The organism is Alkalihalophilus lindianensis, from assembly GCF_032843265.1.
In the GTDB taxonomy this organism is placed as follows: domain Bacteria; phylum Bacillota; class Bacilli; order Bacillales; family Bacillaceae_D; genus Alkalihalophilus; species Alkalihalophilus lindianensis.
Genome location: NZ_JAWJBA010000003.1, coordinates 1 through 57,671 on the forward strand (window position 1 = coordinate 1; position 57,671 = coordinate 57,671).

Below are 57,671 nucleotides of genomic sequence, written 5' to 3' on the forward strand. Positions count from 1 at the left end.
GTAGAACAAGTAGAACAAGTAGAACAAGTAGAACAAGTAGAACAAGTAGAACAAGTAGAACAAGTAGAACAAGTAGAACAAGTAGATCCATTAGTTGAAAAGCAAGAAGTGATGGAAGAACCTTCTACTCCAGTATCTATTTCAATTGGGGAATTAGGAGCTAAGGTAAATCAAACTCAAGAAGAAGAGCCATCTAAATTAGAAGTAAATAAGGATGAGCCAATGGAAAGACCACAGCCTATCAAAAAGGCAAGTGAAAAAAAGGAAGCAAAGGAAAGTATTCCGTTTAATGTGATGATGCTTCCACAAGATCGAAAACCGAAAAAGGTTCAACCCCAGCAAGTTACCGTTCAAGAGAGATATCAACATCCAAGTATCCAGCTTTTAAAGTATCCACAACATCAAGAGGATCAAGATTCCGAGTGGTTAGCTGAACAAGCTGAAGTTCTTGAGGAGACGTTGCAAAGCTTTAATGTTGATGCGAAAGTAGTAAATGTAACGAAAGGACCTTCGGTGACAAGGTATGAAATTCAGCCTGCTCGTGGGGTGAAAGTAAATAAAGTAACAAGTTTAACAGATGATATGAAGCTAGCATTAGCTGCTAAAGACATTCGTATAGAAGCACCGATTCCAGGTAAAAACACAATTGGGATTGAAGTGCCTAACCGTGTGTCAAAACCTGTATTTCTAAGAGAGATCTTACGTCGTGATGTCTTTATTAAACCAGACTCACCTCTAACAGTTGCACTAGGGCTTGATATTTCAGGACAACCAATCGTTACAGATTTAAGGAAAATGCCTCATGGTCTTGTGGCAGGTGCTACGGGTTCTGGTAAGAGTGTGTGTATTAACTCCGTGCTGATTAGTTTACTGTATAAAGCAAATCCTGATGAAGTGAAGTTACTATTAATTGATCCTAAAATGGTTGAATTAGCACCGTATAATCGCTTACCTCATCTTGTGACACCTGTAATCACAGATGCCAAGCAAGCGACTGCAGCCCTAAAATGGGTCGTTGGAGAAATGGAGAGACGATATGAGCTATTTAGCCAACAAGGTGTAAGAGATGTTAGTCGATACAATGAATTGTACTCTGAATCAAAAGATAAACCAGCACTTCCTTACATGTTAGTTGTTATCGATGAATTGGCTGACCTGATGATGGTTTCTCCCCAAGATGTAGAAGATTCCATTTGTAGGATTGCTCAGAAGGCTAGAGCATGTGGCATTCACTTGCTACTTGCTACTCAACGACCATCTGTAGATGTCATTACGGGATTAATTAAAGCCAATATCCCAACTAGAGTTGCTTTTTCTGTATCATCTCAAACTGATTCTAGAACAATACTTGATATGAGCGGGGCTGAGAGATTGCTAGGAAAAGGAGATATGCTTTTCCATGAAAATGGAGCTCCTAAGCCCGTACGAGTTCAAGGGACATTTGTTTCGGACGAAGAGATTGAAGATGTGTTAGCTTTTGTTAAAAAGCAAAGAGAACCAGAATACCTATTTGCTCCTGAACAGTTACAAAAAATGCAAAGCAGCAACGATCAAGATGATGACTTATTTGAAGAGGCGTGTTACTTTGTGATTCAACAAGGAGGGGCATCTGCTTCTAGCTTACAGCGACGTTTCAGAGTAGGTTATAACCGAGCTGCTAGATTAATTGACATGATGGAAGGTATGGGTGTTATTAGTGAAGCGATGGGAAGCAAGCCTCGTCATATTTTAGTAGATGAACTAGAACTTGAAGAGTTATTGTACCCAAGTAGGTAACGTGTATCACCAGCTTTGCCTTGTATTCAGTGTGAAGGTTATATATGATAAGTAAGAGTTTAAGTACTAGATAAAGAGAAAAAGTGTTTAGTTTAGAACTATTAGGATGGGTACAAGGAGTATAAGGGGCTATGAAAGAAATTGAATTGAAAATGCAGGGCAAGATCAAACGATTAACAAATCAAACGTTCAAGTTTGATGAACGAATTCATGAAGGTTGGTTTTCAGCTGTTTATTTTTTGAAAACGCGCGAGATTATTCAAAAATATCATGCTGACAATGTTATTACAATGCAATTTTTTCAAAAAGAGCATGCTATACTATGTGGAACAGATGAAGTGATTGCTTTAATCAAAACATTTGCTAAAAATGCAGATGAACTAGTGATCCATTCTCTAAAAGATGGGGATAAAATTAAGCCATTCGAAACCGTTTTGACCATTACTGGACCTTATCAAAACTTTGGTTTCCTCGAGGGAATTATTGATGGGATTTTTGCTAGAAGAACATCTGTGGCTACAAATGTATATAATGTGGTAAAAGCGGCTAGAAAATCAGGAGTTCAAAAACCTGTTATTTTTATGGGTGATCGTGATGATCATTTTACTCAACAATCTGGTGACGGTTATGCAGCTTATATTGGCGGTTCTAAAGCCCAGGCGACACATGCGATGAATGAATGGTGGGGCAAAAAGGGAATGGGAACAATGCCTCATGCGTTAATTCAATTATTCAGTGGTGATGTGGTGGAAGCGACAAAAGCATACCAAGCAGAATTTCCTGAAGATGAATTAATGGCTTTAGTTGATTATAATAATGATGTGATAATAGATTCCCTAAAAGTAGCACGAGCATTTGGTGACGAGTTAAAAGGAGTAAGAGTCGATACTTCTAGAACTATGGTTGATCAATATTTCTGTAGAAATCCTGAAGTGATGGGAGCGTTTGATCCACGTGGTGCGAATCCCGTTCTGTTGTTTGCATTACGGGAAGCTCTTGATAGAGAAGGATTTAACCATGTGAAAATTGTTGCTACAGGTGGCTTTAATGCAAAACGGATTGAGTCATACGAAGAGCAAGGAGTTCCGATTGATATTTACGGAGTAGGTGGAAGCTTGCTTAAGATACACATCGGATTCACAGGAGACAATGTCTTATTAAATGGAGAACATGAAGCGAAAGCGGGTAGACGGTTTCGTAACAATCCGAGATTAGAACTTGTCGATTAACGGTTAGGTGACCCGCTAATTGCAGTGGGTCATCTTTTTTTAGGTGAAGCCTGAGTAATAAGTGTGAATGAATATGAATGAGTATAAAGTGCCATGGAACAAGTCGAATTGGTGATTGTTGATATTTCTGCTATAATCATTAAAGTGAATCGAAAAGAGCTTATTTTATAAACGGTCTTGATTTACATATCTCATAACCTACACATGAATTGGACGCGTTTGAAACCATGAGGAATTTGGAGGTCCAACTATGACTAAATATCATTTTATTGGAATTAAAGGGTCAGGAATGAGTGCATTAGCACAAATTTTACATGACATGAACAAGGATGTACAAGGTTCAGATGTTGAGAAGCAATTCTTTACACAAAGACCTTTAGAACAAAAAGGAATACCATTGCTAGCGTTTAATCAAGAAAATATTGAAGAGGGTCAACAAGTCATCGTATCGGCAGCTTATGGAGAGGATCATGAAGAGGTTGCACGTGCGAATGAACTTAACGTACCAGTTCAACAATACCCACACTTTTTGGGTGACTTCATTCAACAATTTACTAGTATTGCTGTTACGGGCTGTCATGGAAAAACATCTACGACTGGCTTGCTATCACATGTCTTAGGTTCAGCTTATCCTACATCCTACTTAATTGGAGATGGTTCAGGAAAAGGTGAGCAAGACTCAAAGTATTTTGTGTTTGAAGCATGTGAATACCGTCGTCATTTCTTAAACTACAAACCAGATTACTGTATTATGACTAATATTGACTTTGATCACCCAGACTACTTCAAAGATGTAGAGGATGTCTTCCAAGCTTTTAGTGAGATGGCTATGCAAGTGAAAAAAGCGATTGTAGCCTGTGGGGATGATCAACACTTACAAGGAATTCATGCCAATGTTCCTGTCGTATTTTATGGCTTTAGTGAACAAAATGATTTCCAAGCTAGAAATGTTGAAGTGACAAGTGAAGGAACAACTTTTGATGTATATGTTCGTAATAACTTATACGGGACATTTACAATTCCTGGATACGGGAACCATAATGTACTAAATGCTTTAGCTGTTATTGCTCTTTGTCATTATGAAAGTGTCCCTGCTGAAGTTCTTGAAGAACATTTAAAGACGTTCCAAGGTGTAAAAAGACGTTTCACTGAGAAGGAAATGGGAGGTCAAATTTTGATTGATGACTATGCTCATCACCCAACTGAAATTGCAGCAACTGTCGATTCTGCAAAGAAAAAATATGCAGAGCGAGAGATAGTCGCGATTTTCCAACCCCACACTTTTACACGTACAAAAACATTCCTACATGAATTTGCAGAAGCTTTAAAGCTGGCAGATCATGTTTATTTATGCGATATCTTTGGATCTGCACGTGAGCAAGCTGGGTCATTAACCATTCAAGATCTTCTCGATCTAATTCCAGATGCACAGTTAATCACCGAAGAAGATGTTGCTCGTCTTAAAGAGCACGGGAACAGTACATTATTATTTATGGGTGCAGGCGACATCCAAAAGTTCCAGAAAGCTTATGAAGAAACATTAACTGAGCAGTAAAGATATTCTAATGAAAAACCCCTTATCGTAAGCAGAAAGCATTCTGATTACTAGATAAGGGGTTTTCTTTATTGGTTATTAAATTATTTATGAAGTATTTTTTCGGTAGAAAGGATCGCTTCGATTCCTAATCTAGCTTCTGTGATAACAGATTCTCTCCAATGCGGGTTATCAGGATAGAACATTTCTTTAAATTCATTTAAGATCCACTCGCGATCCTCTTCGTTACTTGCTCCTTCCCAATATAAGTGATTTTCTAATACAATCGTTTGAAACTCTCGAAATTCAGCTTTCTTTCCGGTTCCAAAAGTGCCAAATTCAAAGAGTGCAGAGAAGAGTTCCGTATCAGGAAATTCTTCCGTTTTAACCTTATGGAAATAGTGTGTAGAATCTCCCTTCACTTTTTCACCAGTGAACAATTGGATATTCTTAAGTTGATAGTAAGATTTTAATTCGTCTTCATCTCGCTGATCTAAATTTGAGATAACCATTGTTATTTCGTTAGAGGGTCCCAATGCAGTATGCCAATCCATGTGAATGACACGGTTGAAGTTAGCTAAAAGCTTCTTTTGTATAGATTTTAAAAAGGTGGTAGAGGGTTCTTCTCTTCTCCCACCGAAATAAACCCCTCTCTCAAACTCAAATTGCCCCATTCCTTTAGCTTTTTTTATTCCATCATATCCGGTAGTGACTAAAGCTTTACTGAGTTGTGTATAAAGCTTTCTCTTTTCTTGCTGTAAATCATTAATTTTCCCATTCGGAAGGAAAAGATCACTTTCTTTTGAATAATTCTCATTTATATCCTTAGGAACTGACTGTTTGTCATAAATATAATTACGATTTAAATCCACATTATTTTCGGTTACTCGTCGAAAATGTCTCATTCCCCAAGGGTTGAGAGCATGAATCAAGCAAATCCCTGTAGTATGTGGGTCGATTTGATCGAGATACTCTTCAACGAATAAATGAATCACACCAGCACCTGCGTACCCTTCGATTCCATGTTCACCCGTTGTAAAGAAAAGTACTTGTTTATTCGTAGTGAGTGCTTCTGCATAAATCATATCAATCGTGTTCTCTTCTTTCCCAATAGATTTCGAAGTGATCACGGCATTTGGCCATTTCTCTTTAATTTTATCTAGATGAGAACGGAAAGATTCTCTTGATTCCTCATATGTTGATTTTAAGTAAATATCGGTTTCAATCATCTCTTATACCACCTTTATGTTCTTTTCTAAGAACATTTCCACGAATAACAAATATTAAACGTTACCGGTTCATAAGGTGTAATTAAAAAGCGTACATAATATACACTCTACCAAGATTTTGATCCGACTGATATTATTACACACAGAGTGTCCTTATCAGAGGCTCCTAAAGCGTATGAAATTTTTTTAAAAAGAAGATGGTAACATTAAAGTTATTTTAAAGCCTTAATGAAAAAGAAGCTGCATATCTGCAGCTTCTTTTTCATTATTTTAAGTTTTCCGGATTTAGAGCTTCTAGTTCTTTTATGACAAAACGTCCGTCTTTACGAATAAGAACATCGTCAAAATAAATCTCTCCACCACCATATTCCGGTCGCTGGATATTTACAATGTCCCAGTGGATAGAAGAGTTATTCCCATTTGAAGCTTCCTCATAGCACTGTCCTGGAGTAAAGTGGAAGCTGCCATCAATCTTCTCATCGAAGAGGATATCCTTCATAGGGTGTTGAATATAAGGATTTACACCGATTGCAAACTCGCCAATGTATCGTGCGCCTTCATCGGTATCTAAAATGCGATTAATACGATCTGTATCGTTTGCTTCAGCCTTTATAATCTTTCCATTTTCAAAGGTGAAGGTGATCGACTCAAAAGTAAAACCTTGATATGGTGATGGTGTGTTATAGCTCAATGTACCGTTTATTGAATCACGAATAGGAGCTGTATAAACTTCTCCGTCAGGGATATTCATATGGCCAGCACATTTAATGGAAGGAATGTCTTTTACAGAAAAGGTTAAATCAGTTCCTTCTCCTTTAATATGTACACGATCCGTCTTATCTAATAACTCAACAAGCGAGTCCATCGCTTTATCCATCTTGCTGTAGTCCAAGTTACAAACATTAAAATAGAAGTCTTCAAATGCTTCAGTACTTGTATTAGCCAATTGAGCCATAGAAGAACTTGGGTAACGAAGGACAACCCAGCGTGTTTTAGGAACTCTAATTTCACGGTGGACTTTTGTCCCCACTGTCTTTCCGTGAAGCGCCATTTTCTCACTTGGAACATCAGAAAGTTCAGATATATTATCACCAGCACGAAGACCGATATAAGCATCCATTTCTCCCATCACTTGAGCTTCAAATGCAGCCATCATGTCGAGTTGTTCCTCTCTAGCTTCAAGTAACAATGAACGATCTACCTGATGGTCTTTTAGTAGAACAAATGGTAAGGCCCCAACATTATAGGCTTCTTTCACGAGAGCAGTTACTAATTCTCTTTGTAAGCCGAAATTTTCAATAAGGACTTTTTCACCTTTTTGTAAGTTGACGGAGTATTGAATTAAATTTTTTGCTAACGTCGTAATCCTCGGGTCTCTCATAAGTTTTGCCTCCTTTATCTACCCTTTTATTGTATACGAAAATAAGAAAACTTAATAGTAAGACAAGAATTATAGAAGGAATTTCGTGAATTTTATCGAATAAGTCTTTTATAGATTGTTTTATCTGGTGAGAATAAGGGTAACTGAAGTTTAAGGAGGTGGAAGCAAACACATGGAAAGTTTACTTTATATTAGTGCTATTATCGTAGCTATTGCTTTTGCCGTATTAGTTGGCTATCTTGTTTTAACACTTAAGTCTGCTAATCGAACGCTTGATCATGTTGCTAATACAATGGCAGGTCTTGAAAAGCAAGTGAATGGAATAACTCATGAAACTGAGTTGCTTCTAAGCAAAACGAATCGTTTGGCTGATGATGTTCAGCAAAAAACGGAATCTCTTAATACTGTTTTTGCATCAGTGAAGGAATTAGGAGACTCTGTTCAACAGGTTAATCGTTCAATTCGTCACGTTTCCGGAGTAGTATCAAATCAGGCAGTTAAACAATCTGAACAGATTGCTCAAGCTGTACAGTGGGGAAACGTTGCAATTGACTTTTATACGAAATTCAAAGCTCGTAAGGCAAGACAAGAACAAACATCTACATTACATAAGGAGGAGATTTAAGTGGGAGAAATGAACACAAAAGATTTTCTAATTGGGTCACTTGTCGGAGGAATTGTCGGAGCATCAACAGCTTTATTGTTAGCTCCTAAGTCAGGAAAAGAATTACGTGATGAGTTAAATGAACAAGCTCTTGTTGCTCGTGAAAAGACAAATCAATTCACGTCGACAGCTTACGAAAAAGGAAACGAATGGGCTAACTATGCAAAAGAAAAATCAAACAATATTGCTAAGGTAGTATCAGATCAATCAGCGCAAGTTACTGAAAAGGTAAAAGAAGTAACAAATAGTGCTCGTAGTGAAGCTGAAGAGGTAAAACAATCTGCTCAAGAGCTAGCTGAGGACCTATCTGGCGATCTTCAAGCATCAGGTGAAGAAATTGCTGAAAATGTTAAGAGTGAAGTAGATGATATTCAAAATAAATTAGAAGAAGAGAAGGAAGCTCAACGCACAACTTAATCTTCTTTATTGATGGAGAGCCAGCAAACACACTAAGTGTGTTTGCTGGCTCTTTCTCATTAGATGGCAATGGTATCTCGATTGAAGAATTTATAGAATGTTTTGCATAAATGGGTCGATGTATAGTAAGATGGGGGACAATTATTTAAAAACAAATTACTTTAGTGCTTAAAAGCGTCTAATTAGTAAAGAAAAAATTCGTGACATTCAGTTAATTTTGTTTTATAATGAATCCTAATCAAGAAAGAAGCCAAAGAGAAGAGGAGTGGAGAGTAATATGAGTAACGAACAATTAGATACGTTGAGATCAGAATTAGACGAGGTGAATCTGAAGCTTCTTGAATTAATTAATGAGCGTGCAAGAGTCGTACAAGAGATTGGAAAAGTAAAAGGGAAGCAAGGGGTTAATCGTTTTGACCCAGTACGTGAGCGTAGTATGCTAGATCATATTGCGACACATAACGAGGGACCATTCGAAACATCTACTTTACAACATTTATTCAAACAAATCTTCAAAGCTAGCCTTGAGCTACAAGAAGATGATAATAGTAAAGCTTTACTCGTATCCCGTAAAAAGCACCCAGAAAATACAATTGTTGATTTAAAAGGTGAAAAAGTTGGAGATGGAACACAACGTCTCATTATGGGACCATGTGCAGTAGAGAGTTATGAGCAAGTTCTTTCTGTTGCAAAGGCAATGAAAGAAAGAGGCTTGAAATTATTACGAGGTGGAGCATTTAAACCAAGAACATCTCCATATGATTTCCAAGGTCTTGGTCTTGAAGGGTTGAAGATTTTAAAGCAAGTAGCAGATGAGCTTGATATGGCTGTTATTAGTGAAATTGTTAGCCCGCAAGATATTGAAACAGCAGTAGAATATGTCGATGTTATTCAAATTGGCGCACGTAATATGCAAAACTTTGAACTATTAAAAGCAGCAGGTTCGGTGAATAAACCTGTATTACTTAAACGAGGATTATCAGCTACAATCTCTGAGTTCATCCATGCTGCAGAGTATGTTGTGTCAAAAGGTAATGGACAAATTATGTTATGTGAGCGTGGAATTCGTACATACGAAAAAGCAACTCGTAACACATTAGATATCTCAGCTGTACCTATTTTAAAACAAGAAACACATCTTCCTGTATTAGTAGATGTGACTCACTCAACAGGCCGTCGTGATTTACTTCTTCCGACAGCTAAAGCTGCCTTTGCAATTGGAGCAGATGCAGTAATGGCAGAAGTTCATCCGGACCCTGCGGTGGCTTTATCTGATTCTGCACAACAAATGGATATTCCTCAATTCAATGAATTCATTGATGAGTTGAAAGCTTCCGGGTTATATAAAGGATAAATAGCAGAATAATTAAGCCGTCCCTTATAACAAATATAAGGGACGGCTTTTAATTTAGATAAAAAGGTACATCCTATATAAAAGGTACGTTCATACGGTGACTATGCTGCAAAGTTGATACGATATGAAAAAATCGTGGATTCTTACACAAAGCTGTCAAATATTTTCCCTGAGTGTCGATATAAGTAGAGTAAAGACATTGCGGACCTCATCATAGTATCGTATGATAGCAATACATTGAATACGTGAATAATGCGTTAATATGATAGAGGAGGATTACAGTGAATACGACGATTTATGATGTAGCAAGAGAGGCAGGCGTTTCGATGGCGACCGTATCCCGTGTCGTCAATGGCAACCCAAATGTTAAGCCAGCAACAAGAAAGAAAGTATTAGAAGCAATTGAACGTCTTGGATATCGTCCAAATGCTGTTGCGCGTGGTTTAGCAAGTAAGAAAACAACAACGGTAGGGGTTATTATTCCTGACATTTCAAGTATTTTCTTTGCTGAGCTTGCTCGAGGGATCGAAGACATCGCAACCATGTATAAATACAACATCATTTTGTGTAACTCAGATCAAAATAAGGACAAGGAAATTCACCTTATTAATACGCTTCTTGAAAAGCAAGTTGATGGAATTGTCTTCATGGGTGGTCAGATTACAGAGGAGCATGCTGAACAATTCAAGCGCTCACCTGTACCTGTCGTTTTAGCTGCGACACTTGATACAAACCTTGAAATACCTTCTGTTAATATTGACTACAAGCAAGCAGTTTATGATGCGATAACTCACTTAATTGAACAAGGTCATGAGCAAATCGGTATGGTATCCGGAACGTTAGATGATCCGGTTAATGGCTATCAAAAGTTTGCTGGTTATCGTGCGGCGATTGAAGATGCGAAATTACCTTTCAATGAAGATTTAATCGTCATTGGTGATTACACATATGATTCTGGAATTGAAGCGATGGATTCTCTTTTAGAATTAGATCAAAAGCCTACAGCGATCTTTGCTTCGACTGATGAAATGGCATTAGGTGTGATCCACGGTGCTCAAGATCAAGGGTATAACATTCCTAATGACTTTGAAATTCTTGGGTTTGATAACACGCGACTAGCAACCATGGTTCGTCCTACTTTATCAACAGTCGTTCAGCCTATGTATGATATTGGTGCTGTTTCCATGCGCTTGCTTACAAAATATATGAACAAAGAAGAAGTAGATAATCATATCGTCGTCCTGCCACACCGCATTGAATTTAGAGATTCAACAAAGTCATAATTAATTGAAATGACTGAGCAGGGAGAGGAACATGAAAAAATTTGATATCTTGACACCAATAGGAGTATTCCTTGGAATAACGGTCCTCTTATTGGCAGTATTCTCGAATTCAGGACCTTCAGGACTTATTTTCTTTATTCAAGTTGCTTCCATTTTAATTGTACTTGGAGGTCTAATTGCTGCTCTTACTATTACCTTTTCTATTGCTGATTTAAAAACAGTACCTAAAGTGTTGAAGGAGTCTGTCCAAACAGTCGACCATGACCTTGAAGGCTTAATTGACACCTTTGTAGAATTATCCGGTAAAGCACGGAGAGAAGGTTTGTTAGCTCTTGAAGTGGGCTTAGAAGACGTGAAGGATCCTTTTATTAAAAAAGGAGTTTTACTTGCAGTCGATGGGATTGAGCCGGATATTATTAAAGATATTATGATGGCAGAAGTTGTAGCAATGGAAGAGCGTCATCGTAAGGGGCGTGCAATTATTGAAAAAGCGGGAGAATATGCCCCAGCTTGGGGAATGATTGGTACATTAATAGGTTTAGTACTTATGCTACAAAACCTTAATGATCCTACGACATTAGGTCCTAACATGGCCGTAGCACTTCTTACTACCTTGTATGGAACGGTCCTTGCTAACCTTATTTTTCTACCAATGGCAACAAAGCTTGCTAATAAAACAGATGAAGAGGTTTTTGTGAAGCAGGTTATTATAGAAGGTGTTATTGGAGTGCAATCTGGTCAAAACCCTAAAATTCTTGAAGAAAAGTTAAGCGCCTTTATGCGTGAGAAACCAAAGGCTGAAGAAGCGGAGGATGAAGACGATGAAGCGTAGGCGACGCCAACAAGAGAAGGGTGCCCCGAAATGGATGGTAACGTTCTCTGATATGATGACGCTTATTCTTGTATTCTTTATCTTACTTTTTTCAATGTCAGTGGTAGATGCTCAGAAATTCCGTGCAATCTCAGAGTCTTTTCAACAACGACAAGTTTTTGAGTTTTTTCCATCAGCTATTGAATTTGAAAACCCTTCTGAAGAAATTGGCGAAGAGTTTCCTAACCCTTACGAAGATGGTGGATTTAGTGAGGAGAATTCGAATCCTAATGAACTTGATATGGATGAATTATTAGAAGAAGTTCAAGAGTTTCTTGAAGAAAATGAAATGAATGAACTTATTTCTGCTACTCGCGATGATCGAGGGGTAGTTCTTGTTTTACAAGAGCGCACATTATTTGAAACAGCAGAGGCAGACTTAATTGACTCAGCAGAACCGTTTCTTGGAAAAGTAGGTACGTTGTTAAGCGCTATTCCGAATATGGTTAAAGTAGAAGGACATACAGATAGTAGACCCATTTCAAATTTTCGTTATCCCTCTAACTGGGAGTTATCTGGTGCGAGAGCAAGCAGTGTCATCCGTTATCTAGTTGAAACGAATGACCTTGACCCTCAACGTTTTGTAGCTACCGGGTACGGTGATACTCGTCCTGTAGTGCCTAATACAACTGTTGAAAATCTTCAGTTAAACCGTCGAGTGGTCATTGTTATCTCTGACCCTACATATTCAGACGAGGATACATTTTAGCCCGAGAATTTTTCTCGGGTCCTTATTTTTGTTAGAGAGGTGATTTCTTTGAAAGTCGCAGTTATAGGTGCAATGAATGAAGAAATTGAACGAATGCTTACAGAGATGGAAGTCGAAGAAACAATTGACTATGCATCTGTTCGTTTTTATAAAGGTAAAATGCTCGGGAGAGACATTGTTTTATGTAAATCAGGGGTCGGAAAAGTTAACGCAGCATTAACTACTCAAGTGTTAATCGATCGTTTTGGTATCACTCATATCTTATTTACAGGAGTTGCAGGTGCTCTAGATGAACGATTGGATGTAGGAGACCTTGTCATCTCTACAAGTGCGATGCAACATGATTTAGATGCTAGTCCATTGGGCTTTAAACGGGGTGAGATTCCGATGTTTGAGGGCGATTCAGACTTTAGGGCTTCAGAAGCTCTGTTAACATATGCTGAAAAAGCAGCAGAAGGTCTAGTGGATAGAACAGTCATAACGGGAAGAGTTTTAAGTGGAGATCAATTTATTGCTGACGCAGAACAAGTAGCAGAATTAAGAAAAACCTTTAATGGAGCTTGTGTGGAAATGGAAGGTGCTTCGGTTGCACAAGTGGCAACAATGAATAAAATTCCGTTTGTCATTATTCGTTCAATTTCAGATAAAGCAAATGGAGCTGCTTCTATGAGTTTTACTGAATTCACTGATATTGCTAGTGAGCAATCTCATATCCTTGTTAAGTCCATCTTACAACAACTTAAAGGATAGCAGTTTTATCTGCTATCCTTTTTTAGCTATGTTTTTTTTCTCATTTCGAATATGATAAAGAGCTTTCTCTAATGTCTTATTATTCTTTTCAGTGATCTCAAGTTTTCTTGGAATATTAGGAATAATTGATGGATCATCATGCCAACTAGTCGGGAGCTCATCAGTTGTCTCCGGTTGCCATCTTTCTAACCATGAGGTAGGGATGGGATCGTCAAGTATATGCTGTTGATTTGTCATCTCAAGCCAAATAACGGACCAAGCACGAGGAACCACTCTCCACATATCATATCCACCACCACCTACTGCAATCCATTTCCCTTCACAGTAGTGATGGGCTAATTCATGCGCTAGCTTAGGGATAAACTCGTATGTTTTCATTGAAGAACATAAATGAGTTAAAGGGTCATAATGATGTGCATCAACCCCATTTTGCGTTAAGATGACATCTGGTTTGAAGAATTCTACAACCTCTTTAAAGGCCGTTTCATAGACGTGGATAAATGAATCGTCTTCTGTAAATGCATCAATTGGAAGATTGATAGAAAAACCATACCCCTTACCAGATCCCTTTTCTCCCACACTTCCTGTACCAGGGAAGAGGTAGCGCCCAGTTTCGTGAATACTTAATGTACAAACATCAGGATCGTCATAAAAAGCCCATTGAACCCCGTCACCGTGATGGGCATCGGTATCAATATAAAGCACTTTAGCACCATACTTTTGCTTAATGTATTCAATTGCTATTGAACTATCATTATAAATACAAAATCCCGAGGCACGTCCTTTAAAGCCATGATGTAAGCCGCCTCCTAAATGAAGGGCGTGTTGGCTTTGTCCAGTCATTACAGCGTCAACAGCAGTGAGGGTTCCACCCACTAAAAGGGAAGCTGCTTCATGCATATTAGGGAAGACAGGGGTATCCTCGGTATTTAATCCAAAGTTTGAAGCAATTCCGTCAGAAAGCTCACCTTTTCCACCTTGCTTAACCGCATCAATAAATGCCGGATCATGTACAAGTTCAAGTTCTTCATCGGTTGCCATTCTTGGTTCAATCATCTGCTCTTTTGATAAAGCTTGAGCGCTTGTGAGCAAATCATAAGTAAGCTGAAGCCTTTGATGATTAAATGGGTGACTTTCATTAAAACGATAGGTCAGCTGTTTGTCTGAATAGATAAATAGAGCTTCGTGTGTCATAGGTTAATCCCTGGTTGTTTTGGCCAAATGACCTCATATCCTTCTTTTTCAATCGCATGAATGATACGTCTTGGGTCCATTGTTTGGACTCTAAAAACAAGGATTTTGTATTCAGGATTTTTATAAGGATAAACAAGGACACTTGTAATATTAATATGAAGCTCTTTGAAAATATTTGCAATACTAGCAAGCATTCCTGTTTTGTTTAGCACTTTTACTTCAATATGAGAACTAGGTTGGTGAGCACCCATTAATTCAACCAACGTATGAAGAACATCTGTCTCTGTAATGATGCCTAATAACTCGTCATCTTCTGTGACAGGTAAACATCCAATGTTATGTTCATAGAAAATGGTAGATACCTCTTCAACAAAATCAAGCGGATGAGCAGTAATCACATTCCGTTGCATAATTGATGATACCGGTTTCAAAAAATCTTCTAAATGCTCTGTTGAATGAAAGATAGAAGGACTCGCATCTCGAATGTCTCGATCCGAAATAATCCCAACAATTCGCTTATTAGGCCCCTCTACAATAGGAATATGACGTATACGATACTTATCTAATAGTAGCATCGCATCTTTGATAGGAGCATTCTCAGTCAAAGTTAATACGTCTCTTTTCATTATCTCTTCTATAATCATGGCTGTACTCACTCCTTTTTCAAATGAAAGTAAGTCAATTGCTAGATATTAGTACATAAAGCGATTTTGGAATCTAAGTTGATCGAATTGTTGAATCGAATCAGTATCAATGCGTTTACCGATTCTAGCCATCAAGCAATTTGCTGGGTGAGAGCTGATCTCAGGGTCGTCTGTTGCATACCATTCTAACCCACCGGCATTCATCATTTTCTCCATTACTTTGCGATAAGCCCATACATCAAGGCCGCTTCCTTTAAGATCCCAATGCCAATAATACTCAGTTGTAATGACAATGTAATCTTCCATTGCATCATCCTTCATGGAGAGACGAAGGAGGTTTTTACCTACTTGAGCTCCGCGGTACTTTGGAGCAATTTCAATGGCTCCGAGCTCAATAAGATTTTCCATTTTACCTTCAGACCATCTTTCCATCGGATCAGGATATACAAACGTCACATAACCAACAATTGTATTTCCATCTCGTACAACGTTGATCCGGCCTTCCGGAAGTTTTGCAATTCCAATTAAAGCTTTTTTTTGTTCAGTTGAAGGTCTAAAAGAAACTAAGTCTTCATGAAAATCATAAGAAGCTAACTCTTCAGCGGAAATAGGACCTTCTAGTAATAACGTTCCCTCAGAATAAGTAACTTCCATAGAATAATACGTCTTAGGATGATCCATTTTGTAGTAACCACCTTTTGCCATGCAGATTCGCCTTTATTATACATGATAAAGGAGCTTAGTTGGTAAGTTCACAGAAATTAGCGAAAATTGTTCAAGAATTGTGAGCCACTTTCAGTAAGTAATTTACAAAAGTCGACTTGACTATTAATTTAAAATTGAATAAATTTTCAGTCTGTATTATAATAGATTTGAAAATACATATATAGAGAGGAAGATGTATAATGAATGTGCAAGCGCTTCCATCTGAAAAAGGATTATTTAACTTAGAAAATTACGATGAGGCTGTAAAAAGTTTTGACTGGTCTACCGTTGAAAAAGAATTTTCATGGAGTGAGACAGGTCAATTAAACCTAGCTTATGAAGCGATTGATCGTCACGCAGAAGGTACAAAAGCAGATCATGTTGCATTGTATTATAGCGATGCAAACAGAGACGAAAAGTATACGTATAATGATTTGAAAATTCAGTCAAATAAAGCGGGTAACGTGCTTCGAGATATTGGCGTAGAAAAAGGAGATCGAGTTTTTATTTTCATGCCTCGTTCACCTGAACTTTATTTCTCCATTCTTGGAACAATCAAAGTAGGGGCTATTGTTGGTCCATTATTCGAAGCCTTTATGGAAGGGGCAGTACGTGATCGTCTTGAAGATAGTGAAGCAAGAGTTCTTATTACAACTCCAGCATTACTTGAGCGAGTACCAGTTGATGATCTACCTAATCTTGAAAAAGTATTAGTTGTAGATGAGTCAGCTAAAGAAGAAGGCCCTTACCTAAATTTCTTCACACGTTTAAACGCAGCAAGCGAAGAGCTGGATATTGAATGGGTAGATCGTGAAGATGGATTAATTCTTCATTACACTTCTGGTTCGACAGGAAAGCCTAAAGGTGTGCTACACGTTCACAATGCAATGCTTCAACATTATCAAACGGCTAAATGGGTTCTTGACCTTAAAGATGACGATGTATACTGGTGTACAGCAGACCCTGGTTGGGTAACAGGTACGTCATATGGAATCTTCGGGCCTTGGCTTGCAGGTGTAACAAATGTTGTTCGTGGCGGACGATTTAGTCCGACCGACTGGTACGACACATTACAACGTTACAACGTATCAGTATGGTATAGTGCACCTACAGCGTTTCGTATGCTTATGAGTGCGGGAGATGAACTTGTTAAAAAATACGATCTCTCTTCACTTCGCCATATCCTAAGTGTGGGTGAGCCCCTAAATCCGGAGGTTGTACGTTGGGGAATGAAGGTCTTTAACTTACGTATTCATGATACATGGTGGATGACTGAGACGGGTGCACAACTTATTTGTAACTACCCCTCTATGGAAATTCGTCCTGGTTCAATGGGTAAACCGATTCCAGGTGTGAAAGCCGCTATTATTGATGATCAAGGAAATGAGCTACCTCCAAATCGTATGGGTAACTTAGCAATTCGTAAAGGCTGGCCTTCAATGATGCGTGCTGTTTGGAACAATGAACCAAAGTATAAGAGCTATTTTGAAATTGATGGCTGGTATGTTTCTGGTGACTCGGCTTACATGGATGAAGATGGCTATTTCTGGTTCCAAGGTCGAATTGACGATGTGATCATGACATCTGGAGAGCGCGTAGGACCTTTCGAAGTCGAAAGTAAGCTTGTTGAGCATCCAGCTGTTGCCGAAGCAGGGGTTATTGGTAAACCCGACCCAGTTCGAGGAGAAATCATTAAAGCCTTCGTTGCACTTCGTGAGGGATATGAAGTGACCGATGAGCTTCAAGAAGATATTCGCAACTTTGTTAAAAAAGGGTTAGCTGCTCATGCTGCACCAAGAGAAATTGAATTCCGTTCTAGTTTACCTAAAACGCGTAGTGGTAAGATTATGCGTCGTGTCTTAAAGGCATGGGAGCTTGACTTACCGACTGGTGACTTATCAACAATGGAAGATTAATAGAGTAGCACCGTTTGCATCTTGCAAACGGTGTTTTTATATGAAAAAAGCGAAACCCGGTTAAGGGTTTCGCTTTTTTCATTATTCATCATCTGAAGAGTCTTCAGGATCGTCGGTACTTTCTGTATCTTCTGTATCTGGTGACTCTTCGTCTTCATCACTTTCTTCATCGTCATTATCATCTTCAGCTTCTTCTTCTTCTTCATTGTTTTCTTCTTCTGGTGAAGGTGTTTCTTCTTCAGCTGGCTCAGAAGATTCTTCTGGCTCTGACTCCTCTATTTCTTCTGAGTAATCAGCACCTTCAGCTTGGGAAGAAGAGGAGGACTCTCTTCCTGCTGTGTCGACAGCTGTTACGTAATAAGCATATGAACCGTCGCTAACTGAATAGTTTGTAGAAGTATTTCCTTTTACAAGTCCTACTTGTTCAAAGTTAGTACTTCCATTAGAAGCTCGGTAAATACGATAACCTACAATATCATTATCCGGATGCTTACTCCATGTAAGAGAGTTGCTGTTTAATGAAACACCACTCACAGCTCCTGGCGCTCGTCCGTTATTAGGTGCATTTCGGTCAGGTACTATTCCTTGCATTGAATCTGGCAAGTAGTCACCGATATTACTAACACCAAATATTGTATCAGGCACAGTAACACCTACATCTGTGAATTCTTGTGGTGTAGAGTCTAGTGCAAGGTAGTTTTGATCGTTAATACTTACATAACGAGCACTATTCAGATTAGAATCAGCTGATCCTGGTAAGAAATTAGCGTTAAATAAATCTGATCTTACAAGGCCAGCTTGCTCACAAAGAGAGGTAGGTGCTTGTCCTGTTATACTACAAACGGATCTGCGTACAATTCCTTCAGGCATAGCAAACTGTTCACTTGGTGCTAGGAGCTCTGGTTTTTGATCATAAGCAGCATTTGCAATGTTTGACCAAATTCGTTGAGTTCGTGGACCATAACGTAAACCGTTTACTTCTCTCTCAATTTGTTGATTTTGACGATAACCAATCCACACACCTAATGTCACATTTGGATTCGTCGCTACAAACCAAGAATCTTGATACTTGCCTGTTGTTCCTGTTTTGCCAGCCCAATCAGCAGAAAATTTCAGACGTCCTGGCACGGAACTTGCTGTACCGCCTGGGCGTAGTACATCTCTCATCATATCAATACTTAAATAATTGGTTTGAGGTGTAAAGACATTAATCTCTTTTCTTTCATGTTCATATACTAATTCACCAGAAGCTGTTTCAATCCGTTCAATCATAAATGGCTCTACTCGATCACCATTATTTCCAAAGGTGGAAAAGGCACTTGTATTTTGTTCAACTGTTACGTCAAAAGCACCACCGAGAGCAGCTGATTCGTAAGGTTGTGCTTCATCACTAGGTGTAAATCCTAAATTAATCATTGTTTCACGAAGGCGTTCATGTGGTACACGTTGAAAAGAACGTACAGCCGGCACATTTCTGGAGCGAGCTAACGATTCACGGACTGAAATTAATCCTGCATAACCGTTATCAAAGTTTGAATAGGGTGTACCACCACTATACGTAGCCGGAGTATCAGGAACAACAATACCAGGTTGGATGACGCCAATCTCTAAAGCGGGCCCATATGCTAACAGGGGTTTCATTGTTGAGCCATTAGGCCTTGTAGCTTGTGTAGCGTAATTGTAATGATTTTCCATTTTACCTTCGTCACGCCCGCCTACAAAGCCTTTAATTGCACCAGTGTGGTTTTCAATTAAGACAGCTCCAACTTCTTCTTGATCCTCTCCTTTAATTGGACCAAATAAGGAAGGATCATTAACAGATTCTTGCATCGCGATATAGATATCTTTATCGATAGTCGTATGAATACGATAACCGCTTCTTCTTAGATCTGCTCTTGCCTCTGCCTCAAGCTCGCTGAACAGTGCAGCTCGTTCCTCACCTTCAAGCTCACTTAATTTTTCCTTATTATCTTCTACTAATTGCTCTAAAAGAATCTTCTCTGCTCTATCCATCACTTCAAACGTTAAATAAGGATAATCGTCAATAGGTGACGGTGTTCGATTTGTAAGATTTTCACGAATATCATACGTAAGTGCTTCCTGATATTCCTTCTCATTAATAAAACCGCCTTCATACATTCTCCGTAATACGGTATCCATACGTCTAAGGCCTGCTTCTAGACTATCTTTTACTTCACCACTTCCTGTAAAAGGAGTGTAACCGAATGGACTTTGGGGTAAACCAGCTATAAAAGCAGCTTGTGGAATGGATAAGTCTTTTGCATCGACTCCAAAAATTCCTTGTGCGGCAGCTTGAACTCCAGCAATCTGTCTACCTGAAGCATTTCGTCCAAATGGGACCACATTAAGGTAGGCTTCAAGGATCTCCTCTTTTTCAAGGAAATGTTCAAGACGCATAGCAAGAAGAATCTCCGTTGCCTTCCGGTCAAATGACACTTCACTTGTTAAAATTTGTTGTTTAATTAATTGTTGAGTTAAGGTACTACCTCCCGTTTGGACAGAGGAGTTTGCCACCTCTTGGAACGTGGCACGCATAATGGCTTTAGGGACGATCCCTTCGTGTTCATAGAAATGTTCATCTTCTGTTGCAATAACAGCATTCTTTACGTGGTCAGACATTTCATCTAACGAAACTTGATGGCGCTCAAGTTCTGTTGGAAGTTCTCCTATATACGTATCATCTGCAAAAAAGATTTGACTGGATTCTTCGTAGTTATAAATATCAGCTACCATAGAATCTTGAGATCGTAATGGCTCATCTTTAACTAGAGATGCAAAATAACCAGCCGCGGTTCCTCCAATAAAGAAGATAGACATTAATCCAACAATTATAACGATAAGGAATAAGTTCCAAAATACTTGATATGTAATGCCTATCTTACGAAAGATTTGTTTTTCATGTAGCTTTTCTGAGAAAAATCTCAATTTATCAACCAGTTGAGAATAAAAACTCTTCATAGCATACCTCCTAAAATTTCTAAATAAATGACTAGTTTGGCTTTTGATTTTTAGAAAAAGTGTGTAAAATAGTCCAATCTAAAGCAAGAATAACAGCCATATTATAGCATAGGTTGACAATTGATGATATGTTTTTACATATAATCCCCAGCTTAGTCATTGACAACAAAAATAAAAATGTGGTAAAAAGAGAACAGTATATTTAAGTTAGCTTTGAAGGGTCGAAGTAGGTGCTATTTACTTTTTTAGAGAGCTGATGGTAGGTGAAAATCAGTAAAGGGATAGTATGCGAATTACAGCCTGGAGCATTTCTTGTCTAACAAGAACGGTCATTCCGTTATCATGTTGAGTGGGAGTCTATAATGATATAGCTTCAACAAGGGTGGTACCGCGAGAACCTCGTCCCTTTTTTGGGAGGAGTTTTTTTTATTGCCCAAAATTCAATAAACAGGTGACTATAGGTAAAGACTGGCTTTTATAAAAGGAGGAAATAAGATGAGTGAAGAAGCGAAATTAACAGCAGAACAATCGCAAGAGGTCGAACGCCAACTCGATATTTTAAAGCGAGGTGTGGTAGAAATCACACCTGAACATGAATTTAAAAAGAAAATTGAGAAATCGATTCTCTCAGGTAAGCCACTAAAAATTAAATTAGGAATGGACCCATCGGCACCAGATGTTCATTTGGGTCACACAGTTCCTCTTCACAAACTTCGTCAATTCCAAGAGCTTGGTCATGAAATCCAAATGTTAATTGGAGATTTTACCGGACGTATTGGAGATCCAACTGGTAAATCTGAAACTAGAAAGCAGTTATCAGATGAAGATGTAAAAAGAAATGCCCAGACGTATGTAGAACAATACGGCAAGATTCTTGATATGGATAAAGCTAAAATTTACTATAACTCAGAATGGTTAAAAGCTTTATCCTTTGAAGATGTCATTGGACTATCCGCAAATATGACGGTAGCTAGAATGCTTGAGCGAGACGATTTTGAAAAGCGTTATAAATCAGGTCAACCCATTTCAATTCACGAATTTTTCTACCCATTAATGCAAGGTTATGATTCTGTAGCTCTAGAGTCAGATATAGAGGTAGGTGGAACCGATCAGAAGTTCAATCTATTAATGGGCCGTACGTTGCAAGAAGCATACGGAAAAGAAAAGCAAGTTGCGATCACCCTGCCTTTAATAGAGGGTTTAGATGGGGAAAGAAAAATGTCTAAGTCACTAAATAACTATATTGGGATTGATGAGTCACCGAATGAAATATTCGGAAAATCAATGTCGATACCGGATGAATTAATGATCAAATATTACAAGCTTGCAACGGACTTGCCTATGGACGAGATCGACGCCTTAGAAGCAGGAATTAAGGAAGGGACAATCCATCCAAGAGACGCCAAAATGGACCTTGGAGCTAAATTTGTTGAAATGTATCATGGAAAAGAAGCAGCGGAGGAAGCTAAGACCTATTTCCAAACCGTTTTCCAAAAACGTTCATTGCCAACAGATCTTCCTGAAGTTGAGTGGACAGGTGAGAGTGAAGTATGGGTGGTTGACCTTCTTGTTGAGTTGAAGATGATGTCCTCAAAAGGTGAGGCGCGTCGCATGGTTCAAAATGGCGGGGTTAAGCTTAATGAAGAAAAAGTAGAAGATGTTCAAGCTCAAGTTAAGATGGAGAACGGACTCATTGTTCAAGTAGGAAAACGTAAATTTGCTAAAATCATTATGAACTAATGGTAAAAAGAAGAGCATTGATTTGCTCTTCTTTTTTATGCAAAAAAAAGAACCTGGCATAAGCCAGATTCTTTTTATCACTACTATTAACGAGAGTAGAACTCAACGATAAGAGCTTCAGTGATTTCAGCTGGAAGTTCAGAACGCTCAGGTTGGCGGCTGAATGTACCTTCAAGCTTTTCAGCATCGAAAGTAACGTATGCTGGTACGAAGTCAGTAGCTTCAAGAGCTTCTTTGATCGCACTTAGATCACGTGATTTTTCACGAACAGCAATTGTTTGACCAGGCTTCACGCGGTATGAAGGAATGTCTACACGACCTCCATCAACAACGATGTGACCATGGTTAACTAATTGACGAGCAGCACGACGAGTACGAGCAAGACCCATACGGTAAACTAGGTTATCAAGACGTGATTCTAAAAGAATCATGAAATTTTCACCGTGGATACCAGGCATTTTGCCAGCATCATCAAAAATACGACGGAATTGACGCTCATTCACACCAAACATGTGACGAAGCTTTTGCTTCTCTTGAAGTTGAAGACCGTATTCCGATAATTTTTTACGTTGGTTTGGACCGTGTTGACCTGGAGCATACGGACGCTTTGATAATTCTTTACCAGTACCGCTTAGAGAGATTCCTAAACGACGAGATAATTTCCAAGATGGACCTGTGTAACGAGCCATAATAAGACTCCTCCTTGTTATTTTGATGTTGCAAAATAACAACCGATGGGTAATCCCTTAATATGGTCATTTTGCCTTCATGTATCTTCGCTTCGACAGCTAGAAGTTACGCGATACACCTCAAGTTTGCAGCCGCATACCGAGGAACAAAATGATCTTACATACTAAGCTTACCTAGGCTGTCGTATTTCACACAAAGATCAGTATAACTTTTATGCCTGAGCAAGTCAAGCTTAGTCTTATAGAAAGTAATAAAGAGATCGTGAGTAAATTGTCGGAAAGTTTTCGGGAAAAAATAGTGGTAAATTATAGTAATGTTATATTAGTTGATTTATAATAACAGTAACAAATACCTATGTGAGATATGAAAAAATGTCTAAACTGATCATTTTATCCTATTCAACTTGTGCTCTAGAACACAAATAAGACTGGATCATTGCTATTCGTACTATTAATAAAGCTAAGCGAAGTGAAGTATTCATATATGTGGTGGTGTATAAGTAAATGAGTAAAACTCAGGGTAAAAATGCGTTTGGGATGAAAATGGAAATTGAAGAATGGTTAGTCGGGGCAAATTACAAAATAGAATTTTTGGAACTCGCTTCTTCATATCAAACACTAGCACAAAAGGTAGGAAGATCGGAACAGATAGAGACGGTAGCATTGTATGAGAAACTTCATGATTATTTTCATCTTATTCAAACGAATGATGATGAGGTTCCAGGTCAAGTGCCACAAGAGTTAATCGAGCAGCATATACAGAAAGTAGATGATGAACAAAGGTATTTCTGCATAGAAGGTAACCTCATTTCTACTAAGCCAAAATGGAACCTATGTATACCTCTTTATCAAAATGACAAATGTTTTGGATTGATCATTCATACGTTTTTGAATGCAGGGGCTGCAAAATCTTTTATGAATAAGAACCTATCATTAGACCATTTCGAATCATTATTTGCTCAAGGATATGAACGCGATAGAGCAAATAGTATAGGAATAAAACGAGATCTGCTATTGCAAGTAACAAAGAAATGTCACGGGTCAATGGATATTAGGGAAGTACTGAAACAAATTGTCACTGCTCTCAATCAAATTTTCCCAAATGGAACGGTTCATTTATATTTAACACATGAATGGAAAGTCGATCAGGACTTATCCATTAAGCCACTTATGTACGGGATTGAAAATAGTAATCGCTTTGCGGAACATGCTTATTTAAAAGGTGAATTGCAAGTTGAGCGAGCGGGGAGAAATATAAATATATTTGCTCCGTTACGTGGAAAGCAAGCGGTCTATGGAGTTGTTGAATTAGAAGTCCAGATGGATAAGCCACTTTTGAAGTACGAAATTGAATTTATAAATATGTTAGCTGACACAGGTGGAAATGCTTTAGAGAATGCTGAACTCTATCAGCAATCGCGGAATCTAAATCATGATTTACAGCTTATTAATCAAACAACCCATCAATTAAATACTCATTTAAGATTAAAAGATACAATTAGCTTTATGACCAAGCAAATTGTGGTCTCATTTGGAGCTGAACAAGTCGGTTTTGTCTTATTTGAATCCGGTGGTGACATCAAGGTTATGAAAGGAAGTACACCTGCATTTGAATCAACTTCCCTATTAACCGGCTTAGACCAACTATTTATAGAGATGAAACATAATAGAGAACCTCAATTTATTGGTGATTCCCAAAATCATCAACTATTTAATCACCCAAAGTATCGTACACTTCTTGCGGTCCCAATGATACAAAGTGGTGTACTAAAAGGAGCTGTGATTGTTCTTCATTCAAAGGCGTATCGCTTTAGTTATGATAGCTTTAAGTTACTTCAATCACTCGTGCGTCATTCCACTTTAGCTTTTACGAATGCAATGTTGCATGAAAGATTAGAAAAGCTTGTGATAACTGACCACTTAACCAACCTCTATTCGAGAAATTATCTTGATCAAATCATCTATGAATCATTAGAAAATGATGGATATGGTGCTTACCTTTTATTTGATATTGATAATTTCAAACAAGTAAATGACAATTATGGTCATCAAACGGGTGATGAAATTATTGTACAGGTAGCAAATATTTTGAAAGGGAGTATTCGAGATGAGGATGTTGCAGCTAGGTGGGGAGGAGAAGAATTGGCGGTTTATTTACCAAAGGTTGAATTACTTGCTGCTGAAAAAATCGCAGATCGAATTGTTTTAGCGGTGGCAGAGGAAACGAATCCTTATGTTACGATCTCATGTGGTGTTGCTTATTGGCACAAAGAAGACTGTCCTATGAGTTCAAAAGAGCTATTGAAAATGGCAGACGATGGACTTTATGCTGCAAAGAAGTTAGGAAAGAACCGTTCGTATGCTCAACAAGAACTACATGCGTATAAAGAAAAAGCCTAAACACAGCAAAGTTTTTAGGCTTTTTCTTTTTTCTTTAAATATGGCGTTCCAATTCTTGTACAAATGATTCAAGGTGGATTTGATCTTCACTTGTAAAGCGGTTAAGGGAAGGGCTATCAATATCAAGAACGCCGATTAATTCTCCGTTCTTTTTAAGAGGAATGACAATTTCAGATCTTGATGCCGCATCACATGCGATATGTCCTGGAAAAGCCTGGACATCTTCTATGCGCATCGTTTGTACCTTTTCAGCAGCTGTACCACATACACCTCTCCCTACGGGTATACGTACGCAAGCAGGCAATCCTTGAAAGGGGCCAAGTACAAGTTCATTTTCTTTATACAAATAAAAGCCTACCCAGTTGACATCTTCTAGAAATTGATTAAGTAAGGCGCTAGCATTTGACAAATTGGCAATCAAATCTTTCTCCCCACTTAACAAGGCTTTAAGTTGCTTTATAACTAATTGGTAGTTTGATTCCAGCGTTCCTTGATAACATTTTTGATTAAACATTAGGGGCCTCCTCCAATAACACTTATGAATTTGTTGTTAGTTTACCGTAATAGGAGAATTATTTCAAAAAATAGTTGTTAAATTGAATGAACCTTTAAAGAAGTGACTACTAAAAATGAAAAAATTGTAGAAAGGTTTTAAAGGAGATGTCGAACGTTTTTAAAAGGGATTAGAGTTCTAGAATCGAAAGGTATGGGGGAGAAGGAAATGAATCTATTTGCCTAAGGGGGAGAGTGCATGAGCGAAGCAACACGTGACAAGATGAAAGAAGCAGCTGCCCGTTTATTTTATACTCAAGGCTATCATGGAACTTCAGTCCGGCATATTGCCGAGCAAGCAAATGTCAATATAGCTCTTGTATCATACTATTTTGGAGGAAAAAAAGGGTTGTTTGAACAGCTAATGACCCAATTCCTTGAAGGGTACCTAGAAGCCATGCACATAGATGATGAGACACGTATGAAAAGCACAAGAGAACAATTGTTATCAGTCATCCGGTCCTTATTAAGCTATCAACAAAACCATTACCATTTAGCTAGAATGGTTCATAGAGAAATGACGATGGATTCAGTATTGGTACGGGAGTTAATGTCTACTTATTTACGGAAGGAAAAGCATGACTTTGAACAGCTGTTAAGACGGGGAATGAAAGAAGGAAGCTTTAATAAACAACCGATAGATTTTGTCTTAATTCAATTGAGAGGCATGATTACCTTACCTTATTATTCACCTCAATATTTAAGAGAGCTTTATCAATTATCAACGACTGAACCCTATTTTATTAATCGCTATGTGGAACATCTGACATCATGGATTGATTCATGCCTATGCGGTATCGAGCCGACACGAACCAATCGGGTGATGCTAAAAATAAATTGATTGTTAAGGTGAGCTTAATGATTGATTTGTGCTAAGCATATCCACACCAGAAAACATGCCTTTAACTTGATGAGCATCTGAACCATATACTAAGGGGATGCCCATTTCTGAGGCTGCTTCTGCAATTTCTGCAGGAGGATAAGTGAGGCCACACAATGGTTTAAGTGTTCCAGCTCCATTATAATCAAGTTGATACCCCATTTGATGAATGAGGCTCAAGATGGTCTGTATATCCTGGCGATAGGATTTAGTCGCAGGGTATTTTTTTTGGAATTTTTCACATAGAGTAATATGACCTATGCGAGTGGGTTTAAATGTTCCTAGGTTTGTTTGAACTGATTTTTTTAATGTTTCATAATAAAGCTGATAAACATGGTCAACTGACCCGAGAAGGTCCGAGCATGTTTTAAATGTGTCTGGACTATAATCCATACAGTAATAGATATCCTCGATCTTTAAAAAATGAACGGAAAGAATACTATCATCTAAAAAAGGACCATACGTATTTAAAAATTGATTCGTTTCTAATTCAAACCCTTCGACAAAGTCTATTTCCAGTCCAATTAAAACATTAAGTTTGCTTTTATAATAAGATTTGATGGCTTGGAGCTCTTCTATGTATGATGTCAAATGTCTTTCATCCATTGCACTATCCATTGTTGGGGTAGGGTCAATAAAGCCCTTTGGCAAGGGAGCGTGCTCAGTAAATGTAATGCCGGTTAGGCCTTTTTGGATAGCTTGTTCGCAATATTGAGCAAAAGAATCCGATGAGCCGTGTGGACAATAATAAGAATGAATGTGTCCGTCATGTTTAATCATTTAATATCCCCTTTCAAAATTTATATTAATAAGAAGATGTAACTATCACAAAAAAGCATACAAAAGCTTATTTTCATGGTATCATATTACATATATTAGACGTAGAAATTTGAATTATTTTGTAAGAAATTAAAGGGTTTTCATGTTTTACCGAGAACCAATAATAAAGATTGTGTCTATTTCTCGGGAAATGAAGTGTATTACGAAAGGTCATAGTGATTAATGGTGCGGATTGACGTGTTAGACAGGCAATGCCAATCATCAGAGGCCTTCATAAATGAGACTGATAAGACGCTAGAGAAGGGGGTCCTCACATGACGATGTATGTAATTTATGCGACGATAGTCGTTTTGGCTGTCTTATTTACTATTGGGATGGTTTTTAGAAAAAACATTTATAAAGAAGTGGATAAACTAGATGACTGGAAGAATACGATCTTAAATCGCGATATTCCAAGCGAAATTGGTAAAGTGAAGAACTTACATATGTCAGGGGAAACAGAAGAAAAGTTTGAACTTTGGAGAAACGAATGGGATGAAATTGTTGGTGCGATCCTCCCGGATATTGAAGAGAAGTTATTTGATATTGAGGAATACGCAGCTAAATATCGTTTCAAAAAAGCCAAAGATATAATCTCATTAACAAAAGAACGTCTAAATGGAATTGAAACGCAGCTTCAATTGATGGTAGAAGAGATCAATCAGCTTGTGTCGAGTGCTGAGCAAAATAGCACAGAGATAGGTTCAGTAAGAGAACAATCTCAATCATTACAGCAAATCCTGTTAAATAAACGAGGTTCACTAGGTGTAACGGTTACAATGTTTGATACAAGAATGGATCGTTCCCGTAAGTTACTTGATGCGTTTGATGAAGCCACCGATGAGGGGAGTTATCTGAAAGCAAGAGAGCATTTAAGTGAAGCTAAGTCTGAGATTGAAGCACTTTCCGCTTACATAGAAGTGGTTCCTAAGTTGCTAGTTCAAATTAAAACAACGGTTCCTCAAGAATTACGTCAGCTAATTCAAGGGATTCATGATATGGAAAAAACAGGCTACAATTTAGAGTCGTTTGCTTTCTTTCCAAAGATCGAATCAATTTCCAAACAAAACGATGAATTACTAGGAAAAGTAGCGACATTGGACGGCATTGATATCATTGAGGAGAAGATTAATAATTTACTGGCTCAAATTGATCAAATGTATGAAATGCTAGAAGTAGAAGTGGAAGCTAAACAAAAAGTAGCGCAATCTATTCCGGAAATGCGAGAGTATGTCGCCCAAGTAGACGAGCAGTTAATCTTACTCATGGAAGAAACGACTCAAGTTCAGTTAAGTTATCGTTTAGCAGAAGAAGAAATTACATTCCAAGAAATAATTAAGAAAAAGTTAAATGAATTGATGACTCAGCTTCAAGTGATTGTTGATGTCTCTGAAAATAAATCTCAAACCTATACATCCATCCTTGATATGGTAGAGGAGTGGAGAGAGCAAGTTAAACAAATTCAAGTAGACATCGATAAAGGAAAGCAAGCATTATACGACCTTAGACAAGATGAGTTAAAAGCAAAAGAAACACTAAGCCAATTAAGGCAAAAGATGCTTGAGAGTAAGCGTCTTTTACAAAAAAGTAATATCCCTGGCTTACCAAAAGATGCTGTTGATCATCTAGAGGAAAGCGAAGAAAAGCTAATTTTAGCTGCCAAACAACTTGAACAAGTCCCTCTTGAGATGGGACGAGTCAACGTATTAGTTGAAGAGGCTTTAGCTTGTGTTGAAGAAAATGAATCGAAGATGAGAGAGATTGTAGAATCAGCTCAGCTTGCTGAAAGAGTCATTCAGTTTGCAAATCGTTATCGCAACCGCTCGGAAAAGGCTAGAATTGGATTAATTCAAGCTGAGGAAATGTTTCGAGAGTATGAATACGAAGAAGCGATCGAATGTGCTTATCAGGCAGTAAGAGAGTATGACCCTTCCATTGTAGAAAAAGTAAGTGAACAATTTACTGCATAACGTAAAAATGTACCACCAATTATGGTGGTACATTTTTTTGTGGAAAAAACCCACTCTACGTGAGTGGGTTCATTAACTACCTATTAGCGTTTTGAGAGGGCCCAGCCAATTAGTCCACCAATTATACTTGGGATTAACCAACCTAAGCCTTCTGCATGTAAAGGAATCCATTGTAGAAACGTAATCGACTCTAAATTTACACCTGCAGTTGTAATACCGTCTAATAAACTAATAAGCCCTGCCCCTATCAGTGCACCAACATAGATAGAACGTCTTTCCCCGATGATTTTATGGAAGAACGATAATGTAATTAGAACGATAGCGATCGGGTAAATGGCTACAAGAACGGGTAGAGATACAGCAATTAATTGACTAAGTCCTAGGTTGGCCATTGTAAAACTGAATACACATAAAATGAAAATAATCACTGGGTAAGAAACAGATGTGAATCGTTTGGCAAAAAATTCACCACATGCAGAAACCAATCCAATTGATGTCGTTAAACATGCAAATGTAATAACTAAAGCAAGGATGATTGAACCTGTTGATCCAAATAATACATTGGCAACTGAAGCTAAGATCGCACCACCATTATCTAGGCGACCAATTGTAGAGACACTACTAGCACCTAAATAGCCAAGAGATAAGTAGACAAGAGATAGACCCACTCCAGCAATTAACCCTGCTTTAATCGTAAAAGATTGAATGGCAGCACGGTCTTTAACCCCTTTTTCAGCTAAGCGATTCATGATGACGATACCAAACACAAGAGCGGCAATTGTATCCATTGTTAGATAGCCTTCGATAAAACCCGAGAAGAAAGCTCCGTTCTCATACTTAATTTCTGCCGGTTCAAAACTCCCCATAGGAGCAAAAATTCCTCTTAGGGAAACAATTGCAATTAAGATAATAAGTAAAGGCGTTAAAAATTTCCCTATACGATCGACTAATTTTGCTGGATTAAGAGCAAGCAAAAAAGTCAGACTAAAGAAGATCAAGGTTGAGAGTAATAATGAAGTAGTGGTTTGTCCATTTGCTAAGAATGGAACCACACCTATTTCATATGCAACTGTTCCTGTTCGGGGTATTCCAAAAAATGGTCCAATTGCTAAGTAAACTGTAAAGGAGAAAATGATTGCAAAAACAGGATGGACTCGATTGGCTAACTGATGGAGATCACCGTTCACCTGTGAGACTGCAATAATGGCTAATAAGGGAAGGCCTACCCCAGTTACAAGGAAGCCAATAATAGCTGGCCACAACGAAGTTCCTGCTTCTTGTCCTAATAGAGGTGGAAAGATTAAGTTTCCGGCTCCTAAAAACAATGCAAACATTAAAAAGCCTAAAGCGGCTAGTTCTTTCATAGGTAATGTACGATTCATGGTTTTCCTCCGAATTTTAATGTATTGGTATAATTTGTACTCATTTCCATAAATGTAAGCGTATACGTATCTTTTCAGATAGAAAAGAGCTACAAGCCTAATATATATCATTTTCTTACCGTCGCTTATCGTATCATAAATGTTGCGAATTGTTGAATAGTTTTAAAGAAGAAAGAATAATCAGTTTTTTAATAAAGTGAATTCTATTTTTCATTACTCATATTCTTGCTTGTCATTTAAACATTTTGTGCTAAGATATATTGATGCATACATGAGAATTGGTTAAGAAAGTTCATAATTAAAGGGGTAATCACTCAATGATTTATCTTGATAATAGCGCCACAACACGACCTCACAAGGAAGTTTTAGACACATATATTAAGGTTTCGTACGATTTTTTTGGGAATCCATCTTCTCTTCACACTCTAGGTATGGAGGCAGAGGGATTGCTAACAAAAGCACGAACTGCAATCGCAAGTCAACTAAAAGTTGGCGCAAAAGAGATTCTATTTACCTCTGGAGGAACAGAAGGTAATAATTTAGCGATTAAAGGAACCGCTTCACATAAGAAATCTAAAGGCCGTCATTTGATTACGACGGAAGTGGAGCATGCATCTTCATATGAAACGTATAAAGAACTCGAACAAGCAGGGTTTGAGGTTACCTATTTAAAAGTAGATAGTGATGGAAGGGTTTCACTTGAGGAGATAGAACAGTCCATTCGCAAGGAGACAATTCTTGTTTCCATCATTCATGTTAATAATGAAACAGGGACGATTCAGCCTATCGAAAAAATTGGCCAGATGTTAAGTGAATATCCACAAGTGCGCTTTCATGTAGATGATGTTCAAGGTATTACCAAAGTACCGTTAAATATCAAGAAAGCTAAAATTGATTTATTAACAGCTTCAGCTCATAAATTTCACGGGGTTCGCGGAAGTGGACTGCTCTATGTACGAGATGGAGTGAGGTTAAAACCTCAAATACATGGTGGCGTTCAAGAGATGCAGATGCGTTCCGGGACAGAGCATGTAGCTGGAGCGGTGTCTATGGCTAAAGCACTGAGAATAGAAATGGAAAAAGCGAAAGAGGGACGAGCTGATTTAGTGAAGCTACATTCGAAACTTATTCATACTCTTCCTAAAATTGAAGGGGTGACTATGAATAGTCCTCTTGATGGTGTCGCTCATCATATTATTAATTTTTCAGTAGACTCGATAAAGCCAGAAGTGTTAATTCAATCATTAGCGCAGAAGAAGATATATGTTTCCACCAAATCAGCCTGTTCTTCTAAATTGGCTGAACCTAGTCGTGTTTTACTATCAATGGGAAAAGATAATCATGCAGCAAGTAGTGCCATTCGAGTAAGTCTTTCTTATGAAACAACGGAACAAGAAATTCAATTTTTCTTACAAGAATTTAAAAAAATTATACCAACACTATTGGGGGGTAAGAAGTAAAATGGAATACAATCATATCCTAATCCGATTTGGAGAGCTTGCCTTAAAAGGAAAGAATCGTTCTTTTTTTGAAAAACAATTGCTTCAAAATATGAAGTTCACATTAAAAGAGTTTTCAGGGCTTACTTTTAAACGCACGTACGGAAGAATTATCATTGAATTAAACGGTTTAAATCATGAATCTATTATGGAGAAGTTATCATTTATTTTTGGAATTCACTCTTTCAGCCTTGCATTAAAAGTAGAAAATGATGTTGATGAGATGAAGAATGCTGCTTTAGGTATTTTAAAAGAACAACAAGCAAATGAAGGTATAAAAACATTTAAAATAACTTCAAAGCGTGCTTATAAGCCATTTCCAATTGATTCTCAAGCATTGAATCAAAAAATTGGTGGTTACGTGCTCAGTCAGTCTGACGATATCAGTGTTGATGTCCACAATCCAGACCTAGACATACGAGTTGAAGTGCGTGAGGCTGCTACGTATTTGACGTTTGGTCAATATCCAGGAGCTGGTGGATTACCTGTAGGTACTGGTGGAAAGGTATTGTTAATGTTATCAGGAGGAATTGATAGTCCAGTTGCTGGTTACTTAACGATGAAGCGTGGTGCCAGACTGGAAGCCATTCATTTTCATAGCCCACCGTATACCAATGAGCGAGCAAAAGAAAAAGTAAAGGAATTAGCGAAAAGATTAACTAAGTTCGGTTCAAGCATTAGGCTGCATTTGGTTCCTTTTACAGACATCCAACAACATCTTCACAAAGAAGCTCCAAGTAATTATCAAATGACACTAATGAGAAGAATGATGTTGAGGATAAGTGAACGAATCGCACAAGAGCGGGGAATTTTAGCGATTGCATCTGGTGAAAGCTTAGGACAAGTTGCTAGTCAAACTCTTCACAGCATGAACACAATAAATGAAGTAACGAATTTACCAATCATTCGTCCTTTGGTGACAATGGATAAACTCGAAGTAATCGATATTGCTAAAAAAATTGATACTTACGAGACGTCGATCTTACCATTTGAAGATTGCTGTACCATCTTTTTGCCGCCAGATTCAAAAACGCGACCTAAAAGAGAGCATGCTAATAAATTCGAGAAGTATTTAGAAGTCGATCATTATATAGATGATGCTGTTAATAGAACGGAATCCATTCAAATCTCTAATGTAAACAAAGTGGAAAAAGAGATTGAGGATTTGTTTTAACATTTACAAACTTTCAATATTTCTCTCAGTAATTACCATAAAATAACGTGCATGTAAACTAGCCATGTGACTCATTCTATTAGTACAGAAGGAGGTGAGACACATGGCTAACAACAACAGCTCAAACCAACTTGTAGTACCTGGCGTACAACAAGCACTTGATCAAATGAAGTATGAAATCGCTTCTGAGTTTGGTGTACAATTAGGACCTGATGCTACAGCTCGCGCTAACGGATCTGTAGGTGGTGAAATCACTAAACGTCTAGTTCAAATGGCTGAACAACAATTCGGCGGACAACAACGTTAATTCCATATGATGGCATAAAGAGGACGGTTTACCCGTCCTCTTTTATTTTTGTTATAAAATAATATTCAAAAAAATCATTTTTTTCTGTATAATGGTGACGAGGACATAGTGAGTAGAAAAGTCCTGTTTTATGAACTTGGCATCATGTATATATAATTGAGGAGGATGATTATGGAACGAGAACAGCTTATTGCACCAGACATTTACAATTTAGCACACGAAGTAGAACGTTATGCGAAAGATAAGGATCGCATAGCAATTGATTGGTCAGATGATAAGAATAACCGTCGCATTATCTCATACCCTGAATTGGTAGCTCACACAAATCGTTTTGCAAATGCTATGTTAAGTCAAGGATTAAAACAAGGTGACAAGGTTCTACTTATTTTACCTAGAGTCCCTGAAGCCTACTTCTCATACCTTGCGTGTTTGAAAGCAGGACTTGTTATCATTCCTTGTTCAGAAATGTTAAGAGCAAAAGATTTAGCATATCGCATTAACCATGCTGAAGCAAAAGCAATTATTGCTTACACAGGGTTTACGGATGAAGTTCAATCGTTAGGTGACACAACACCTACTCTTCAAACAAAATTAATTATTGGACAATCATTAGATGGTTGGGTTGATCTTATTGAAGAAGCTAAAAATGAAAGCGATTACTATGAAGGTGCACAAACAAAAAGAGATGAACTTGCTTTTCTTCCTTACACGTCAGGTACAACAGGAAATCCAAAAGCAGTTGTACATACTCATGGTTGGTCTTACGCTCATCTTCAAGTGGCTTCTAAAATGTGGCTTGATGTACAAGAAGGAGATAAAGTATGGGCAACAGCTGCACCGGGTTGGCAAAAATGGATTTGGAGTCCGTTTCTTTCAACAATTGGTGTAGGCGCAACAGCATATGTATATCATGGACGTTTTGATCCTAATGAGTATTTACAACGTCTAGAAGATGAAAAGATTAACGTACTATGTTGTACGCCGACAGAGTATCGATTAATGGCTAAAGTTGAGTCAATTGATAGTTATACATTACCTGAGTTACGGAGTACTGTATCAGCTGGGGAACCATTAAATCGTCAAGTGATCGAAACATTTAAGCGTGCATTTAATGTAGATGTTCGTGATGGTTATGGACAAACGGAGAATACATTATTAATCGGTACACTTCAAGGGATGGAAATTAAACCTGGTTCTATGGGTAAACCAACACCAGGAAATGAAGTGGCAATCGTCGATGAGAATGGGGTCCCAGTTAAAGCAGGTGAAGTAGGAGATATCGCCATTCACAAGAGTGCACCAGCGTTATTCCGTGAATATTATAAGGATCCAGAGCGTACGGCAATGGCTTACAGAGGAGACTACTATATCACTGGCGATCAAGCAAAATTAGATGAAGATGGTTACTTCTGGTTTGAAGGTCGTAGTGATGATATTATTATCAGCTCTGGATATACCATTGGACCATTTGAAGTAGAAGACGCTCTTACTAAACATCCGGCCGTAAAAGAATGTGCGGTTGTTGCATCACCAGATGAAATTAGAGGAAATATTGTTAAGGCATTCGTTGTACTAAGAGATCAAAACGAGGCTGGAAATGATCAGTTGATTGCTGAATTACAAGAGCATGTAAAGGTTATGACCGCTCCTTATAAATATCCAAGAAAAATTGAGTTTTTACAAGAATTACCGAAAACAACGTCAGGAAAAATTAGACGTATTGAGCTTCGTCAACAAGAGAAAGCCAATTATACTAAGGCTTAAAAAAGAAGAATTTTGCCTATTTCAAGATGAGCGAGCGCTCGTACAGGAGAGGTGAGATGAAAAGCATGGCTCAAATGAGTCATGCTTTTTAAAGTCGAGAGGCACAGTTAAATTGCAACTTCGTGAATTTTCTGTCAGGATAGTATCAAGTAAATGAAGCTTAAGTAAAAGAGTTGAAGATAGGGGGAGGCAATTTGGGTACACTTTGGTGGAATGGGACGTTCTTTACGATGAAAGAAGAACAAGAAAAGGTTGAAGCGGTCTATGTAGAAGACGGCGTCATTGTAGATATTGGCAGTAAGGATGATCTCATATCTAGTTATGGGGATCGATTGAAGGAGAGTATAGATATAGAAGGTGGATATGTTTACCCTGGGTTTGTAGATAGCCACTTACATATGGTAGGACATGGGGAACGTCTTATACGTTTGGATTTATCAGAAACGCATTCAGCAAGCGAAATGAGTGAACAATTAGCAGAAGAAGTAAGAGAGACACCAAAAGGGGAATGGGTCTTTGCAGAGGGGTGGAATGAGAATAATTTTGTTGACCGAAAGATTTTTCATCGTAGTGAGCTAGATAATATTACTACCGAACATCCGATGTATCTGACACGAATTTGTAGACATGCGGCACTTGTGAATTCAAAAGCTTTAGCCCTAGCAGGCATAACAAAAGATACCCCAAACCCTGAAGGTGGAGTCATTGTTAGAGATACTGATGGGAAGCCGACAGGTTATTTACTTGATGCTGCTACAGAGTTAGTGAAGTCAGTCATACCAGCAGTAGGAAAACAGTATGTGGAACGCGCATTAAAAAAAGCAACAATGGATATGCTTCAATTGGGACTAGTTGGGGGGCATACGGAAGATCTCCATTATTATGGGGGATTTAAAGAGACGCTAGATGCTTTTAATCAAGTTATTGATGGAGACAATATTAAGTTCAGAGCTCACTTACTCGTTCACCATGAAGCAATAAGTGAAATGAAAGAGACAGGTCATAAAAAAGGAGATGTTACTCCTTTTATTGAGTTAGGTGCTATGAAAATATTTGCCGATGGAGCCTTGGGTGGAAGGACGGCATTGCTAAGCGCTCCATATACAGATGACCCTAGAACAAATGGGGTAGCGATGCATCAACAAGAGGAATTAGAGAGGTTGGTTAAGAAAGCAAGAGAGGAGGATATGCCTGTCGCTATCCATACCATTGGGGATGAAGCCCTCCACCTCGCTATTCAAGCTATTGAAAAGCATCCGTGTACACATGGTCGGGATAGGCTTATTCATGTCCAAGTGGTTAATGAGGAAATACTTAAGCGTTTAAAGAATATAAGAGTGGTCCTTGATATTCAGCCTCGGTTTGTTGCAGCTGATTTTCCGTGGGTGATGGAAAGATTAGGGGAAGGTCGCTTACCTTATTCATTTGCTTGGAAAAGATTACTCGATTCAGGCTTAGTTTGTGCAGGAGGGTCTGATGCGCCAATCGAGCCAGTTGATCCATTACTGGGCATTCATGCAGCCGTGACAAGAAAAAAACCAGGCGAAACACATAGTGGCTACTTACCTGATCAGAAATTATCGATGTTTGAGGCGATAAAATTATTTACGCAAGGTAGTGCAACAGCTATTGAAAAAGAAGAGACCCGTGGAGTCATTGCCTCGGGATTTGTAGCTGATTTTACGGTTTTAGACGAGGATTTATTTGATGGTGACCCTGACAAGGCTCTTCGCACAAATGTACTGATGACGGTTGTGGATAATACGGTTATGTATAACCGTAATGAAGAAGTGATAAAAGCAGAGTAAAAAGCTCTGCTTTTTAGCTTATAAAAAATTGCGCTGAACTTTTTGCCAAAAGGAATTCGTCTTTAGTTTCAATACTTTTATATGACGATCGGCGAGCTTGATGCTGATTTGTTTAGCATGGCGAATGCTCAATGCTTCATTATCAGCACCGATAATAGGGTGGTCATTGCCGTCTTGTACGACTTTTAAAAGAAGTGTCCGGTCAGGGCCAAGCACAAAAGAGGTTCCAAGCGTACGGTATTGATTATTATTTAAAGAAGCGAGTTCACTCACTTGCATTGAAGGTAAGGTTGGATCAATGACTGCGCCTCTTACAGACTTATTATATGCGGTACTACCAGTAGGTGTAGAGACAATCATTCCATCTCCTCTAAATGTTTCAAAAGGAAACTCATCAATCACTACATCAATCACAAACGTTTTAATGACGTTTGACCGTATGGAGCATTCATTTAAACAAAAAATAGGTTTCTCATTATCGATTGTAACTTCAAGAACAGGGTAGCGACGGACCTCTACTTCATCATTTTTCATCGCCTGAATCATACGCTTTTGATCACTAATAGTAAAATCGGTATAGAATCCAAGTTGATCTGTATTGACACCAATATAGAGACAGTCGTCTCTGAATCCAGTTTTTCGTGTGGCTTGTAAGAATGCATTATCTCCACCGACACTGACAATAATATTTGCTTCGTCTATCGTATGGACAAGATGAAAACCATTTTTTTCTGCGAGATCTTTTAATGGGGTGACTATTTCTTGCATGTCCGGTGTTTGTTTGTAAAAGAAGTAAAGGTTTTTCCGTGAGATCATTATAAACATCCTTTCTGAAATCAAAATGGTTCTTTTGAGGAAATCTATTCCTTTAGATATGAAATTTTACAGTGTTCTATGTTATCATAACCTTTGTTTAGGAAAAGAATCAAAATGTATTCGGGAAGTAACTAAATTACATAGAGGAGTGTAGAAATGAGTCGAAAACGATGGTTAGCACTAATTGCAGCGCTCATGTTAGTTGTAGCAGCTGTAGGAGTAAATGTTGCAACCTCTCAAGCTGGTTCGGACTTTGAACAAATGTTTGGAGCAAGTGAACATGGTTGGGCCGAGAGAGTCATTGAACAAGGAGAAGACACTGGGGGATCAATTGTTGTTCTTGAATTAAATGGCGTGATTCAAGATACGGGGGACGCTGTTAGTATTTTTGATGCTCAAGGGTACAGACATAAAGCTTTCTTATCTCAAATTGAGCATGCAGCGAAAGATTCATCTGTTGAGGGGATTATAATACGGGTCAATACACCAGGTGGAGGTGTTGTTGAAAGTGCAGAGATTCACGAGAAAATCCTTGAAGCGAAAGAAGAGTATAATACCCCTATTTATATTTCAATGGGGAGCATGGCAGCTTCAGGAGGATATTACATAGCGGCACCTGCAGATAAAATTGTTGCCAGCCCGCAAACGATTACTGGTTCTCTAGGGGTTATTATGGAGTCAATTAATATTGCTGAACTTGCTGAGAATTACGGCATTACATTTAATACGATTAAAAGTGGTGAGTACAAGGATATTATGTCAGCAACCCGTGAAATGACGGATGGAGATCGAGAAATTTTACAGTCATTAATAGACGAATCTTATGATGAGTTTGTTCGTATTATTTCTGAAGGTCGTGACATGTCTGAGAGCGAGGTACGTCAACTTGCTGATGGTAGAATTTACAGCGGAACACAAGCATTAGAGCTTGATTTAGTTGATGAGCTTGGGAGTTTAGACGATACGGTTTCCATGATGAAAGCAGATTTAGGTGCTGATTATAGTGTAATTAAATATGAAGCAGACACAGGATTGTTCAATTTATTTTCAATGTCGATGTCTCAATTACTTACTTCTAATAATGAGTTAGCTGGTCTAGAGCAATTGTTAACTGAACGTCGTGCACCAACATTGAAGTACTTATATACAGAATAGGAGGGATCACATTGGAACAAGGAATGATTAACCGTGGGTCTCGTCCTAGAAGAGCTCGCTTACTCCAGCAGAGAAAGCAAAGGCAAGAACGACCGATACAAGAAGAACCTGTACAACATGCTGAAGTAGAAAAAGAGCTAGACCATTATTATGCTGGTTTTTGGATGAGGTTATGGGCTTTTACTTTAGATAGTCTTATGCTATTGTCCCTTCGCTGGTTACTTCTCGGACCGATTCTAAATTTAACAGACATCCGCTATACTCTTGGTGCTATGTATGGAGTAGTTGATTTTATCGTTTCGGCTCTATTCTTCTTTGCTTATTTCGCTCTCATGACGAAATATTATGGGGCAACGATTGGTAAAATGGTTTTTGGTCTGCGAGTCGTTACAATGGAAGGAACATTACTTAGTTGGAAAGACGTTTTATTTCGTGAAGGGATAGGAAGAATCCTTCACCAATCCTTTGGTCTATTGTATATCCTGTATATTACGATTGCTTTCACCTCAAAAAAGCAAGGGTTACATGATATGATTGCCAATTCTTATGTTATTCATGAACGGTAAGTGAGAGATAAACCTGACTATGTATATAGCAGGTTTATTTTTTATTTGGAAGGAAACCCTATAATAATCAACTATTTCCACAAAGGGAGTTCATGATGACTTGGTTACTCATTATACTTGGCATTTTACTCGTACTATTCATTATTCTTGTAGTGACAAAAATAAAAATAGAGATGACCTATAAACATAATAATGACGATGACTTATTAAAGGTAGATGTCTATCTTTGGTGGATGCGTGTTTATGCATTCGAGGCTCCACTTATTAAACTAAATGATGAATCACCAGCTATTATCGTAGAGGAAGAAGAAAACATAGCTGGATCTAAGAGTAAAAAAGATAAGAAAATAACGATCCAAACCATTATTCATGATATCCATTTAGCAGAGCGATGGATCAGACATATTGTAGGGTTAAACCGTATTGTTCGTCGGTTTCTTCGTCATATTCATTTTTATAAGTTCGACTGGTACTCAGAGGTTGGAGTGGGGGATGCTGCATTTACAGGGTCTGTTGCAGGGGTGGTTTGGTCACTAAAGGGATCGATTGTCGGTTTAGTGGGCAATCACGTCAAAATGCATAGGATGCCAAATCTTTCAGTGACGCCACATTTTCAAGCAGTTGTCTCACATACATATTTTTCTTGCATGTTTACTTTTCGTATCGGGCATGCTATTTTTGTAGGTCTTTTGATCGTTATGCATTGGAAGCGTCGACCTAAGTGGACACAAGACCATAAAGCTTGGCGAAATCGAAATATGTAAGAGGTTAAGGAGGAAATGTTATGTCTGATCATCCAATTCAAGGACTAATGAAGACTGCTATGGAAAATCTTAAAGAGATGGTGGATGTGAACACGATTATCGGGGATCCAGTTGAAACACCTGATGGAAGTGTCATTATGCCAGTATCTAAAGTAGGTTTTGGCTTTGCAGCAGGTGGTAGTGAATTTGTAATTGAACAGCACCGCTCATCGTCTTCTGAAGGGCAATCTCACAAACACCCATTTGGTGGTGGTAGTGGTGGTGGCGTATCGATTACGCCAATTGCATTCTTAGTCGTAAGCAGTGCAGGAGTGAAAATGGTTCACCTTGATAGTAGCACGCATTTGTATGAAAAGTTATTAGATTTTGCCCCTCAAGTAGTGGATAAAATTCAACAAATGATTAAAGCGAGTTCAAACCAAAATCATAATAATCAATCAACAAATCAATCAACAAATCAATCATACAATCCAAATATGAATTATCAACAACGAAATGATCAGCCGCCAATCTAAGAATGGGATATCCCATTCTTTTTTTGTGTCAAAAGTATTGAAGATAGAAGTCTTGACCACGCTCTGACTTGAATTTTCTTATTACGCTCGTGTATGATGAATACGTACATAATTAGGAACGACTCTAGGAGGGTAAAATAATGGCGCAAATTACATTTAAAGAAAATCCTGTTACACTACTTGGCAACGAAGTAAAAGTAGGGGAAAAAGCTCCAGAATTTAAAGTGTTAGCAAATGACTTATCTGAAGTTACTTTAGCTGATTCAAAGGGAAAAGTTCGTTTGATCAGTGTTGTTCCATCTATTGATACGGGGGTATGTGATCAACAAACACGTCGTTTTAATGAAGAAGCTGCATCGCTTTCGAATGTAGAAATTTTAACGATTAGTGTTGACTTACCATTCGCTCAAAAACGTTGGTGTGCAGCAGCGGGAATTGAAAATGTTCAAACATTGTCAGATCACCGCGAGCTATCTTTTGGACAAGCATTCGGTGTAGCAATTAAGGAACTTCGCCTTCTAGCTCGTGCGGTGTTTGTTATTGATTCAAATGACGAAGTAACCTATGCCGAGTATGTGTCAGAAGCGACTAACCATCCTGATTATGAGGCGGCAATTAACGCAGCTAAAGAAGCAAAATAATGGTTATAGATGAAAAGGGTCCACCCTATTTATTTTCTAGGGGTGGCCTTTTTTTAAGATAGGAGTTGATCGAATGAGCGTAATGAATTCGAAAATGGAGGAGCTTTTTGTTTTTCTAGATAAAGGAGCTACATTGCTAGAGGAACATGAATCATTCACTTATTTAGAAGGTCTTGCTGAAATGGGAGAAAACTTATTTCAAGGTGAAGTCGTTCAGGTTGTCACACCTGAATTAAAGGATCGTCTTTATAATCTAATGCGTCAGGTTCCCTTAGAGGAACTGACAAAAGAAGATATTCGTAAAGCCTTTCAGCTGACTGTATTAAAAGGAATGAAAGGGGCCACTCAACCAAATCATTCCATGACACCAGACGCTGTTTGTTTATTTTTAAGTTATCTTGTTAATAAAGTAATGGCTAAGTCTTCACAGGGCTATTCTGTGTTAGATTTAGCAGTAGGATCAGGTAATCTGATCACAGCTTTACTTAATCAATCTGCCAATCCAGCGAAAGGTTTTGGATTTGAGGTAGATGAGACTTTATTGAAACTTGCATTTGTTAGTTCGAACCTGCAAGAGATTGAACTAGAGTTATTTCATAAAGATTCTTTACAGCCGATAGAATTCCCTGAAGTTGATCTTGTTGTGACTGATCTTCCGATTGGATACTACCCACATGATCATATTGCCGAAGATTTTCAATTGAAGGCAGATGAGGGTCATTCATACAGTCATCATCTTATGATTGAAAAAGGAATTGATCGCGTAAAAGAAGGAGGATTTTTATTCTACATTGTTCCTAACTTCTTGTTTGAGAGTGAGCAAGCACCAAAGCTTCATTCTTATTTAAAAGAACAAACAACCATTCATGGGCTGCTACAATTACCTAAAACGATGTTTACCGCTGAAAACCATGGGAAGAGTATTTTGATGCTTCAGAAAAAAGGTGAGAATGTCATTCAGCCAAAACAAGCTTTATTAGCTGAATTACCTTCTTTTGGGAATAAAGCAGCGCTAACGGATATGATGGATCAAATTAATAAATGGTTTAAAACAGAATTAGGATTGTAGCTCCAACCTGTCACCTTATTAGGTGGCAGGAATTTTTTTGATGCAGCAAATATAACTGTCTGGTTAATCATACAGAAAGGCAACTATGTAAAGCGTTTTCAAATCTGAAAATAAAGAATACGGGTGAAAAACAGCGAAATTTGCTGTTTTTACTTGAAAACGTATTTTCTGGGTGCTTAAATGGAAAGGTATTGATATCTAGTCTGATAGTCAATTGACATAAATTTCAAGTTAAAGGGAGCTGTCTTAACATGGCGAAAATTATTGCGATTAATGCTGGTAGCTCATCATTAAAATTCCAATTACTTACAATGCCTGAAGAAGAAGTAGTAACTAAAGGTTTAGTTGAACGTATTGGTCTTGGTGACGGAGTATTTACAATTGAAGTAAATGGTGAAAAGCAAAAAGAAATAACTGAGATCCCCGATCACTCGGTAGCAGTTAAAATTCTATTAGAAAAGTTAACTGGTCTTGGCATCATCTCTTCTCTTGATGAAATTGATGGGATTGGTCACCGTGTTGTTCATGGTGGAGAAAAATTCAACGATTCTGTTCTTATTACCGATGAAGTGCTTGCGGGAATTGAAGAAGTTTCAGAACTAGCGCCTCTTCACAACCCTGCAAACATTGTTGGTATCCGTGCATTTAAAGAAGTACTACCAAATGTACCTGCAGTAGCAGTATTTGATACAGCTTTCCATCAATCAATGCCTGAGAGCTCATTTTTATACAGCTTGCCTTATGATTACTACAAAGAGTTTGGAATCCGTAAGTACGGTTTCCACGGAACATCACATAAATATGTTTCAGAACGTGCGGCAGAATTATTAGATCGTCCGATTGAACAACTTCGTTTGCTTTCTTGTCACTTAGGTAATGGGGCGAGTATCGCTGCAATTGAAGGTGGAAAATCAATTGATACATCAATGGGCTTTACACCACTTGCTGGTGTGACAATGGGAACACGTTCAGGGAACATCGATCCTGCATTAATTCCATACATTATGGATAAAACAGGACAAGATGCTACAGGTGTATTAGACACATTAAACAAAAAGAGTGGTCTACTAGGTGTTTCTGGTTTCTCAAGTGATTTACGTGATATCGAAAGTGAAGCTGAAGCTGGTAACGAACGTGCTGAGCTTGCTCTTGAAGTATTCACTTCACGTATCCACAAATATATTGGCTCGTACGCAGCTCGTATGAGTGGTGTAGACGCAATTATCTTCACTGCTGGTATTGGTGAGAATAGTGATGTTATCCGTGAACGTGTACTTCGCGGTCTAGAATTTATGGGTGTTTATTGGGACCCATCCCTAAATAAAGTTCGTGGAAAAGAAGCGTTCATTAACTACCCTCATTCACCGGTTAAAGTTATTATTATCCCAACTAATGAAGAAGTAATGATTGCACGCGATACAGTTCGTCTTGCACAATAATAAACCATTTTTAACGCACCACTTACACTCCAGTAAGTGGTGTTGTTTTTTATATGCAAGCAAAAGTTTACTTTCTCCATTCAAGCACGCTATCATAATAGTTAAAGAGTGTCGTACATATAAGTAAATAAATGTATAGAAGGAGGGTTAGCATGGGGTTATTTTTAGAAGCATTAGAAGGAGATAAATTAACAAATTTCTTTTTGATTCGCGAACGTGAAATTAAACAAGCATCTAATGGAAGTGAATTCGCAACTTTTCTCCTTGAACGTAACCTGGAATTAATTCCTGCACAGTTATGGGACATTACGAATGAGCAAAAAGAACAGCTGCAACCAAGGTCTTTAATTAAAGGAGAAGGGATGGTTGTGACGTATCGCCAGAAGAAGCTACTTAAATTATCACGAGTGCGTCTAGCGACATCTGAAGATCCAGTTTCAATCAGTGAACTCATTTCCAGAAAAGGGGTTTCGCGTGAAGAATTATGGCAAGAATTACGTAAGATGATGGAAGAAGTAACATCACCAATATTACGAAACATATTAAGACGTGTTTTCTCAGAACGTACGATTCGTGAAAAAGTAACGACTCTCCCTGCTTCAAAAGCCTATCATCATGCTTATTATGCAGGGTTGCTACATCAAACGGTTCAATTAGCGCAAGCGGCATATCAACTGTTACCTCTATATCCATCTATTAATCAAGACCTTGTATTAAGTGCATGCATATTATGCGATATTGGGAAAACGAAAGCATTAAGGGATGTCGTCGCTCCTGATTATACATCTAGTGGGGAATTAATGGGACACTTAGTACTCGGTATTGAGATGATTAATGAGGCAGCAAGAGAAGCAGGAATTTCGGGGGACGATGTTGAATTAGTTGCATTAAAGCATTTGTTGTTGAGTCAAAATGGTGAAGTTGAAAAAGGATACGGAAGTGCTGTTTCTGAAAAAACAGCCGAGGCTATACTTTTTTCTTCAATAAAACAAATGAATACAAAACTTCATGCAATAGAGATGATAAGTGAACGTTCAGAGGAGGAGTGGGTATATTCTCCAATGTTTAAACGAAAAATGTATAACCAAAATACTAATCGAATCAGTGATTAAAAGAAGGTGAAGCAAATGAAACAAGAAGTGCGTGATCAACAGCGACTACAAACAATTCTTGAATGGGAAGTTACATATTTTACTCACGAAGCAACAGATGTCGAATATTCGTATTTGAAATGGTCAGATAAATTAGTTGAGCAATTAGGAAATACCCGAAAACAAAAAGTACTTATGCAGCTTGATCATGTTTTTATACACATGCATGCTTATCTTCAAAATACTCGTTCTCACGAAGAGACCAAAAAACGAATCTTACAATATGCACGAGTATTTGAGCCGACAATCAATGAATTAGAAGACTTGCGTTATTTGCCGATTGAACAGCTTGATTATATGACAGAACAATTAATGGCTAAACAGAGGCTCCTCTCATTAGGTCAAGGTGGTCTTACTGGGATGGGGGGCATGTTTCTATTAGCAGCAGACCTTCCAGCAGCGATCGCCATTAACTTACGCTCCGTTCAACAAATTGCTACGATCTATGGATTTGACTTAAAACGGCCAATTGAGATGGTTGTTGCCTTAAAGTTATTACATCTAGCAACACTTCCAAAAGCTTTTCAAGCACATGAGTGGGACAAGTTATGGAATGATGTAAATGAACATCAAGTGGATGATGTTTTCTATGCGGGGAAGGAGGATATTATCGAACCTGAATGGCTTCAGCACTTGATTCGTCAACTTGCAAAGAGCTTTGTCATTACCATGCTTCGAAAACGAATGATCCAAGGCCTGCCGTTAGTAGGGATGGCCTTTGGAGCAGGTATGAACTATAGACTCTCTCAGCAAGTCATTGAATTGGCCCATAAATTTTATCAAAAACGTCTTTTAATCGATCGGAATGATAGGTAGTATACAGTGAGCTCGTCTTGAAATAATAATCAAGACGAGCTTTTTTCTGTAGTAGTGAGGGATGGATTTAATCTAAACCAAATCCATAAATCATTAATAATAGAGGCAAGTTCAGCTATTTCCGAATTGAGATGACATGACCGTTCAAAATTTAATTCTTCTGTTAGGGCAGCTTGTTTTTCATTAATGACAGCTTCAAGTTCTTTAACACGTTCAGGTATATTTCCCCGTATCTCTTCCCAGCTGCGAAGAATTTGAGCTTGTCGGTCTTGGTCAAGTTCGTCCCATGCTGTGTGAAACCGCGGAAGTGAAATTTGAAGCCGGAAGTCATATACAAATTCGACATCCATATTAATCACTCCTTTTCCCTTATTGTAGCGAACAGATTGTAAATTGAACACAATTTACAAAAAAATTTAAAATACCCCTTGCCAAAATGAAAAAACGTTGGTAAAGTATTTTGTATATTAATAAGTTGGATGTTTAGTTTTATACAAAGGGTGATCAATAGGAATCACCTCATTTTATACAGTTTATTGCATAAAAATAATAACGACAGTATGAATATTCATTTGGAGGGAATCGAAAATGACAAAGAAAAAAGTGGTTTTAGCATACTCGGGTGGTCTTGATACATCAGTAGCAATTAAGTGGTTAGCGGATAAGGGGTATGACGTTATTGCAGTAGGTCTAGATGTCGGTGAAGGAAAAGATTTAGATTTTGTAAAAGAGAAAGCATTAAAAGTTGGAGCTAGTCAATCGTATACGATTGATGCGAAGAAAGAATATGCAGAAGAATTTGTTTTGCCAGCATTACAAGCACATGCATTATATGAACAAAAATATCCACTTGTTTCTGCTCTATCTCGTCCGCTCATTTCAAAAAAACTAGTTGAAATAGCCGAGCAAACTGGTGCCACAGCAGTTGCTCATGGTTGTACGGGAAAAGGAAACGACCAAGTACGTTTTGAAGTATCCATTCAAGCTCTTAATCCAAACTTAGAAGTAATGGCTCCTGTACGTGAGTGGGCTTGGTCTCGTGATGAAGAAATAGAATATGCAAAACAACATAACATCCCGATTCCAGTGAACTTAGATAATCCGTATTCAGTCGATCAAAACTTATGGGGACGTAGTAATGAATGTGGAGTTCTAGAAGATCCATGGGCAACACCGCCCGAAGGCGCATATGAATTAACGACTTCAATTGAGAATACACCGGATACAGCAGATGTGATTGAGATTGGATTTCAACAAGGTGTTCCGGTTACATTAAACGGTAAACCTTATCAATTAGATAATCTTATCTTAGAACTAAATGATATCGCAGGTAAGCATGGGGTCGGACGTATTGATCACGTTGAGAACCGTCTTGTTGGAATTAAATCTCGTGAAGTATATGAATGTCCAGGTGCTATGACATTAATTAAAGCACACAAAGAACTTGAAGATCTTACATTACCTAAAGAAGTGGCGCACTTTAAGCCTGTAGTTGAAAAGAAATTTACTGAACTTATTTATGAAGGTCTTTGGTTCTCACCTTTACAACCAGCAATTGCTGCTTTCTTAAAAGAAACGCAAAAGTCTGTTACTGGGGTTGTACGTGTGAAATTATTTAAAGGCCACGCGGTTGTTGAAGGACGTAAATCTGAATTCTCTTTATATGATGAGAAACTTGCAACATATACACCAGACGATGAATTTGATCATAATGCAGCTGTTGGATTTATCTCATTATGGGGCTTACCAACCAAGGTGCATAGCATTGTTAACAAGAAAAAGGAGGAAGTCACACTGTGAGCAAGCTTTGGGGAGGACGCTTTACTAAAACAGCAGAAGAGTGGGTCGATGCATTCGGTGCATCGATCGGCTTTGATCAAAAGCTAGTAAAAGAAGATATTACTGGTAGTTTGGCTCACGTCACCATGCTTGGAAAGTGTGGCATCTTACCTAATGATGAAGTGGCTCAAATAAAAGAAGGGCTCAAAACCTTGCAAAAGAAAGCAGAATCAGGTGAGCTGGAATTTTCTGTACAAAACGAAGATATTCATTTGAATCTTGAGAAGTTATTAATTGATGAGATCGGTCCTGTCGGCGGGAAGCTTCACACGGGTCGTAGTAGAAATGATCAAGTTGCGACGGATATGCACTTGTATTTACGTAATGAAACGAAAGAGATTATGGAGGCTGTTAAGTCTTTACAAACAGCTCTAGTTAATCAGGCTAAGCAACATGTCGAAACGTTAATCCCAGGTTATACACATCTGCAACGAGCTCAACCTGTTTCATTTGCTCATCATTTAATGGCTTATTTCTGGATGCTTGAGCGTGATTACGGGCGTTATGAAGATAGTTTAAAACGTGTGAATATCTCCCCACTAGGAGCTGGAGCATTAGCTGGGACAACATTTGCGATTGACCGTGAATACTCCGCTGAATTGTTAGGGTTTGAAGGGATTTATGAGAATAGCCTTGATGCTGTTAGTGATCGAGACTTCATTCTTGAATTCCTAAGCTCTTCTGCCACATTGATGATGCATCTTTCTCGTTTATGTGAAGAACTCATACTATGGTCCACACAAGAATTTCAATTTATTGAAATGGACGATAGTTTTGCGACGGGAAGCAGTATTATGCCACAAAAGAAAAACCCTGATATGGCGGAATTGATTCGTGGTAAAACAGGACGAGTATACGGTAGTCTTTTCTCCTTATTAACAGTTTTAAAAGGACTTCCGTTAGCCTACAACAAGGATATGCAAGAAGATAAAGAGGGCATGTTCGATGCTGTTGATACGGTAAAAGGCTCCTTAAACATTTTTGCAGGAATGATTGAAACGATGACTGTGAACTCTGACACGATGGAAAAAGCGGTTCATCAAGATTTTTCAAATGCAACGGAACTTGCAGATTACCTTGCAACTAAAGGACTTCCCTTCCGTCAAGCTCACGAGGTAGTCGGAAAGCTTGTTCTTGTCGCAATTGAAAAAGGTGTTTACTTGCTTGACTTAACTCTTGAGGAATATAAAAATGCCAGTGAATTATTTGAAGAGGATATCTTTGACGTTTTACAGCCAAAAACGGTAGTTGCTCGTCGCAATAGCGCGGGGGGAACAGGCTTTGAGCAAGTGAAGCTTGCTTTAAAGAAAGCCGATCACTTATTACATGTAAAAGAAGAAAGCCATGTTCCGTCATAAAATCTATTGAAGTCGCTCATACTAGGTATGAAATACATGCCACGGAGGGAGAGTGACTTAAATGAAAGAGCATAAGTTGTCCAATTCTTTATATGATCAAGAAGGAGTCAATGCGGTTCATGACCAAGTAATGAATGCCTACTACGCAGGGACGAATGAGACTCCTAAAGCGGAGCAAAAACAACATGAAAAGCAGCAGGATGACCAGAATTTGACTAATTAAACGATTGAAGCACGCCTCTTACAAAGTTGTAGAGGCGTGCTTCTTTTTAGTAGGAGGATATTCCCTATGAAAGTCGAACGTTTGTACATAAACCGGCGTGTTTTTTTACAACGATTTTGATACGTAGTATGATCAATTTACTAGCTTGATTTGAATGGGGGATGCTCAATGAGGCATGCATTAATTACTGCAGGATCAAAAGGATTAGGTGTTCAAGTTACAGAATCATTATTAAAAAACGGCTATTCTGTGACGGTTACATATAGAAGCGACGAACAAGCAGTCGAAAAAATGAAAATGAAGTGGACCGATGTGGGTGACCGGTTACAATTTGTGCAAGCAGATGTTACAAAAAAAGAAGACATCGAACGAGTTGTAAACAAGACGTTAGCTCGATTTCGGAAAATAGATATTTTAATTAATAACGCCGGTCCCTATGTTTTTGAACGTAAAAAATTGGTCGATTATGGTGAAGATGAATGGTATGAGATGATCGAAGGTAACTTAAGTGCAGTCTATCATTTGTTAAAAAAAGTGGTTCCGGTTATGCGTGAACAACAATACGGACGTATTATTATGTATGGGTTTCAAGGGGCGAATAGTGCACCAGGGTGGATTTATCGTTCTGCCTATGCTGCAGCAAAAGTAGGATTGGTTTCATTAATGAAAACCATATCAATTGAAGAAGCAGAGTATGGAATTACGGCAAATATGGTATGTCCAGGGAACATCTTAGGTGAAATGAAAGAATCAACTATTCAAGAAGCAAGAGAACATCCTGACGCTGATACTCCAATTGGTCGCTCTGGTACAGGTGAAGATATAGCAAGAACTGTGCTATTTTTATGTGAAGAAAATGCTGATATGGTAACTGGAACTGTTGTTGAAGTTACTGGAGGTGTAGATGTTATTCATCGATATCGCTAAAATCTTGTATAATTTTCCATCGGTCATCACACATTAAAGGGGAGGTGATGACTATATGAGAAAACAATCGATTTTTGCAGGCGGATGTGCGTTGTTAATTAGCTTGTTACTAGCAACTACGATCTCTGCTTCGGGTGTAATGAGCGCTTCCTCGCTTCGGATAACGATACTTGAAAATGATGTAACCTATGAGTATGAATATGATAATCCTCATCATTATGAATACGAAGAAGGGCATCAGGTTGTAAGAGGGGAAGAGGCTAAGCAAAAGGTAATGGAGCTTCTCACTCTTATAAAATTAAATGAAAACTCTAAAATAGAAGATATCGTACGTGAACTAAAACAACATCACCCTGATGTTGAAAAGGTCGATATACGCTATATGAACGATGACAATAAACTGTTTACTTGGGTGTGGCATGATGAATAAGAAGTTGCTGTGTTAGCGGCAACTTTTTTTATTGTGAAAAAGGTAAATAGCCAAAGCTCCATCGCCATCATACCTAAACGAGCCACCTCTGCTTTTCATGTCTAGCTTCAGGGCATTGTCCTTCGAGAAGCTTTTGTGAGTCAAACGAAGTCAAAGAGCGACTTCTAATTACCTCCCCTAAGTTTTCGAATGCCAGTACATACCCTTCCGCTTTTCATGTCTAGCTTCGATGGCTCAGGTAATCTGTCGCTTCACTTTGTCAAACGAAGCAAAAAGCGCTTCTTATAGCCAAAGCTCCACCGCCTTCCTACCTAAACGAGCCATCTCCGCTTTCCTTCTAAGTTGTATGATTATTCTTATTTGTTTGTCGTGTGTTAAAATGGTGTTATAAAGGTTTTGGGGAGAATTGGATGAAGAAACTGATTGATTATTTGATTTTAACAGTAGGGGCCGTTATTGTGGCGGCAGGGTTAGAGCTGATCCTAGCTCCAAATAGTTTAGTTGATGGCGGGGTTACAGCACTTGCAATTATGGGTAATTCAATGTTTGGTTTACCTATATGGCTTGTGTATGTTGGGTTGAATATTCCCGCGCTGCTGTTTTGTGGTAAGTTCATGGGGAAACGCTTTGTTATTCGGACATTATATGCCAATGTCGTGACAACCATTGCCTTATCGCTCCTAGCTCCTATGCAAGCCATTACCTCTTCTGAAGTGTTAATTGTGTTATATGGAGGCCTCATGCTTGGTTTGGGCGTTGGGCTTGTTGTGAAGGCAGGTGGGGCAGTTGACGGAACAGAGATGATTGCGATTTGGGCTCAACGGAAATTTCACATTCCTATTAGTACGTTTCTGTTAGGAGTCAATGCCATTATCTTAACGGGTGCAGCTTTTGTATTTTCTCTTGAACAAGCGATGTTTAGTATTGCTGTTTTTTATATCGTATCAAAGCTAATTGATTTTGTGCTAGATGGCTTAAATCAGGGAAAATCAGTCATGATTATCTCTGATGCTCCTCATGAAGTGGGAGCGAAATTGATCGAAGAGCTAGATGTCCAAATTACCTATTTGTATGGACAAGGTGGCTATACGGGTGATGAGCGTTTACTCATTTACTGCATTACTAATCGTTTTATGTATCCAAAGCTAAAAGAAGTCGTAATGTCTGTTGACTCAAGTGCTGTGATTGAGGCTTCCTATGTGACTGAAACAGCCGGAGTGAAAAAGCAAACATTTTTTGAGGTGAACAGAGAAAGTAATAAATAAAGAGGATTTTTCATGTTAATGTGTAATGTATGTACGAGCAAACTTATTTAAGGGAGTGTACATTAATGAAGGTAAGCTATCATGGTCATTCAGTAGTTTTAGTCGAATCGAAAGGTAAAAAAATTATTTTTGATCCTTTTATAAAAGGAAATGGATTAACAGATTTGAATGCGGATACCCTTGAAGTAGATGTAATCTTACTAACTCATGGTCATAATGATCACGTTGGAGATACGGTAGAATTAGCTAAGCGAAATGACGCATTGGTTATTGCCCCATTTGAACTTGCTACATATCTTGGCTGGAAGGATGTTAATGTTCACCCGATGCATATTGGTGGCGCTCATACATTTGACTTTGGAACAGTGAAATTGACGCAAGCTTTTCATGGCTCTGCTTATACAGAGGAAGAAAGCCAAAAAATCATATACACAGGCATGCCGGCTGGGATCTTATTGACGCTAGAAGGAAAGACAATCTATCATGCTGGAGACACTGCTTTATTTTCGGACATGAAATTAATAGGAGAGCGCAACCTTATTGATCTGGCATTTGTTCCAATTGGTGATAACTTTACGATGGGGCCAGAAGATGCAAGTATCGCGGCAGAATGGCTACAAGCAAAACAAGTCGTACCTGTTCATTATAATACGTTCCCTGTTATCGAACAGGACCCAAATGAATTCGCAGCCAATTTATCTGGTAAAAAAGGCAAAGTGTTAGAAGTAGGAGAATCCATTGAATTATAAGCCAAGACCAAGTAAGAACTTTTTCTTACTTGGTCTTTTTCTATGTTCTTGTACATAGTAGTAGGAGAGAAAGATTTCTATGGGGAGGAACTCGGATGAAACAGAGACTTTTCATTAGCTTATTACTAGCTAGTACATTATTGATTTATAGTTTTGGGTACTTACCTCTTCAAGAGAGTGGTCTCGCTGGTATGTTTGCATGGAGTTGGTTAGCCTTTAGCTTCCTCGTTATTGGAGGAAATATCTATGGGTTGTTATCCCAAATGAGTAAGCCTGTCCGCATGAAAAAAGGTCGAGCTGTATCAAACACAGATACGACGAAAGTGAGAGGATAATAAGATAGCCTTGCTACTGTATTCTATCAGCCGTATAATAGGACTAGTACAGTTTACCAATATAACAAAGGTACAGCTGATTAGAATGAATGTGTGGAGGCTATCATGGCTACAAAGCATGAGCAAATATTAGAATACATTTCAAATTTAGAGGTAGGCGAAAAGATATCAGTCCGCCAAATTGCCAAAGCGCTTCAAGTGAGCGAAGGTACTGCTTATCGCGCAATTAAAGAAGCTGAAAATCAAAGTTTAGTTAGTACGATTGAGCGAGTTGGGACCATTCGTATTGAAAAAAAGAAAAAAGAAAATATCGAAAAATTAACATATGCGGAAATTGTAAATATCGTTGATGGACAAGTTCTAGGTGGTAAGGATGGTCTTCATAAGACATTAAATCGCTTTGTCATTGGTGCAATGAAATTAGATGCGATGATGCGTTATGTTGAGGCCGGTAACTTATTAATTGTAGGAAATCGTTATCAAGGTCATAAATTGGCGCTTGAGGTAGGTGCAGCTGTATTAATTACAGGTGGGTTTGATACGAGTGAAGAAGTGATTCAGTTAGCTGATGAACTTTCTCTTCCAATCATTTCAACTAGTTATGATACGTTTACTGTTGCTGCAATGATTAACCGGGCCATTTATGATCAACTTATTAAAAAAGAAATTATTCTTGTGGATGATATCCTTATTCCACTACAAGATACGTATTATATGACAACAGCTAATGCCGTTGAAAAGTGGCATGAGTTAAATTCGAAAACAGGACATAGTCGCTACCCTGTTATTGATGAACAAATGCGAATCCAAGGGATGGTTGCTGCAAAAGATGTGCTTGGTGCGACCAAACAAACGTCGATCGAAAAGGTGATGACAAAAAATCCAATTACTGTTAATGAGCGGACGTCAGTAGCATCCGTTGCTCATGTAATGGTCTGGGAAGGGATTGAGCTTTTACCCGTAATTGATAGCCAACGGCGTTTAATTGGGGTGATTAGTCGTCAAGATGTATTAAAGGCTCTGCAAATGGTTCAACGACAACCTCATGTTGGGGAAACGATTGAAGATACAGTTGCGAGTAGGATCCAAGAGCAAACATTAGAATCAGGAATTGCATACGAATGTGAAGTCACACCGCAGATGACGAACCAAATTGGAACGATTTCTTATGGGGTTATGACAACACTTGTAACGGAAGCCGGAAGTCGTATTATGCGTAAGTATAAAAAAGGTGATCTCGTAGTAGAGAATATTACGCTTTACTTTATTAAGCCTGTTCAAATCGAAAGTCGTATTGTTATACAGCCGAGAGTGTTAGAGATCGGGCGTAAGCATGGTAAAATTGATGTAGAAATGTTTCATGAGGGAGAAATTGTAGGGAAAGCCCTAATGATGGCTCAACTTATTGAATAAGAAAAAGGCTCGGCAATTCTGCCGAGCCTTTTATACGTATGCTTAATTATTGTCCATTTGCGGAATATAATGTTTGTAAGCTTTGTACCCTAAAATAATATTAGCTGTACCTAAAATGAGAAAGACAATGCCAACTACAACATCAACTGTACTTCTAGGAGAAATTAATAAGTTAATACTAATGGCTACTAGAAAAAAACCAATTGAGATGTTGGCCTTCGTTTGGTATATACGTTTCAGAAGTCCTTCAGGTGTACGCCATGTTTTGATCTTATTGTAAATAAAAAAGACCGCAGAAAAAACAATAATAATTGTCATGATTTTATCCATACTACATGTTCCCCCTCCATATGCTATCATTATTGTAGCGTGAGTAGACGTTAATTGCTAGTGAACGAACGATGAACGAGAATGATACTCGAAGAAAGTAGGAGAAAAATGAATACCATTGAATCGATTATAAATGAAATCGAAAAAACAGAGACGATTATTATTCATCGTCATGAGCGACCAGACCCTGATGCCCTTGGATCACAGTTAGGGTTGAGAGAGGTTCTTAGACAAACGTATCCATCTAAATCGATCTATGCTGTGGGAGAAAGTGAGCCTTCCCTTTTATTCCTTGGAGAAATGGATCGTATTGAAGATGAAGTATATGAAGGTGCGTTGGTCATCGTATGCGATACTGCTAATACAGGTCGAATTTGTGATAAGCGATATACTTTAGGAGCAAGACTAATAAAAATTGATCATCATCCAAATGAGGAACCTTATGGCGATTTAGTATGGGTTGATACGACTGCAAGCTCCACAAGTGAAATGATGATTATGCTGTGTGAAGAGGCTAAAGATAGAGGATATCAACTCCTTTCAGAAAGTGCTTTATTGCTTTATGCAGGAATTGTCGGAGATACAGGACGTTTTCGCCATAACAATACCACAGCTCAAACGATGCAACTTACTAGTAAGCTAATCGAAGTAGGGTTTGACCAGAATCAATTTTATAGTCAATTGCATAAACGTGACCTAAAAATAACAAGGCTCGAAGGGTATGTTCTACAACATTTTGAGGTCATTGATGATGCGGTAGGTGTTATGAAATTAACGAAAGATGTTTTAAACCAATTTAATGTAACCTCTAGTGAATCTTCACAACTAGTCAACTGCTTTTCGGATGTGGAGGGCTTAAGAACGTGGGTATTTTTCGTAGAGGATGAGGAAAAAATCCGTGTTAGACTTCGTTCAAGAGGACCAATTATTAATGCCATTGCCCAAGAACATAATGGCGGAGGGCACCCAATGGCATCTGGAGCAACTGTTTATTCATGGAGTGAAGCACAAGAAGTTGTAGGGAAACTAATCGAAGCTTGTCATAAAGAAAAAAGCGTGTGAGCCGTTGCTCCGCGCTTTTTGTTGATATAGTTAGTGGGTTTTTTATTGAGTTACTTCTTTTTCGCCAGGGATAAACCAAGAGCCTACCTCTGTTACGTCTTCATGAACGGCAATGCCTTCTTTGGCTAATTGCTTTCGAATTAATTCAGAAACTTCTTTACTCTCAGCAAAGGCCGATAAACCAGACTTAATTTTATCCACTTTCTTTTGAGCCATGGCTTTACGGTTTAGGACCATCCCTTTACCAGTTATATCCATATTGACAGCCTCCTTCATATATAAATAATGACGTGATTAATTAGTTCAAGTATACAATAAAGAAGATGGCTAAGTTACGTAATTATAAAAAGTTCTTAAAACTGTTAAAGTTACGAGCGAGGGGGGATGATCTTAGCATAAATCTTTAAAGTGGTATAGAGATGTACTCGCTCGACATCTAGTTGTAAGCGATGGTCTCCCGCTTCAAACAATTTATTCTCAAGTGTTCGTATCATTAACCCTTCTGTATCAGAAACAGATGCGATGTTTTTTTGGTCAAGAAAGGACAACTCTTCTAATGCCTGTTGTTGTAATTCGAATAGGGTTAATTGATTTAACCGTAGTTTTTGAGTGTTCGTAAAATGAATTTCAATTTTTTGAACTGTTAATTTTCGTATGTTTTCTTCATTATCTTCCTTTTGTTGACTCCTAAGCTCCTCAATCGTTTTTGTCTGATTCTCAATCGTTACCTCTTGTTCTGATAACTTCACCATTAGCCCTTCATAAATCAATCCATATTGATACAGAAAGAAGACCCATCCAATAAGAACACCAATAATAATTCCTGCAAAAAATCGTTGCCAGCCTGGACGCTTGTAATAAGGAGGAATTCTCATAACGGTAATTGCTCTCCTCCGACAATCCATTGTATTAACTTGGTTCCAGTCTGCGCTCCACATAATGCAGCAAAAATTAAAAATAACGTTCTGTATATGTCGTCATGTGTCCCGTTGAATAAGCCTCTCTCAATGTTTGTAATGACATCGAATGTTCCCCCAATAGCGGCAACTATTGCCCAGATCTTTAAACTACCTGCTAAATTATACATTACTGATAAAGGTGGCTTTCCAATGAGAAAGGCACCAATTCCTCCGATAATCGCTCCACCTACGATGACTCCAAAAGCAACAAAATAATCAATAATGAGATT

Annotated in this window: 55 protein-coding genes, 1 pseudogene and 1 other annotated feature (1 of these 57 running past the window's edge); of the genes and pseudogenes, 40 read left to right on the top strand and 16 right to left on the bottom strand. The window is 38.3% G+C overall.

Features of this window, described 5'->3' with window-relative positions:
• The 3 genes from RYX56_RS10140 to murC form a co-directional block, all read left to right on the top strand.
• A partial coding sequence (locus RYX56_RS10140) for a DNA translocase FtsK (RefSeq protein ID WP_317121951.1) occupies positions 1-1,776 on the top strand: 1,776 nt, incomplete at its 5' end.
• Between the two features lie 131 nt (positions 1,777-1,907).
• On the top strand, positions 1,908-3,005 hold the full coding sequence (locus tag RYX56_RS10145) for a nicotinate phosphoribosyltransferase (RefSeq protein WP_317121952.1): 1,098 nt from the start codon (positions 1,908-1,910) through the stop codon (positions 3,003-3,005).
• Positions 3,006-3,255: 250 nt separating this feature from the next.
• Positions 3,256-4,560, top strand: coding sequence for a UDP-N-acetylmuramate--L-alanine ligase (gene murC, locus RYX56_RS10150; protein ID WP_317121953.1), 1,305 nt, complete (start codon positions 3,256-3,258; stop codon positions 4,558-4,560).
• A gap of 83 nt (positions 4,561-4,643) precedes the next feature.
• On the opposite strand, the gene RYX56_RS10155 is transcribed toward murC, so the two are convergent.
• Entirely contained in the window at positions 4,644-5,768 is a 1,125-nt protein-coding gene (locus tag RYX56_RS10155) for a M14 family metallopeptidase (RefSeq protein WP_317121954.1), read from the bottom strand.
• 114 nt (positions 5,769-5,882) lie between these two features.
• Between RYX56_RS10155 and RYX56_RS10160 the strand changes: the two are divergent.
• A pseudogene (locus RYX56_RS10160) lies at positions 5,883-5,997 on the top strand (glutathione-dependent formaldehyde dehydrogenase); the annotation flags it as partial.
• 36 nt (positions 5,998-6,033) lie between these two features.
• Here the strand turns inward: RYX56_RS10160 and RYX56_RS10165 are convergent.
• Positions 6,034-7,149 carry an aminopeptidase gene (locus RYX56_RS10165; RefSeq protein ID WP_317121955.1) on the bottom strand — a complete coding sequence of 372 codons (1,116 nt, stop codon included), beginning with the start codon at positions 7,147-7,149 and terminating at the stop codon, positions 6,034-6,036.
• A 172-nt stretch (positions 7,150-7,321) separates the two neighbouring features.
• Here RYX56_RS10165 and RYX56_RS10170 point away from each other — a divergent pair, with 172 nt between their 5' ends.
• The 7 genes from RYX56_RS10170 to RYX56_RS10200 all read left to right on the top strand — a co-directional run bounded on the left by RYX56_RS10170 (position 7,322) and on the right by RYX56_RS10200 (position 13,197).
• Complete coding sequence (locus RYX56_RS10170) at positions 7,322-7,774, top strand: DUF948 domain-containing protein (protein ID WP_317121956.1); 453 nt, start codon at positions 7,322-7,324, stop codon at positions 7,772-7,774.
• Positions 7,775-7,783: 9 nt separating this feature from the next.
• Positions 7,784-8,230 (top strand): YtxH domain-containing protein, encoded by a 447-nt coding sequence (locus tag RYX56_RS10175; protein ID WP_317122372.1) that lies wholly within the window; start codon positions 7,784-7,786, stop codon positions 8,228-8,230.
• A 277-nt stretch (positions 8,231-8,507) separates the two neighbouring features.
• The gene (locus RYX56_RS10180; protein ID WP_317121957.1) at positions 8,508-9,584 is read left to right on the top strand and encodes a bifunctional 3-deoxy-7-phosphoheptulonate synthase/chorismate mutase; all 1,077 of its coding nucleotides are present in this window, start codon (positions 8,508-8,510) and stop codon (positions 9,582-9,584) included.
• 281 nt (positions 9,585-9,865) lie between these two features.
• Positions 9,866-10,867 (top strand): catabolite control protein A, encoded by a 1,002-nt coding sequence (ccpA, locus tag RYX56_RS10185; RefSeq protein WP_317121958.1) that lies wholly within the window; start codon positions 9,866-9,868, stop codon positions 10,865-10,867.
• 31 nt (positions 10,868-10,898) lie between these two features.
• Positions 10,899-11,699: a flagellar motor protein MotP gene (gene motP, locus RYX56_RS10190; protein WP_317121959.1), complete on the top strand. Its 801-nt coding sequence runs from the start codon at positions 10,899-10,901 to the stop codon at positions 11,697-11,699.
• Positions 11,689-12,447: a flagellar motor protein MotS gene (gene motS / locus RYX56_RS10195; RefSeq protein WP_317121960.1), complete on the top strand. Its 759-nt coding sequence runs from the start codon at positions 11,689-11,691 to the stop codon at positions 12,445-12,447. The genes motP and motS overlap by 11 nt, the downstream gene beginning before the upstream one ends.
• Before the next feature lie 48 nt (positions 12,448-12,495).
• Positions 12,496-13,197, top strand: a complete 702-nt coding sequence (locus RYX56_RS10200) for a 5'-methylthioadenosine/adenosylhomocysteine nucleosidase (RefSeq protein WP_317121961.1) — start codon at positions 12,496-12,498, stop codon at positions 13,195-13,197.
• Positions 13,198-13,209: 12 nt separating this feature from the next.
• Here RYX56_RS10200 and RYX56_RS10205 read toward each other — a convergent pair whose 3' ends face one another.
• From RYX56_RS10205 to RYX56_RS10215, 3 genes are read right to left on the bottom strand one after another with little or no spacing between them, the layout of a single operon-like run.
• Positions 13,210-14,391 carry an acetoin utilization protein AcuC gene (locus RYX56_RS10205; RefSeq protein ID WP_317121962.1) on the bottom strand — a complete coding sequence of 394 codons (1,182 nt, stop codon included), beginning with the start codon at positions 14,389-14,391 and terminating at the stop codon, positions 13,210-13,212.
• Positions 14,388-15,035 (bottom strand): acetoin utilization AcuB family protein, encoded by a 648-nt coding sequence (locus RYX56_RS10210; RefSeq protein WP_317121963.1) that lies wholly within the window; start codon positions 15,033-15,035, stop codon positions 14,388-14,390. The genes RYX56_RS10205 and RYX56_RS10210 overlap by 4 nt, the downstream gene beginning before the upstream one ends.
• Positions 15,036-15,083: 48 nt before the next feature.
• Positions 15,084-15,716, bottom strand: coding sequence for a GNAT family N-acetyltransferase (locus tag RYX56_RS10215; RefSeq protein WP_317122373.1), 633 nt, complete (start codon positions 15,714-15,716; stop codon positions 15,084-15,086).
• 224 nt (positions 15,717-15,940) lie between these two features.
• On the opposite strand from RYX56_RS10215, the gene acsA reads away from it, so the two are divergent.
• Positions 15,941-17,656 carry an acetate--CoA ligase gene (gene acsA / locus RYX56_RS10220; RefSeq protein ID WP_317121964.1) on the top strand — a complete coding sequence of 572 codons (1,716 nt, stop codon included), beginning with the start codon at positions 15,941-15,943 and terminating at the stop codon, positions 17,654-17,656.
• Between the two features lie 81 nt (positions 17,657-17,737).
• On the opposite strand, the gene RYX56_RS10225 is transcribed toward acsA, so the two are convergent.
• The gene (locus RYX56_RS10225) at positions 17,738-20,635 is read right to left on the bottom strand and encodes a transglycosylase domain-containing protein (protein WP_317121965.1); all 2,898 of its coding nucleotides are present in this window, start codon (positions 20,633-20,635) and stop codon (positions 17,738-17,740) included.
• Positions 20,636-20,839: 204 nt separating this feature from the next.
• Positions 20,840-21,045, top strand: a binding site (T-box leader).
• Between the two features lie 85 nt (positions 21,046-21,130).
• Here RYX56_RS10225 and tyrS point away from each other — a divergent pair.
• Positions 21,131-22,375: a tyrosine--tRNA ligase gene (gene tyrS, locus RYX56_RS10230; RefSeq protein ID WP_317121966.1), complete on the top strand. Its 1,245-nt coding sequence runs from the start codon at positions 21,131-21,133 to the stop codon at positions 22,373-22,375.
• An 86-nt stretch (positions 22,376-22,461) separates the two neighbouring features.
• On the opposite strand, the gene rpsD is transcribed toward tyrS, so the two are convergent.
• Positions 22,462-23,064 (bottom strand): 30S ribosomal protein S4, encoded by a 603-nt coding sequence (gene rpsD, locus RYX56_RS10235; RefSeq protein WP_047973103.1) that lies wholly within the window; start codon positions 23,062-23,064, stop codon positions 22,462-22,464.
• A 504-nt stretch (positions 23,065-23,568) separates the two neighbouring features.
• Here rpsD and RYX56_RS10240 point away from each other — a divergent pair.
• Positions 23,569-25,464 carry a sensor domain-containing diguanylate cyclase gene (locus RYX56_RS10240; RefSeq protein ID WP_317121967.1) on the top strand — a complete coding sequence of 632 codons (1,896 nt, stop codon included), beginning with the start codon at positions 23,569-23,571 and terminating at the stop codon, positions 25,462-25,464.
• Positions 25,465-25,498: 34 nt separating this feature from the next.
• On the opposite strand, the gene RYX56_RS10245 is transcribed toward RYX56_RS10240, so the two are convergent.
• The gene (locus RYX56_RS10245) at positions 25,499-25,978 is read right to left on the bottom strand and encodes a free L-methionine (R)-S-oxide reductase MsrC (protein ID WP_317121968.1); all 480 of its coding nucleotides are present in this window, start codon (positions 25,976-25,978) and stop codon (positions 25,499-25,501) included.
• 237 nt (positions 25,979-26,215) lie between these two features.
• On the opposite strand from RYX56_RS10245, the gene refZ reads away from it, so the two are divergent.
• Positions 26,216-26,857 (top strand): forespore capture DNA-binding protein RefZ, encoded by a 642-nt coding sequence (refZ, locus tag RYX56_RS10250; RefSeq protein WP_317121969.1) that lies wholly within the window; start codon positions 26,216-26,218, stop codon positions 26,855-26,857.
• 3 nt (positions 26,858-26,860) lie between these two features.
• On the opposite strand, the gene hisJ is transcribed toward refZ, so the two are convergent.
• On the bottom strand, positions 26,861-27,676 hold the full coding sequence (hisJ, locus tag RYX56_RS10255; RefSeq protein WP_317121970.1) for a histidinol-phosphatase HisJ: 816 nt from the start codon (positions 27,674-27,676) through the stop codon (positions 26,861-26,863).
• A 314-nt stretch (positions 27,677-27,990) separates the two neighbouring features.
• On the opposite strand from hisJ, the gene ezrA reads away from it, so the two are divergent.
• Positions 27,991-29,685, top strand: coding sequence for a septation ring formation regulator EzrA (gene ezrA / locus RYX56_RS10260; protein WP_317121971.1), 1,695 nt, complete (start codon positions 27,991-27,993; stop codon positions 29,683-29,685).
• Positions 29,686-29,768: 83 nt separating this feature from the next.
• Here ezrA and brnQ read toward each other — a convergent pair whose 3' ends face one another.
• Complete coding sequence (gene brnQ / locus RYX56_RS10265; protein WP_317121972.1) at positions 29,769-31,067, bottom strand: branched-chain amino acid transport system II carrier protein; 1,299 nt, start codon at positions 31,065-31,067, stop codon at positions 29,769-29,771.
• 317 nt (positions 31,068-31,384) lie between these two features.
• Here brnQ and RYX56_RS10270 point away from each other — a divergent pair, with 317 nt between their 5' ends.
• The 5 genes from RYX56_RS10270 to RYX56_RS10290 all read left to right on the top strand — a co-directional run bounded on the left by RYX56_RS10270 (position 31,385) and on the right by RYX56_RS10290 (position 37,619).
• Positions 31,385-32,527: a cysteine desulfurase family protein gene (locus RYX56_RS10270; RefSeq protein ID WP_317121973.1), complete on the top strand. Its 1,143-nt coding sequence runs from the start codon at positions 31,385-31,387 to the stop codon at positions 32,525-32,527.
• A gap of 1 nt (position 32,528) precedes the next feature.
• A complete protein-coding gene (gene thiI, locus RYX56_RS10275) occupies positions 32,529-33,740 on the top strand; it encodes a tRNA uracil 4-sulfurtransferase ThiI (protein ID WP_317121974.1) in 1,212 nt (403 codons plus the stop codon).
• Positions 33,741-33,843: 103 nt separating this feature from the next.
• A complete protein-coding gene (locus RYX56_RS10280) occupies positions 33,844-34,047 on the top strand; it encodes an alpha/beta-type small acid-soluble spore protein (protein ID WP_317121975.1) in 204 nt (67 codons plus the stop codon).
• Positions 34,048-34,218: 171 nt separating this feature from the next.
• On the top strand, positions 34,219-35,811 hold the full coding sequence (mbcS, locus tag RYX56_RS10285; RefSeq protein ID WP_317121976.1) for an acyl-CoA synthetase MbcS: 1,593 nt from the start codon (positions 34,219-34,221) through the stop codon (positions 35,809-35,811).
• Between the two features lie 194 nt (positions 35,812-36,005).
• Positions 36,006-37,619 carry an amidohydrolase gene (locus RYX56_RS10290; protein ID WP_317121977.1) on the top strand — a complete coding sequence of 538 codons (1,614 nt, stop codon included), beginning with the start codon at positions 36,006-36,008 and terminating at the stop codon, positions 37,617-37,619.
• An 18-nt stretch (positions 37,620-37,637) separates the two neighbouring features.
• Here RYX56_RS10290 and RYX56_RS10295 read toward each other — a convergent pair whose 3' ends face one another.
• Positions 37,638-38,438: an NAD kinase gene (locus RYX56_RS10295; RefSeq protein WP_317122374.1), complete on the bottom strand. Its 801-nt coding sequence runs from the start codon at positions 38,436-38,438 to the stop codon at positions 37,638-37,640.
• 153 nt (positions 38,439-38,591) lie between these two features.
• Here RYX56_RS10295 and sppA point away from each other — a divergent pair, with 153 nt between their 5' ends.
• The 9 genes from sppA to RYX56_RS10340 all read left to right on the top strand — a co-directional run bounded on the left by sppA (position 38,592) and on the right by RYX56_RS10340 (position 46,551).
• Positions 38,592-39,590 (top strand): signal peptide peptidase SppA, encoded by a 999-nt coding sequence (sppA, locus tag RYX56_RS10300; RefSeq protein WP_317121978.1) that lies wholly within the window; start codon positions 38,592-38,594, stop codon positions 39,588-39,590.
• An 11-nt stretch (positions 39,591-39,601) separates the two neighbouring features.
• Positions 39,602-40,156: an RDD family protein gene (locus tag RYX56_RS10305; RefSeq protein WP_317121979.1), complete on the top strand. Its 555-nt coding sequence runs from the start codon at positions 39,602-39,604 to the stop codon at positions 40,154-40,156.
• Positions 40,157-40,248: 92 nt separating this feature from the next.
• Entirely contained in the window at positions 40,249-40,920 is a 672-nt protein-coding gene (locus RYX56_RS10310) for a DUF2953 domain-containing protein (protein WP_317121980.1), read from the top strand.
• Between the two features lie 20 nt (positions 40,921-40,940).
• Complete coding sequence (gene ytfJ, locus RYX56_RS10315; RefSeq protein ID WP_317121981.1) at positions 40,941-41,435, top strand: GerW family sporulation protein; 495 nt, start codon at positions 40,941-40,943, stop codon at positions 41,433-41,435.
• Between the two features lie 140 nt (positions 41,436-41,575).
• Positions 41,576-42,076, top strand: a complete 501-nt coding sequence (gene tpx, locus RYX56_RS10320; protein WP_317121982.1) for a thiol peroxidase — start codon at positions 41,576-41,578, stop codon at positions 42,074-42,076.
• Positions 42,077-42,149: 73 nt separating this feature from the next.
• Entirely contained in the window at positions 42,150-43,145 is a 996-nt protein-coding gene (locus RYX56_RS10325) for a class I SAM-dependent methyltransferase (RefSeq protein ID WP_317121983.1), read from the top strand.
• A 251-nt stretch (positions 43,146-43,396) separates the two neighbouring features.
• Positions 43,397-44,584, top strand: a complete 1,188-nt coding sequence (locus tag RYX56_RS10330) for an acetate kinase (RefSeq protein WP_317121984.1) — start codon at positions 43,397-43,399, stop codon at positions 44,582-44,584.
• Between the two features lie 152 nt (positions 44,585-44,736).
• Positions 44,737-45,696, top strand: a complete 960-nt coding sequence (locus tag RYX56_RS10335) for a 3'-5' exoribonuclease YhaM family protein (RefSeq protein WP_317121985.1) — start codon at positions 44,737-44,739, stop codon at positions 45,694-45,696.
• A 15-nt stretch (positions 45,697-45,711) separates the two neighbouring features.
• Positions 45,712-46,551 carry an EcsC family protein gene (locus RYX56_RS10340; protein ID WP_317121986.1) on the top strand — a complete coding sequence of 280 codons (840 nt, stop codon included), beginning with the start codon at positions 45,712-45,714 and terminating at the stop codon, positions 46,549-46,551.
• A 29-nt stretch (positions 46,552-46,580) separates the two neighbouring features.
• On the opposite strand, the gene RYX56_RS10345 is transcribed toward RYX56_RS10340, so the two are convergent.
• The gene (locus tag RYX56_RS10345) at positions 46,581-46,901 is read right to left on the bottom strand and encodes a hypothetical protein (protein ID WP_317121987.1); all 321 of its coding nucleotides are present in this window, start codon (positions 46,899-46,901) and stop codon (positions 46,581-46,583) included.
• Positions 46,902-47,139: 238 nt separating this feature from the next.
• Here RYX56_RS10345 and RYX56_RS10350 point away from each other — a divergent pair, with 238 nt between their 5' ends.
• The 9 genes from RYX56_RS10350 to RYX56_RS10390 all read left to right on the top strand — a co-directional run bounded on the left by RYX56_RS10350 (position 47,140) and on the right by RYX56_RS10390 (position 55,090).
• Positions 47,140-48,351: an argininosuccinate synthase gene (locus RYX56_RS10350; RefSeq protein WP_317121988.1), complete on the top strand. Its 1,212-nt coding sequence runs from the start codon at positions 47,140-47,142 to the stop codon at positions 48,349-48,351.
• The gene (argH, locus tag RYX56_RS10355) at positions 48,348-49,748 is read left to right on the top strand and encodes an argininosuccinate lyase (RefSeq protein ID WP_317121989.1); all 1,401 of its coding nucleotides are present in this window, start codon (positions 48,348-48,350) and stop codon (positions 49,746-49,748) included. The genes RYX56_RS10350 and argH overlap by 4 nt, the downstream gene beginning before the upstream one ends.
• Before the next feature lie 61 nt (positions 49,749-49,809).
• On the top strand, positions 49,810-49,971 hold the full coding sequence (locus RYX56_RS10360; protein ID WP_317121990.1) for a hypothetical protein: 162 nt from the start codon (positions 49,810-49,812) through the stop codon (positions 49,969-49,971).
• A gap of 168 nt (positions 49,972-50,139) precedes the next feature.
• On the top strand, positions 50,140-50,898 hold the full coding sequence (locus tag RYX56_RS10365) for an SDR family oxidoreductase (RefSeq protein ID WP_317121991.1): 759 nt from the start codon (positions 50,140-50,142) through the stop codon (positions 50,896-50,898).
• 55 nt (positions 50,899-50,953) lie between these two features.
• Positions 50,954-51,328, top strand: coding sequence for a hypothetical protein (locus tag RYX56_RS10370; RefSeq protein ID WP_317121992.1), 375 nt, complete (start codon positions 50,954-50,956; stop codon positions 51,326-51,328).
• Positions 51,329-51,738: 410 nt separating this feature from the next.
• Positions 51,739-52,593 (top strand): YitT family protein, encoded by an 855-nt coding sequence (locus RYX56_RS10375; RefSeq protein ID WP_317121993.1) that lies wholly within the window; start codon positions 51,739-51,741, stop codon positions 52,591-52,593.
• 65 nt (positions 52,594-52,658) lie between these two features.
• Entirely contained in the window at positions 52,659-53,342 is a 684-nt protein-coding gene (locus tag RYX56_RS10380; protein ID WP_317121994.1) for a metal-dependent hydrolase, read from the top strand.
• Between the two features lie 95 nt (positions 53,343-53,437).
• Complete coding sequence (locus RYX56_RS10385; RefSeq protein WP_317121995.1) at positions 53,438-53,677, top strand: hypothetical protein; 240 nt, start codon at positions 53,438-53,440, stop codon at positions 53,675-53,677.
• A 105-nt stretch (positions 53,678-53,782) separates the two neighbouring features.
• Positions 53,783-55,090 (top strand): DRTGG domain-containing protein, encoded by a 1,308-nt coding sequence (locus RYX56_RS10390; protein ID WP_317121996.1) that lies wholly within the window; start codon positions 53,783-53,785, stop codon positions 55,088-55,090.
• 42 nt (positions 55,091-55,132) lie between these two features.
• On the opposite strand, the gene RYX56_RS10395 is transcribed toward RYX56_RS10390, so the two are convergent.
• Positions 55,133-55,420 carry a YtpI family protein gene (locus RYX56_RS10395; RefSeq protein WP_317121997.1) on the bottom strand — a complete coding sequence of 96 codons (288 nt, stop codon included), beginning with the start codon at positions 55,418-55,420 and terminating at the stop codon, positions 55,133-55,135.
• Positions 55,421-55,528: 108 nt separating this feature from the next.
• On the opposite strand from RYX56_RS10395, the gene RYX56_RS10400 reads away from it, so the two are divergent.
• Entirely contained in the window at positions 55,529-56,482 is a 954-nt protein-coding gene (locus RYX56_RS10400) for a DHH family phosphoesterase (RefSeq protein ID WP_317121998.1), read from the top strand.
• Between the two features lie 42 nt (positions 56,483-56,524).
• Here RYX56_RS10400 and RYX56_RS10405 read toward each other — a convergent pair whose 3' ends face one another.
• The 3 genes from RYX56_RS10405 to ytrH form a co-directional block, all read right to left on the bottom strand.
• Positions 56,525-56,740: a YtzJ family protein gene (locus RYX56_RS10405; protein WP_317121999.1), complete on the bottom strand. Its 216-nt coding sequence runs from the start codon at positions 56,738-56,740 to the stop codon at positions 56,525-56,527.
• A gap of 110 nt (positions 56,741-56,850) precedes the next feature.
• Positions 56,851-57,357: a sporulation membrane protein YtrI gene (gene ytrI, locus RYX56_RS10410; RefSeq protein WP_317122000.1), complete on the bottom strand. Its 507-nt coding sequence runs from the start codon at positions 57,355-57,357 to the stop codon at positions 56,851-56,853.
• Positions 57,354-57,671: the 3' portion of a sporulation membrane protein YtrH gene (ytrH, locus tag RYX56_RS10415; protein WP_012960026.1), read on the bottom strand. It continues 21 nt past the right edge of the window; only the last 318 of its 339 coding nucleotides appear in the window; its start codon lies off the right edge, out of view; the stop codon is at positions 57,354-57,356. Before ytrH ends, ytrI begins: the two co-directional genes overlap by 4 nt.

What these genes read in the sequence shown, in the direction of transcription:
- RYX56_RS10350 (WP_317121988.1), top strand. Translation starts at nt 47,140, where the DNA reads ATGACAAAGAAAAAAGTGGTTTTAGCATACTCGGGTGGTCTTGATACA.
- RYX56_RS10395 (WP_317121997.1), bottom strand. Translation starts at nt 55,420, where the DNA reads ATGGATAAAATCATGACAATTATTATTGTTTTTTCTGCGGTCTTTTTT.
- RYX56_RS10170 (WP_317121956.1), top strand. Translation starts at nt 7,322, where the DNA reads ATGGAAAGTTTACTTTATATTAGTGCTATTATCGTAGCTATTGCTTTT.
- refZ (WP_317121969.1), top strand. Translation starts at nt 26,216, where the DNA reads ATGAGCGAAGCAACACGTGACAAGATGAAAGAAGCAGCTGCCCGTTTA.
- ytrI (WP_317122000.1), bottom strand. Translation starts at nt 57,357, where the DNA reads ATGAGAATTCCTCCTTATTACAAGCGTCCAGGCTGGCAACGATTTTTT.
- sppA (WP_317121978.1), top strand. Translation starts at nt 38,592, where the DNA reads ATGAGTCGAAAACGATGGTTAGCACTAATTGCAGCGCTCATGTTAGTT.
- RYX56_RS10335 (WP_317121985.1), top strand. Translation starts at nt 44,737, where the DNA reads ATGGGGTTATTTTTAGAAGCATTAGAAGGAGATAAATTAACAAATTTC.
- RYX56_RS10375 (WP_317121993.1), top strand. Translation starts at nt 51,739, where the DNA reads ATGAAGAAACTGATTGATTATTTGATTTTAACAGTAGGGGCCGTTATT.
- RYX56_RS10345 (WP_317121987.1), bottom strand. Translation starts at nt 46,901, where the DNA reads ATGGATGTCGAATTTGTATATGACTTCCGGCTTCAAATTTCACTTCCG.
- hisJ (WP_317121970.1), bottom strand. Translation starts at nt 27,676, where the DNA reads ATGATTAAACATGACGGACACATTCATTCTTATTATTGTCCACACGGC.
- ezrA (WP_317121971.1), top strand. Translation starts at nt 27,991, where the DNA reads ATGACGATGTATGTAATTTATGCGACGATAGTCGTTTTGGCTGTCTTA.
- RYX56_RS10400 (WP_317121998.1), top strand. Translation starts at nt 55,529, where the DNA reads ATGAATACCATTGAATCGATTATAAATGAAATCGAAAAAACAGAGACG.
- motP (WP_317121959.1), top strand. Translation starts at nt 10,899, where the DNA reads ATGAAAAAATTTGATATCTTGACACCAATAGGAGTATTCCTTGGAATA.
- RYX56_RS10245 (WP_317121968.1), bottom strand. Translation starts at nt 25,978, where the DNA reads ATGTTTAATCAAAAATGTTATCAAGGAACGCTGGAATCAAACTACCAA.
- RYX56_RS10405 (WP_317121999.1), bottom strand. Translation starts at nt 56,740, where the DNA reads ATGGATATAACTGGTAAAGGGATGGTCCTAAACCGTAAAGCCATGGCT.
- RYX56_RS10360 (WP_317121990.1), top strand. Translation starts at nt 49,810, where the DNA reads ATGAAAGAGCATAAGTTGTCCAATTCTTTATATGATCAAGAAGGAGTC.
- brnQ (WP_317121972.1), bottom strand. Translation starts at nt 31,067, where the DNA reads ATGAATCGTACATTACCTATGAAAGAACTAGCCGCTTTAGGCTTTTTA.
- motS (WP_317121960.1), top strand. Translation starts at nt 11,689, where the DNA reads ATGAAGCGTAGGCGACGCCAACAAGAGAAGGGTGCCCCGAAATGGATG.
- thiI (WP_317121974.1), top strand. Translation starts at nt 32,529, where the DNA reads ATGGAATACAATCATATCCTAATCCGATTTGGAGAGCTTGCCTTAAAA.
- RYX56_RS10385 (WP_317121995.1), top strand. Translation starts at nt 53,438, where the DNA reads ATGAAACAGAGACTTTTCATTAGCTTATTACTAGCTAGTACATTATTG.
- RYX56_RS10165 (WP_317121955.1), bottom strand. Translation starts at nt 7,149, where the DNA reads ATGAGAGACCCGAGGATTACGACGTTAGCAAAAAATTTAATTCAATAC.
- RYX56_RS10155 (WP_317121954.1), bottom strand. Translation starts at nt 5,768, where the DNA reads ATGATTGAAACCGATATTTACTTAAAATCAACATATGAGGAATCAAGA.
- RYX56_RS10210 (WP_317121963.1), bottom strand. Translation starts at nt 15,035, where the DNA reads ATGATTATAGAAGAGATAATGAAAAGAGACGTATTAACTTTGACTGAG.
- RYX56_RS10370 (WP_317121992.1), top strand. Translation starts at nt 50,954, where the DNA reads ATGAGAAAACAATCGATTTTTGCAGGCGGATGTGCGTTGTTAATTAGC.
- RYX56_RS10240 (WP_317121967.1), top strand. Translation starts at nt 23,569, where the DNA reads ATGAGTAAAACTCAGGGTAAAAATGCGTTTGGGATGAAAATGGAAATT.
- RYX56_RS10380 (WP_317121994.1), top strand. Translation starts at nt 52,659, where the DNA reads ATGAAGGTAAGCTATCATGGTCATTCAGTAGTTTTAGTCGAATCGAAA.
- RYX56_RS10215 (WP_317122373.1), bottom strand. Translation starts at nt 15,716, where the DNA reads ATGGATCATCCTAAGACGTATTATTCTATGGAAGTTACTTATTCTGAG.
- RYX56_RS10145 (WP_317121952.1), top strand. Translation starts at nt 1,908, where the DNA reads ATGAAAGAAATTGAATTGAAAATGCAGGGCAAGATCAAACGATTAACA.
- RYX56_RS10325 (WP_317121983.1), top strand. Translation starts at nt 42,150, where the DNA reads ATGAGCGTAATGAATTCGAAAATGGAGGAGCTTTTTGTTTTTCTAGAT.
- RYX56_RS10330 (WP_317121984.1), top strand. Translation starts at nt 43,397, where the DNA reads ATGGCGAAAATTATTGCGATTAATGCTGGTAGCTCATCATTAAAATTC.
- RYX56_RS10280 (WP_317121975.1), top strand. Translation starts at nt 33,844, where the DNA reads ATGGCTAACAACAACAGCTCAAACCAACTTGTAGTACCTGGCGTACAA.
- RYX56_RS10205 (WP_317121962.1), bottom strand. Translation starts at nt 14,391, where the DNA reads ATGACACACGAAGCTCTATTTATCTATTCAGACAAACAGCTGACCTAT.
- tpx (WP_317121982.1), top strand. Translation starts at nt 41,576, where the DNA reads ATGGCGCAAATTACATTTAAAGAAAATCCTGTTACACTACTTGGCAAC.
- RYX56_RS10365 (WP_317121991.1), top strand. Translation starts at nt 50,140, where the DNA reads ATGAGGCATGCATTAATTACTGCAGGATCAAAAGGATTAGGTGTTCAA.
- RYX56_RS10175 (WP_317122372.1), top strand. Translation starts at nt 7,784, where the DNA reads ATGAACACAAAAGATTTTCTAATTGGGTCACTTGTCGGAGGAATTGTC.
- RYX56_RS10310 (WP_317121980.1), top strand. Translation starts at nt 40,249, where the DNA reads ATGATGACTTGGTTACTCATTATACTTGGCATTTTACTCGTACTATTC.
- ytfJ (WP_317121981.1), top strand. Translation starts at nt 40,941, where the DNA reads ATGTCTGATCATCCAATTCAAGGACTAATGAAGACTGCTATGGAAAAT.
- mbcS (WP_317121976.1), top strand. Translation starts at nt 34,219, where the DNA reads ATGGAACGAGAACAGCTTATTGCACCAGACATTTACAATTTAGCACAC.
- rpsD (WP_047973103.1), bottom strand. Translation starts at nt 23,064, where the DNA reads ATGGCTCGTTACACAGGTCCATCTTGGAAATTATCTCGTCGTTTAGGA.
- RYX56_RS10180 (WP_317121957.1), top strand. Translation starts at nt 8,508, where the DNA reads ATGAGTAACGAACAATTAGATACGTTGAGATCAGAATTAGACGAGGTG.
- RYX56_RS10390 (WP_317121996.1), top strand. Translation starts at nt 53,783, where the DNA reads ATGGCTACAAAGCATGAGCAAATATTAGAATACATTTCAAATTTAGAG.
- RYX56_RS10225 (WP_317121965.1), bottom strand. Translation starts at nt 20,635, where the DNA reads ATGAAGAGTTTTTATTCTCAACTGGTTGATAAATTGAGATTTTTCTCA.
- RYX56_RS10270 (WP_317121973.1), top strand. Translation starts at nt 31,385, where the DNA reads ATGATTTATCTTGATAATAGCGCCACAACACGACCTCACAAGGAAGTT.
- acsA (WP_317121964.1), top strand. Translation starts at nt 15,941, where the DNA reads ATGAATGTGCAAGCGCTTCCATCTGAAAAAGGATTATTTAACTTAGAA.
- tyrS (WP_317121966.1), top strand. Translation starts at nt 21,131, where the DNA reads ATGAGTGAAGAAGCGAAATTAACAGCAGAACAATCGCAAGAGGTCGAA.
- murC (WP_317121953.1), top strand. Translation starts at nt 3,256, where the DNA reads ATGACTAAATATCATTTTATTGGAATTAAAGGGTCAGGAATGAGTGCA.
- RYX56_RS10340 (WP_317121986.1), top strand. Translation starts at nt 45,712, where the DNA reads ATGAAACAAGAAGTGCGTGATCAACAGCGACTACAAACAATTCTTGAA.